Origin of the sequence: Tenacibaculum gallaicum (assembly GCF_003387615.1) — a bacterium.
GTDB lineage: Bacteria > Bacteroidota > Bacteroidia > Flavobacteriales > Flavobacteriaceae > Polaribacter > Polaribacter gallaicus.
This window is the reverse complement of sequence record NZ_QUNS01000003.1, coordinates 57502-115172: the sequence shown is the minus strand read 5'-3', so window position 1 is coordinate 115172 and position 57671 is coordinate 57502. Positions and strand designations below refer to the sequence as shown.

General features: G+C 31.2%; 51 protein-coding genes (2 of these 51 only partly in view). 30 read left to right on the top strand and 21 right to left on the bottom strand.

The features are described 5' to 3' along the window. Positions 1–887, bottom strand: the 5' portion of a protein-coding gene (locus C7448_RS07435; RefSeq protein WP_115900741.1) for a lipid A deacylase LpxR family protein. 58 nt of this gene lie to the left of the window's left edge; the window shows 887 of its 945 coding nt (coding positions 1–887); its start codon is at positions 885–887; the stop codon falls past the left edge of the window. Positions 888–956: 69 nt separating this feature from the next. On the opposite strand from C7448_RS07435, the gene ppk2 (C7448_RS07430) reads away from it, so the two are divergent. After that, complete coding sequence (gene ppk2, locus C7448_RS07430) at positions 957–1814, top strand: polyphosphate kinase 2 (protein WP_115900740.1); 858 nt, start codon at positions 957–959, stop codon at positions 1812–1814. A 2-nt stretch (positions 1815–1816) separates the two neighbouring features. Then, positions 1817–2596, top strand: coding sequence for a polyphosphate kinase 2 (gene ppk2 / locus C7448_RS07425; RefSeq protein WP_115900739.1), 780 nt, complete (start codon positions 1817–1819; stop codon positions 2594–2596). Here the strand turns inward: ppk2 (C7448_RS07425) and C7448_RS07420 are convergent, their stop codons facing one another. Further along, positions 2597–3232, bottom strand: a complete 636-nt coding sequence (locus C7448_RS07420) for a low molecular weight phosphatase family protein (RefSeq protein ID WP_115900738.1) — start codon at positions 3230–3232, stop codon at positions 2597–2599. Positions 3233–3315: 83 nt separating this feature from the next. Between C7448_RS07420 and C7448_RS07415 the strand changes: the two genes are divergently transcribed. From C7448_RS07415 to C7448_RS07390, 6 genes are all read left to right on the top strand, one after another. Further along, positions 3316–3861, top strand: coding sequence for a Smr/MutS family protein (locus C7448_RS07415; RefSeq protein WP_115900737.1), 546 nt, complete (start codon positions 3316–3318; stop codon positions 3859–3861). Positions 3862–3900: 39 nt separating this feature from the next. Beyond that, positions 3901–5037 carry a cysteine desulfurase family protein gene (locus C7448_RS07410; protein WP_115900736.1) on the top strand — a complete coding sequence of 379 codons (1137 nt, stop codon included), beginning with the start codon at positions 3901–3903 and terminating at the stop codon, positions 5035–5037. A gap of 349 nt (positions 5038–5386) precedes the next feature. Further along, positions 5387–9664, top strand: coding sequence for a choice-of-anchor L domain-containing protein (locus tag C7448_RS07405; RefSeq protein WP_115900735.1), 4278 nt, complete (start codon positions 5387–5389; stop codon positions 9662–9664). Between the two features lie 48 nt (positions 9665–9712). Next, entirely contained in the window at positions 9713–10633 is a 921-nt protein-coding gene (locus C7448_RS07400) for a PorP/SprF family type IX secretion system membrane protein (RefSeq protein WP_115900978.1), read from the top strand. Positions 10634–10643: 10 nt separating this feature from the next. Next, positions 10644–12800 (top strand): OmpA family protein, encoded by a 2157-nt coding sequence (locus C7448_RS07395; protein WP_170137014.1) that lies wholly within the window; start codon positions 10644–10646, stop codon positions 12798–12800. A gap of 136 nt (positions 12801–12936) precedes the next feature. Beyond that, a complete protein-coding gene (locus C7448_RS07390; RefSeq protein WP_115900733.1) occupies positions 12937–13806 on the top strand; it encodes an OmpA family protein in 870 nt (289 codons plus the stop codon). A 585-nt stretch (positions 13807–14391) separates the two neighbouring features. On the opposite strand, the gene C7448_RS15800 is transcribed toward C7448_RS07390, so the two are convergent. The 6 genes from C7448_RS15800 to C7448_RS07355 form a co-directional block, all read right to left on the bottom strand. Then, complete coding sequence (locus C7448_RS15800) at positions 14392–15516, bottom strand: energy transducer TonB (RefSeq protein WP_170137013.1); 1125 nt, start codon at positions 15514–15516, stop codon at positions 14392–14394. Between the two features lie 144 nt (positions 15517–15660). After that, entirely contained in the window at positions 15661–16326 is a 666-nt protein-coding gene (locus C7448_RS07375) for an energy transducer TonB (protein WP_115900730.1), read from the bottom strand. A 73-nt stretch (positions 16327–16399) separates the two neighbouring features. Continuing rightward, positions 16400–17068 (bottom strand): TonB family protein, encoded by a 669-nt coding sequence (locus tag C7448_RS07370; protein ID WP_115900729.1) that lies wholly within the window; start codon positions 17066–17068, stop codon positions 16400–16402. A gap of 200 nt (positions 17069–17268) precedes the next feature. Continuing rightward, complete coding sequence (locus tag C7448_RS07365; protein ID WP_115900728.1) at positions 17269–18198, bottom strand: peptidylprolyl isomerase; 930 nt, start codon at positions 18196–18198, stop codon at positions 17269–17271. 114 nt (positions 18199–18312) lie between these two features. Next, positions 18313–19866 (bottom strand): hypothetical protein, encoded by a 1554-nt coding sequence (locus tag C7448_RS07360; RefSeq protein WP_245939448.1) that lies wholly within the window; start codon positions 19864–19866, stop codon positions 18313–18315. Next, entirely contained in the window at positions 19856–21442 is a 1587-nt protein-coding gene (locus C7448_RS07355; protein WP_115900727.1) for a peptide chain release factor 3, read from the bottom strand. The genes C7448_RS07360 and C7448_RS07355 overlap by 11 nt, the downstream gene beginning before the upstream one ends. A 108-nt stretch (positions 21443–21550) precedes the next feature. On the opposite strand from C7448_RS07355, the gene idi reads away from it, so the two are divergent. Genes idi through C7448_RS07340 form a run of 3 tightly spaced genes read left to right on the top strand, consistent with a single transcriptional unit; the run spans position 21551 to position 23462 of the window. After that, a complete protein-coding gene (gene idi / locus C7448_RS07350; protein WP_115900726.1) occupies positions 21551–22072 on the top strand; it encodes an isopentenyl-diphosphate Delta-isomerase in 522 nt (173 codons plus the stop codon). A 1-nt stretch (position 22073) separates the two neighbouring features. Next, positions 22074–22487, top strand: a complete 414-nt coding sequence (locus C7448_RS07345; protein ID WP_115900725.1) for a 6-pyruvoyl trahydropterin synthase family protein — start codon at positions 22074–22076, stop codon at positions 22485–22487. Positions 22488–22490: 3 nt separating this feature from the next. Then, positions 22491–23462: a type I phosphomannose isomerase catalytic subunit gene (locus C7448_RS07340; protein ID WP_115900724.1), complete on the top strand. Its 972-nt coding sequence runs from the start codon at positions 22491–22493 to the stop codon at positions 23460–23462. 88 nt (positions 23463–23550) lie between these two features. Here the strand turns inward: C7448_RS07340 and C7448_RS07335 are convergent, their stop codons facing one another. Further along, entirely contained in the window at positions 23551–23904 is a 354-nt protein-coding gene (locus C7448_RS07335) for a hypothetical protein (protein ID WP_115900723.1), read from the bottom strand. 489 nt (positions 23905–24393) lie between these two features. Between C7448_RS07335 and kdsB the strand changes: the two genes are divergently transcribed. From kdsB to C7448_RS07310, 5 genes are all read left to right on the top strand, one after another. Beyond that, the gene (kdsB, locus tag C7448_RS07330) at positions 24394–25128 is read left to right on the top strand and encodes a 3-deoxy-manno-octulosonate cytidylyltransferase (protein ID WP_115900722.1); all 735 of its coding nucleotides are present in this window, start codon (positions 24394–24396) and stop codon (positions 25126–25128) included. Beyond that, positions 25121–25807, top strand: a complete 687-nt coding sequence (locus tag C7448_RS07325; RefSeq protein ID WP_115900721.1) for an HAD family hydrolase — start codon at positions 25121–25123, stop codon at positions 25805–25807. The genes kdsB and C7448_RS07325 overlap by 8 nt, the downstream gene beginning before the upstream one ends. Then, positions 25808–26434 (top strand): chloramphenicol acetyltransferase, encoded by a 627-nt coding sequence (locus C7448_RS07320; RefSeq protein ID WP_115900720.1) that lies wholly within the window; start codon positions 25808–25810, stop codon positions 26432–26434. It abuts the gene before it with no gap. A 23-nt stretch (positions 26435–26457) separates the two neighbouring features. Beyond that, positions 26458–26724 (top strand): hypothetical protein, encoded by a 267-nt coding sequence (locus C7448_RS07315; protein WP_115900719.1) that lies wholly within the window; start codon positions 26458–26460, stop codon positions 26722–26724. Positions 26725–26859: 135 nt separating this feature from the next. Then, positions 26860–27057, top strand: coding sequence for a hypothetical protein (locus C7448_RS07310; RefSeq protein ID WP_115900718.1), 198 nt, complete (start codon positions 26860–26862; stop codon positions 27055–27057). Positions 27058–27087: 30 nt separating this feature from the next. On the opposite strand, the gene C7448_RS07305 is transcribed toward C7448_RS07310, so the two are convergent. The 4 genes from C7448_RS07305 to C7448_RS07290 form a co-directional block, all read right to left on the bottom strand. Next, positions 27088–27552 (bottom strand): sensor of ECF-type sigma factor, encoded by a 465-nt coding sequence (locus C7448_RS07305; RefSeq protein ID WP_147300510.1) that lies wholly within the window; start codon positions 27550–27552, stop codon positions 27088–27090. Further along, positions 27549–28085 (bottom strand): hypothetical protein, encoded by a 537-nt coding sequence (locus tag C7448_RS07300; RefSeq protein ID WP_115900716.1) that lies wholly within the window; start codon positions 28083–28085, stop codon positions 27549–27551. Before C7448_RS07300 ends, C7448_RS07305 begins: the two co-directional genes overlap by 4 nt. Positions 28086–28118: 33 nt before the next feature. Further along, the gene (locus C7448_RS07295) at positions 28119–28664 is read right to left on the bottom strand and encodes an RNA polymerase sigma factor (protein ID WP_115900715.1); all 546 of its coding nucleotides are present in this window, start codon (positions 28662–28664) and stop codon (positions 28119–28121) included. 65 nt (positions 28665–28729) lie between these two features. Continuing rightward, complete coding sequence (locus C7448_RS07290) at positions 28730–30172, bottom strand: TonB-dependent receptor (protein ID WP_115900714.1); 1443 nt, start codon at positions 30170–30172, stop codon at positions 28730–28732. 81 nt (positions 30173–30253) lie between these two features. Here C7448_RS07290 and C7448_RS07285 point away from each other — a divergent pair, with 81 nt between their 5' ends. The 3 genes from C7448_RS07285 (at position 30254) to C7448_RS07275 (ending at position 32522) form a co-directional block, all read left to right on the top strand. Then, positions 30254–31030 carry an MBL fold metallo-hydrolase gene (locus C7448_RS07285; RefSeq protein WP_211321896.1) on the top strand — a complete coding sequence of 259 codons (777 nt, stop codon included), beginning with the start codon at positions 30254–30256 and terminating at the stop codon, positions 31028–31030. Between the two features lie 94 nt (positions 31031–31124). Continuing rightward, positions 31125–31883 carry a peroxide stress protein YaaA gene (gene yaaA, locus C7448_RS07280; RefSeq protein ID WP_115900712.1) on the top strand — a complete coding sequence of 253 codons (759 nt, stop codon included), beginning with the start codon at positions 31125–31127 and terminating at the stop codon, positions 31881–31883. Beyond that, positions 31884–32522 carry a SanA/YdcF family protein gene (locus C7448_RS07275; protein ID WP_115900711.1) on the top strand — a complete coding sequence of 213 codons (639 nt, stop codon included), beginning with the start codon at positions 31884–31886 and terminating at the stop codon, positions 32520–32522. Between the two features lie 3 nt (positions 32523–32525). On the opposite strand, the gene C7448_RS07270 is transcribed toward C7448_RS07275, so the two are convergent. Continuing rightward, positions 32526–33950: an L-serine ammonia-lyase gene (locus tag C7448_RS07270; RefSeq protein WP_115900710.1), complete on the bottom strand. Its 1425-nt coding sequence runs from the start codon at positions 33948–33950 to the stop codon at positions 32526–32528. Between the two features lie 89 nt (positions 33951–34039). Beyond that, complete coding sequence (locus C7448_RS07265) at positions 34040–34381, bottom strand: DUF2853 family protein (RefSeq protein WP_099216255.1); 342 nt, start codon at positions 34379–34381, stop codon at positions 34040–34042. A gap of 193 nt (positions 34382–34574) precedes the next feature. On the opposite strand from C7448_RS07265, the gene C7448_RS07260 reads away from it, so the two are divergent. Further along, positions 34575–35945, top strand: coding sequence for a tetratricopeptide repeat protein (locus C7448_RS07260; RefSeq protein ID WP_115900709.1), 1371 nt, complete (start codon positions 34575–34577; stop codon positions 35943–35945). A gap of 30 nt (positions 35946–35975) precedes the next feature. On the opposite strand, the gene C7448_RS07255 is transcribed toward C7448_RS07260, so the two are convergent. From C7448_RS07255 to C7448_RS07245, 3 genes are all read right to left on the bottom strand, one after another. Continuing rightward, positions 35976–37706: a sodium:solute symporter family protein gene (locus C7448_RS07255; RefSeq protein ID WP_115900708.1), complete on the bottom strand. Its 1731-nt coding sequence runs from the start codon at positions 37704–37706 to the stop codon at positions 35976–35978. Positions 37707–37801: 95 nt separating this feature from the next. Then, the gene (locus C7448_RS07250) at positions 37802–38512 is read right to left on the bottom strand and encodes a LytR/AlgR family response regulator transcription factor (RefSeq protein WP_115900707.1); all 711 of its coding nucleotides are present in this window, start codon (positions 38510–38512) and stop codon (positions 37802–37804) included. Between the two features lie 2 nt (positions 38513–38514). Next, on the bottom strand, positions 38515–39567 hold the full coding sequence (locus C7448_RS07245) for a sensor histidine kinase (RefSeq protein ID WP_115900706.1): 1053 nt from the start codon (positions 39565–39567) through the stop codon (positions 38515–38517). Between the two features lie 180 nt (positions 39568–39747). Between C7448_RS07245 and C7448_RS07240 the strand changes: the two genes are divergently transcribed. The 9 genes from C7448_RS07240 to C7448_RS07200 all read left to right on the top strand — a co-directional run bounded on the left by C7448_RS07240 (position 39748) and on the right by C7448_RS07200 (position 52547). Next, the gene (locus C7448_RS07240) at positions 39748–42885 is read left to right on the top strand and encodes a SusC/RagA family TonB-linked outer membrane protein (RefSeq protein WP_115900705.1); all 3138 of its coding nucleotides are present in this window, start codon (positions 39748–39750) and stop codon (positions 42883–42885) included. Positions 42886–42904: 19 nt separating this feature from the next. Then, positions 42905–44440, top strand: coding sequence for a SusD/RagB family nutrient-binding outer membrane lipoprotein (locus C7448_RS07235; protein WP_115900704.1), 1536 nt, complete (start codon positions 42905–42907; stop codon positions 44438–44440). Positions 44441–44626: 186 nt separating this feature from the next. After that, positions 44627–46561, top strand: a complete 1935-nt coding sequence (nagB, locus tag C7448_RS07230) for a glucosamine-6-phosphate deaminase (RefSeq protein WP_115900703.1) — start codon at positions 44627–44629, stop codon at positions 46559–46561. Continuing rightward, positions 46503–48638, top strand: coding sequence for a family 20 glycosylhydrolase (locus C7448_RS07225; RefSeq protein WP_245939447.1), 2136 nt, complete (start codon positions 46503–46505; stop codon positions 48636–48638). Before nagB ends, C7448_RS07225 begins: the two co-directional genes overlap by 59 nt. Next, complete coding sequence (locus tag C7448_RS07220; protein ID WP_115900702.1) at positions 48628–49185, top strand: LacI family DNA-binding transcriptional regulator; 558 nt, start codon at positions 48628–48630, stop codon at positions 49183–49185. Before C7448_RS07225 ends, C7448_RS07220 begins: the two co-directional genes overlap by 11 nt. Continuing rightward, positions 49186–50067, top strand: coding sequence for a BadF/BadG/BcrA/BcrD ATPase family protein (locus C7448_RS07215; protein WP_115900701.1), 882 nt, complete (start codon positions 49186–49188; stop codon positions 50065–50067). It abuts the gene before it with no gap. A 49-nt stretch (positions 50068–50116) separates the two neighbouring features. After that, entirely contained in the window at positions 50117–51100 is a 984-nt protein-coding gene (gene pfkA / locus C7448_RS07210; RefSeq protein WP_115900700.1) for a 6-phosphofructokinase, read from the top strand. Positions 51101–51124: 24 nt separating this feature from the next. Then, the gene (gap, locus tag C7448_RS07205) at positions 51125–52117 is read left to right on the top strand and encodes a type I glyceraldehyde-3-phosphate dehydrogenase (protein ID WP_115900699.1); all 993 of its coding nucleotides are present in this window, start codon (positions 51125–51127) and stop codon (positions 52115–52117) included. Between the two features lie 67 nt (positions 52118–52184). After that, positions 52185–52547 (top strand): methylglyoxal synthase, encoded by a 363-nt coding sequence (locus tag C7448_RS07200; RefSeq protein WP_115900698.1) that lies wholly within the window; start codon positions 52185–52187, stop codon positions 52545–52547. 88 nt (positions 52548–52635) lie between these two features. Here C7448_RS07200 and C7448_RS07195 read toward each other — a convergent pair whose 3' ends face one another. From C7448_RS07195 to C7448_RS07185, 3 genes are all read right to left on the bottom strand, one after another. Further along, positions 52636–53259 carry a cysteine hydrolase family protein gene (locus C7448_RS07195; protein WP_115900975.1) on the bottom strand — a complete coding sequence of 208 codons (624 nt, stop codon included), beginning with the start codon at positions 53257–53259 and terminating at the stop codon, positions 52636–52638. Positions 53260–53346: 87 nt separating this feature from the next. Next, entirely contained in the window at positions 53347–53727 is a 381-nt protein-coding gene (locus tag C7448_RS07190) for a Rid family detoxifying hydrolase (protein ID WP_115900697.1), read from the bottom strand. A 46-nt stretch (positions 53728–53773) separates the two neighbouring features. Further along, positions 53774–56476: a putative LPS assembly protein LptD gene (locus C7448_RS07185; RefSeq protein WP_211321895.1), complete on the bottom strand. Its 2703-nt coding sequence runs from the start codon at positions 56474–56476 to the stop codon at positions 53774–53776. A 94-nt stretch (positions 56477–56570) separates the two neighbouring features. Here C7448_RS07185 and C7448_RS07180 point away from each other — a divergent pair, with 94 nt between their 5' ends. Then, positions 56571–57671, top strand: the 5' portion of a protein-coding gene (locus tag C7448_RS07180) for an N-acetylmuramoyl-L-alanine amidase family protein (protein ID WP_115900696.1). It continues 72 nt past the right edge of the window; only the first 1101 of its 1173 coding nucleotides appear in the window; the start codon lies at positions 56571–56573; the stop codon falls past the right edge of the window.

Genomic DNA, 57671 nt, shown 5'->3' with positions numbered 1-57671 from the left:
GAGCTTTTGAGTTTTTTAGTGTGATAATTGATGGCGTATCCAAAATTAAAACGATTACTAGTAAAACGAATTCCAAACTCTGTTGTAAACTTAAAGGGCTCTATTTCAAATGTAACTGGGCTGTCGTCGTTTAAAAAACTCCCTTCAATAGTTGCGTCATAAACAACATAATGAAGCATTGGTTTTAGGTATAAAAAAACTTCTGCCTTATTTTCGAAGCTAGTGTTTTGGTTATTTAAGTTTCCATGAAAAGCGATGGAGTTTATAATGCTTTCTAAAGGCTTAAAACCAACACGAGTATACAAACCTGTTGATAAGTCAGTGTAAACAGTACCTAACCTAGCAGAGTTTATCCAGTTAAGGTCAAAAATATTATCTCGGGCTATTTTTTTAATATAATCAGTATTTAAATTAAGAGCAAATGCATTTTTTATTTGGTAGTCCCACCCAGTAGCCTTATTAAAACCATACATTTTGTGAATAATATCTTGTAATTCTTCACTTAATGAAGAAGAACCTATAACTCCTATTTGTATAGATGTTTTTAAAATTGATTCATTTGTGTAAAATCTGTTTATACCAAAGCTACCATACAAATAACCAGCAAAAGGACGATCGTGTTCTTCAACGGTTTCTACTACAGCTTTGTAAGGAGTGTACATATGGTGCCCTAATTGAATTTCATATGTTTTTTTTTCAATACTTTTAACTTGTTTTTTGCTTAAGAAACGGTATGTTAAAAAGCCTCCATTAGTATAGTAACGGTCTTGATAAGTAGAGGTGTATAAATCATTATCATTTATAAAACTAAACTCTTTAGCGTATTTACGTTGTGAGAATGTATGAAGAGAAAATAAGATAAATAAAAGTAGTATATTTTTTTTCATAGCTGTAAATATCGTATTATTTTAGCACAACCTTGGTTAAATTATTAACAAGAATAACTAAATAAACTTATGAAAGAAAAACCTGAATTAACAATTGAAGACTTTGAAAGTGTTTCGACAAGTGAAGAATTGTTGGCTATTATTGAAAAAAAGGGAATTTCTATTACTAAGGTTAAAGTAAAGCTAGATTATGAAGAAGAATTGAGGAAGTTACAAATAGAATTAGTGAAACTTCAGCAGTGGATCGCAAAAAATAATAAACGAGTTGCTGTAATCTTTGAAGGAAGAGATGCTGCAGGAAAAGGAGGGAGTATTCGACGTTTTATGGAGCATATGAATCCCCGTTCTACCCGTTTAGTAGCTTTAAATAAACCAACTGAAGTAGAAAAAGGGCAATGGTATTTTCAACGATATATTAAAGAGTTGCCTAACCCAGGCGAAATTGTATTTTTTGACCGTAGTTGGTATAATAGAGCAGTGGTTGAGCCTGTGATGGGTTTCTGTACAGATGACCAGTATAAAAATTTCTTAGTACAGGTGCCAGAGTTTGAACATATGTTGTATGAAGACGGCGTTGTAGTGATAAAGTTTTGGTTGTCAATTTCAAAGGATGAACAATTACGACGTTTTAACTCTCGAAATAACAATCCTTTAAAACGTTGGAAGTTTAGTCCTGTTGATAAAAGAGGACAAGAATTATGGGATACATATAGTTACTATAAAAATGAAATGTTTAGTAAAACACATACAGCTTATAGCCCGTGGATAGTAGTGAAAACAAACAATAAAAAAGAAGCTAGAGTAGAGTGTATGCGCCATGTATTATCTCAGTTTGATTATGATGGAAGAGAAGAAGCAACAACAGTTTTAACGCCAGATCCAAATATTGTAATGCGTTATTATCGTTCAGTAAAACATTTAGATTAAGAATGGGAAAGTTAACTCAAAGAGACGTAAATAAATTAAATACAACAAGAGGTTTAAAAGCTTTATTATCGAAATCTTTTAATTTAGAAAGAGCAATCCGATATGTTGATTATGAGCGAAAATTAAAAAAATTACAAGTTGAAATAATTCGTTTACAAGCCTGGGCGATTCAAGAAAATGAACGAATTATAGTGATTTTTGAAGGAAGAGATGCTGCAGGAAAAGGTGGAGCAATACGTAGAATAACAGAACGTATCAATCCTCGTCACATGCGAATTGTAGCGCTTCCTAAACCTAATGAAGATCAAAAAACACAATGGTACTTTCAGCGATATGTTGAACAGTTTCCTAAAGCAGGAGAAATTGTGTTTTTTGATAGAAGTTGGTATAATCGCGCAGTAGTTGAGCCTGTAAATGGTTTTTGTACTCAAGAGGAATATGAGATTTTTATGAATCAGGTAAACGATTTTGAACGTATGATTTTAGAATCTGGCATTCGGTTGGTGAAAATTTATATGTCTATCAATAAAAAAGAACAAGCAAAACGATTCAACGATATAAAAAATAATCCATTAAAACAATGGAAAATGACGCCTGTAGATGAAAAGGCACAAGAACTTTGGGATGATTATACAGAATATAAAAAAGCAATGTTCTCTAAAACAAATACAGAAATATCTCCTTGGAAAGTTATTCGAGCTAACAGAAAAACAGTGGCAAGGGTAAATGTAATTAATTATATTTTAGAAAGAATCCCTTACGATAAAAGTATAAAAGTATAACTAAGGTAACCTTTGTTCTACTTCTTCAAAAATAAAAAACAATTCACCAGCAATTTGTTTACTTGTTTGAAGATAAGTTTCTTCGGTTAAGTCAGTATTGTCTGATGTTTTTGGGTCGTTATAAGGTAAATGAAAACGCTCGATAGCATCAGGAATAAACGGACAATTTTGATCAGCACTATCACAAGTAGTAATTGCAATAAAAGGAAAGCTATTTTGAGGATGATCATATAACTTTGAAAAACCTAAGATAGATTTCTTAGTCCCGTTAAAAGATACTAAATATCTAGGATTCTGATGAGAAAAATCAACAACACTAAAAATAAAGCCAGTTTTTTGTAAGCTTTTAACTGTGTTTCTGTGAAAAGAAGTAGTTTCTGTTCCACCAGAATAGGTAAACATATTCTTTAAATTAAAATATTCAATAGCAAAGAAGCTCCATACCTGGGCAAGCTGACTTCTACGAGAATTATGAGTACAAATAAAGTTTAAATTTATTTTTTCTCTATCAAGATACTCTTCAAAAACAGTATCAACTATTTCAAGTAATAAACCCTTGCGGTCTTCAGTAAGAATTAATTCTTTTCTCGCTTCCTCAAAGAAATTTTTTGTGTTGATATTCTTAGTGTTTATCATTTATTTGCAGTTATTTTGCAGAGTGAAATTATTTGCAAAAATACAAGCTAATGCCATTTTAGCTAATTAAATAAAGGTTAAGAATGTGTTTAGAAATAGGAAATAAAGTAGCTGTTATAGATGCTAACATTAGAGGAGTAGTAGTGAAATTAAATGGAGATAATGTTTTTGTATTAGATGATGAAGGTATGGAGTATTGCTTTACAAAAAAAGAGCTAGTGAAGGTTGAAGTCGATCAAAGTGAGCTAAGTAAATACTCTGATATTAATAACCCAATGCTGAAAGCTAAAATTCAACCAAAAGAAAAAAAGAAGAAAACATCTTTTGTAAAAGATAAAAAAGAAGTGATAATGGAGGTAGATTTACATGCTGAAAAGTTGGTAAAATCTACAAGAGGAATGGATAATTTTGATATTTTATCATTACAAATTAATACAGCAAAGCATAAGCTAGAATACTGCATATCAAAAAAAATATCTAAGCTAGTTTTGATACATGGAATAGGAGATGGAGTTTTAAAAACAGAATTAAAATACTTGTTAAATAATTATCCAGTTAAATATTACGATGCTTCTTATCAAAAATATGGACAAGGAGCCACAGAGGTGTATGTTTTTCAAAATGAATAATTAGTTTAACTATCAACTAGAAAATATTACTTTTGAGTTATGAATTCTATTTACTTAGACAATGCCGCAACAACACCTATGCTGCCAGAAGTTATTGAGGTTGTTCAACAGTCAATGCAAACAAATTATGGAAACCCATCATCTACGCATCAATATGGAAGGAAGGCTAAAGCTGCGGTTGAAACAGCTAGAAAAAATATAGCGAAACATTTTAATGTGTCTTCAAGTGAAATCATTTTTACAGCAGGAGGAACTGAAGCGGATAATTTAATTTTATTTAATGCAGTCTTAAACTTAGGAGTAGAGAGAATTATTACTTCCAAGATAGAGCATCATGCTGTTTTAAATACAGTACAGTTTTTAGAAAAAAAGTATAATATAACTGTCGATTACATTGGAGTAAATGAAAACGGAACTGTTTTAGTAGACGATCTGGGAGATTTATTAAATAGATCAAAGAAAAAGACTTTGGTGAGTTTAATGTATGTGAATAATGAGGTTGGTAATTTATTACCAATTAATAAAGTAGCAACGTTATGTAAAGAACACAATACTTATTTTCATTCAGATACAGTACAAGCCATAGGGCATTATGCTATTGATTTACAAAAAACACCAATAGATTTTATTGCAGCAAGTGCCCATAAATTTCATGGTCCTAAAGGAGTAGGTTTTGCTTATTTTAAAAAAGGAATTGGAATACTTCCAATGTTACATGGAGGGGAGCAAGAAAAAGGAGCAAGGTCAAGTACTGAAAATGTACATTCAATAATTGGTATGGAAAAGGCGCTAACTATTGCTTGTGAAAACCTAAGAAAAGATGAAGAGTATATTGTAGGATTAAAAAAGTATTTTATAAGAAAAATAAAAGAAATAATCCCAAGCATTATGGTTAATGGAGAATCGATGGAAGAAACAAGTTATACCATACTAAATTTACGATTTCCTGTTGAAGATAAAATGTTGCTGTTTAATTTAGATTTATCTGGAATAGCTGTATCTGGAGGTAGTGCTTGTCAGAGTGGTAGTAGTAAAGGATCTCACGTGTTACAAGAGTTTTTAGGTGAAGAAGAAGAAAAGAAAACATCCGTACGATTTTCTTTTAGTAAATTAAATACAATTGATGAAATTGATTATGCCTTGAATCAGTTAAAGATAATATTGAAAATAAAATAATTTTTTTTCTTTTTATTTAATATTTTTTTATTTGTGTTAAACAAAAGTTAAAAAATATTGACTCTGTTGTTGATAGGTTTTATTGATGATAAGATTGTTTGTTATTTTTTATTATTATAACGTGACTTAAATTGTTAATTTTACGTCTAATGTTTTAGTGAGAGTAAAAAAAGTTTACTTTTGCACATTCAAAATTTTAGAGGCCCCCCACAAGAAATAAGTTGTAAAAGAGCAACTTAACGTTTTTTTGTGTGGGGTTTTTTATATTCCACCGTATTGTTTATTAAAAAATAAAAAGCCTTGAAGAATTTTAAGGCACAACATTGTATATAAAATAAAATGTATTAATATGGGGGAGAGTTACATTTCAAATAACTTTACAATAAGAAAAAGAATTAAATTCTTTTTAACCTTAATTTTTTTAAGTGTAATTGTACACGTAAAAGCTCAGGTAGCAGTTACGCCTAATCCTACAGCTGCTCAAATAGCAACAGAATTACAATCAGCAGGTGTAATCATAACAAATCCTGTAATCACTAGAGGGGCAACAAACCAAATAGCTCTTTTTACAAATGGTGATGGAGGTGCTAACTTAGAGGTTGATAGAGGAATCGCTTTTACAACATCTAATGTTAATCAGGTTTTTGTTACAAATAATCAAACAGGACTATCTGTAAATGCTTCTGGAACAAATTATTCAGATACCGATTTAACAACAATTGATCCAGAGGCAACTAGGGATGTAGTTGTTTTTGAGTTTGATTTTAGAGCATTGCCAAACTATACAGGAGTTCTTTTAGAATATCAGTTTGGATCTGAGGAATACCCAGACTTTGTAGGATCTCCTTTCAATGATATTTTTGGTTTTTTTGTGACTGACCCTTTAGGGGTAGATCCAACAATACCAAATACTGCTCCTGGTGCAAATCTAGCACAGGTACCTAGTACTGCAAATCCAGTGGCAATTAATAATATAAATGCTGGTTTTAGAGGGAGTTCAGGAGGAGTTGGGGACTACCCCGGTATCACTCCTGATTTGTCGCAAGGTGCATTATATATTAATAATGGGCATGTTTTAGATAATGATACAAACCCAAATAATGCTGGCCCTGTAAATAATAATCCAGGAACCACTCCTATAGGCGTAGAGTTTAACGGTATTACTAGAAAATTAACCGCAAATATAAACTTAACACCAGGAATAACTTACCATATGAAAATAGCGATTGCAGATGTTTTTGATTCAAGTTATGACTCTGGTGTGTTTATTACAAAAGTAGGAGGTGTACCTATTATAGTTGCTGAAGATGATTCGGGAGAAGTTGTTAGTACTAATGGAGGGGTAGCCGTAGTAAATGTTTTAACAAATGATACAGTAGCAGGTATAACTAATCCATCTGCATCAGGAGTAGAGCTATCTGAAGTTAGTTCTGAAAATTCAGGAATAACATTAAATACAAATACAGGAGAAGTTACTGTAGCTCCTAGTGTACCAGCGGGGGTATATGAATTAGTGTATAATTTATGTCAGCCTTCAACAAATTGTGATACAGCAATAGTAACGGTAACAGTTTTAGCAGATAGTGATGGAGACAATGTTGCGGACAGAGATGATTTAGACGACGATAATGATGGTATTTTAGATACAGAAGAAAATAATTGTATAGGATCTATAAGTTATGAATTCTACAACTCTTACCCTGCATCTAATTCAGTAGATGATATACCAACTACAGGGGCTTTAGCTATAGGAACTCGGTCTAATTTCAATGTAGACCAATTATGGGCGCTACATACCCCAGGAGATGATGAAACATTTAGTGTTAGATATAAAGGGTTATTAAGAATAGATACTGATGGAGTTTATACATTTTATACAACATCAGATGATGGGTCTAAATTATTTATAAATGGAATAGAAGTTGTTGATAATGATGGATTACATGGTAGTCAAACCAGAAATGGTCAAATATCTCTTAAATCAGGAGTACATGAACTCGAAGTGTTATTTTATGAAAGAACAGGAGCTGAAAGTTTGTCGGTGGAATATGCAGGACCATCTATATCAAGAAGAAATTTACCATTCTCAAGATTAAGCTGTCTGTTAGATTCCGACAATGATGGAATACCAAATCATTTAGACTTAGATAGCGATAATGATGGATGTTATGATGCTATAGAGGGAGATGAGAATGTTCTTAGTTCTCACTTAAACTCTGACGGTAGTATCAACATTGCTGCTAATGGTGGAGTTGACACAAATGGTGTTCCTGTTTTAGTAAATTCAGGAAGTGCAGACATAGGAGGAGATAAAGGGCAAGGAATAGGAACTAGTACTGCAGCCAACCCCGCTCCAGATGCAGGAACATTAAGTGGAGGAAATGTAGTTTATGTTAATAATAGTATAACATTAACTTCGGATGGAAATTCGGGAGGGGTTTGGAGTTCATCAGATCCTTCTAGAGCAACAGTTAACGCTAGTACAGGAGAAGTGTCAGGGGTGCTAGCAGGGACAGTAACAATTACTTATACAGTTACTTCTATAGGAGGATGTGAAGATAGTTCAGATATATCTATAACGATACGTATCCCACCTACAGTAACCGGCATTACAGATGCAAGTGCGACGGAGGGCGATGCTGTAGACTTTAACTTTACGTTAAGCAATGCAAGTGCTGTTGATGTAGACTACACGTTTACCCTAACCAATGGCACTGCAGGAAGTTCAGATTATACGACGACCGATGTTGTGGTAACCGTACCAGCAGGCGCAACAACCGGAACGGTAAGTGTACCAACGACTGAGGATACTATTGACGAGTCAGATGAGACCTTTACCGTAACCAGTGGAGGACAAAGTGCAACCGGAACGATTCAAGATAATGATGGAGCCCCTACAGCACCAACAGTAGTAAGTCAAACGACCGACGACACGACACCAGTAATCACCGGAACAGCAGATAGTGAAGATACGATTACAGTAACGGTAAACGGAGTGACGTATACAGAAGGAGACGGAAACTTAGTAGACAATGGAGATGGAACATGGAGTTTAAGCACCCCAGCAGGCAATGAGATTCCAGAGGGAACGTATGATGTATCCGTAACAGCTACAGATGCAGTCGGAAACACAAGTAATGATACCACGACCGATGAATTAATCATTGATACCACTGCCCCAGTTTTAACGATAGCTATAGATGATATTACAGCAGATAATATCATTAACGCAGTTGAAGCAAACAGTAACATTCCTGTTACAGGAACTGTAAGTGGAGACTTTAATACAGGTGATATCGTGACTTTAGTGATCAATGGAAACACTTATACAGGAGCGGTAGACGCAAGCGGAAACTATAGCATCAGTATACCAGGTTCAGAATTAGCAGCCGATACGGACACTACAGTAGAAGCAAGTGTAAGTTCAATAGATAGTGAAGGAAATAGAGGATCTGCTCTAAATACGCATAAATACTATTTACAAGACACAGATAATGATGGTATACCAGATGTTGTAGATGTAGATGATGATAATGATGGGATTCCAGATGTTGAAGAGGGAGATGGTTTAGTGGATACTGATGGAGATGGAATTCCAGATTCATTAGATCTAGATTCTGACAATGATGGTATAAATGACGTTATAGAGGGCGGAAATGGAGATTTAGATACTAATGGAGATGGAGTGATAGATTCTAGCGATACAGGGTATACAGATACTAACGGAGATGGTCAATCTGATAACTCAGTAGATGAAGAAGAAGAACCAGATACGGATGGCGACGGTATTCCAGATTATCAAGATTTAGATAGTGACAATGATGGGATTAATGATGTTATTGAGGGAGGAAATGAAAGTTCCGATACTAATGGTGATGGAGTAATAGATTCTAACGATACAGGAGGTTCAGACTCTGATGGCGATGGAATTTCTGATAGTGTTGATGGAGATGCAAATAATTTTGGTGAAGGAGATAATGGAGATGATAACCCAGTAGACACAGATGGAGATAGTGTTCCTGACTATCAAGATTTAGATAGTGATGATGATGGAATTAATGACGTTGTAGAAGGAGGAAATTCTGATGAAGATGGAGATGGTCAAGTAGACAATCCTTCTGAAGATACAGATGGAGACGGTATAGCTGATAGTGTAGATGGATTTGACGGTCATGGAGATGCCAATTCTCCAGATAATGATACAAATCCAACAGACCCTAATAGTGGAGGAAATGGTGTAGTTAATGATAGTGGAGTAGACTCTGATGGAGATGGTATTGCTGATAGTGTAGATGGCTTTGATGGGTTTGGAGACGCAATCAATGATGATACTTGTGTAAAAGTAAACAACTTAATGAGTCCTAATGGAGATTCAGCAAACAGTTATTTACATATTGATTGCATTGAGAATTTTCCAAATAATACTCTTGAAATTTTTAATAGATGGGGTAACACAGTATATAGAATTAAAGGATATAACAATAGTAGTGTTGTGTTTAGAGGGATTTCTGAAGGAAGAGCAAACATAAATGTTGGTGATAAATTGCCAGTTGGAACATACTTCTATATTTTAGACCTTGGAAACGGAAGTAAAGTTAAAAAGGGATGGATTTATATTAATAGATAATATAGATATATTAGAAAAAAGAGACTGATGAATAAAAGTTTTAATCAAATGAAATTATATTTAAGTTTAATCTTACTATGTACAATGAGTATTTGTGTAACTACAAATATTCAAGCACAACAAGATCCTCAGTACACACAGTATATGTACAATACAATGAATGTAAACCCAGCTTACGCTGGATCTAGAGGGCATACAGTGATTACTGCATTGGGTAGAATGCAGTGGGTAGGTTTTGAAGGAGCTCCTAATACTCAAAACTTATCATACGATACACCTTTAGGATATTCAGGTTTAGGGTTAGGAGTTAACTTAATGAATGATCAGGTGGGACCTTCTAGTGAAATATATTTAGATGCGAATGTATCTTACAATATACAAACAGGAGAAGAAGGGAACTTAGCCTTTGGATTGCGATTAGGAGGTAGATTACTAAATATAGATTGGTCAAAAGGAACTTATAGAGATGATGAAGTAGTCTTTCAGGATAACATTAATAAATTCTTACCAACCGTCGGTGCAGGTATTTATTATCATCAACCACAATGGTATGTAGGGTTATCGGTACCTAATATTTTAAGAATGGAGCATTACGATGCAGAGACTCCAGGAGAAGTAGCAGTGGAAAGAATGCACTTTTTCTTAATAGCAGGATATGTTTTCGACATAAATGAAGATTTAAAGTTTAAACCAGCAGCTTTGTTAAAAGGAGTTTCAGGAGCTCCTCTATCATTAGATATTTCAGCTAATTTATTATTTAATGAAAAATTTAGAGTTGGAGCCTCTTGGAGATGGGATGATTCTGTAAGTGCACTTTTAGGTTTTCAAGCAACAGACTCTTTACTTATAGGATACTCATATGATTTAACAACGTCAAACTATAATGTAACAAACTCGGGAACACACGAAATTATGTTACAGTATGAAATATTTAAAGATATTAGATATAGGTCCCCAAGATTCTTTTAAAAAGAAAAAAATGAATTTTAAAAAAATACTAGTATTAGCAACATTTTTAATGCTGGCTGTAAATGGTTTTGGTCAAAGTAGAAAAGTAGCGGACCGTTATTTTGGAGAGTTTTCTTATGTTCAATCAGCTAAATTGTATAAAGATTTAGTATTAATTAAAGGGGATAGCTCTCAACATGTATTAAGTAGGTTAGCTGAGTCTTATTATAATAATTCAGATACTGAAGAAGCAGAAGTTTGGTACCAAAAACTTGTTTCAAATTTTAAGGAAAAAGTTGAAGAAAAGCATTTATTTAAATATGCTCAAACTTTGAGAAGTAATGGAAAGTATAAAAAATCAGATTCTATATTTTTAAAATTAGCTCAAGCTCAAAAAAGTAGTTTAAATAAGGAATTAAAAAAAGAAAGTTATTTATTAGATTACACAAATCAAGAAAAAAGAATAGGAGTAAGGAACTTAGCCATAAATACACCCTATTCAGATTTTGGAGGTTTTTTATTGAATGGAAAAGCGTATTTTTCATCCTCTGTTCCTAATAATTCAAAAAAACAAAAAATATATAAGTGGAATAACCAACCGTTCTTAAATATTTATAAGGCAGAGGAGGATGTAAAAACATTAGAAAGAAGTAAAAAAGATACTATATTAGTTTTAGGAAACGTTCAAAAGATTGGAGAACCAATAGCATCTGAACTTCATGAGTCTTCACCTGTATTTACAAAAGACGGAAAAACCATTTATTTTACAAGAAATAATTCTGAAGGAAAAAGAGTTAAAAGAAGTAAAAAAAATACATCTAACTTAAAAATTTATAAGGCTAGTTATCTAAACGGTTATTGGGTAAATGTTAAAGAGTTACCATTTAATAATGATGAATATTCTTCTGGTCATCCAGCTTTAAGTTCAGATGAAAAAACATTATATTTTGTTTCTAATATGCCAGGAGGATATGGACAATCTGATATTTATAAGGTAGAAATAAAAGAAGAAGATGAGTATGGAGAACCTATAAATTTAGGAAACACTATAAATACGCCAGAGAAAGAAGTTTTCCCTTATGTAGGGAGCGATAATGTACTATATTTTTCATCTAACGGACATTTAGGTTTAGGGCTTCTTGATATCTTTCAAGCAAAGATTAAAGAAGATGGTACATTGTTATCACCAGAAAACCTAGGATATCCATTTAATAGTAAAAAAGATGATTTTTCATTTTTTATAAGTAAAAATGGAAAAAGAGGTTTTTTCTCATCAAATAGAGAAAAAGGAAAGGGAGATGATGATATTTATAGCTTCTTTATCTACACAGATCCGCCAGTTTGTACACAAATTGTTAAAGGAGTAATAAAGAATAACAAAACAAATGCTCCAGTAGATGCAGCAGTGATAAAGTTAATTAATAAGGAAAAAGAAATTATAGCAGAAACTATTTCTGATGTATCAGGTAATTATACTTTTAAAGACGTACCATGTAATGTTACTTATACGGTTACTGCAACTAAACTGGACCATAGATCGGCTAGAAGTATAGTGTCTACTACAAGTAAAAGAAAGAAAGAAGTTACAGTAAACCTAAAATTAACACCATTAATAATAGGAAATCAAATAGTAATAAAGCCTATTTATTTTGATTATGACAAGTTTATTATTAGGGAGGATGCAGAATATGAGCTAGAGAATATTGTAACAGTAATGACAAACCACCCTGAATTAGTAATTAAAATAGAAGCACACACAGATAGTCGAGGTCGTAGAGATTATAATAGATTTTTGTCAGATAAAAGAGCAAAATCAACTAGAGATTATATTCTATCAAGAGGAATTGCTAGTGATAGAATTGAAAGTGCTATAGGTTATGGAGAAGATAAACCTTTAAATGATTGTGTAGACGGAAAAAAGTGTACTGAAAAAGAGTATCAATTAAATAGACGCTCTTATTTCTATATAGTAAAAGGAAGCGAGTCTGTAGAGATTAGACAAGAACAAGAAAAAAAAAGAGTAAGAAAAAAACTAACCACTAAAAGAAGTAATTTTTTAGAGTTTTTAAGCAAAAATTTAAAGAGATCAGGAAGAAACTCAAGACCAGAAAATAATAAGTGTTTTAAGGAAAAAGAAGATAATTGTAATAAAATAACAAAAGAAGTTAAAGTGAATTATAAAAATTAAGCCCCCCACAAATAACCGTAATGTTATTAAGGTAAAACTCCTTTTTTTAAAGGAGTTTTTTTTATTTACTCAGTATAATATTATGCAAAAAATTAAGTTATAAGGTTACATTAACTTATTATCATTATTATTAATTATGAAAAAACTATTTATTCCCTTAGCGTTATTGGCTTTAACGATGACGTCTTGTGTATCAAAAAAGAAGTATGTTGAGTTAGAGCAGAAGTACAATGATACAAGAGGAAACTTACAAAAAACAACTCTAGAGAAGGAGCAACTTGAGGCTAAGTTTGCTAAAATTGAAAAGAGAGTTGATGACTACAATGAAAAAATTAACTCATTAAAAAGTGTAAATGAATCACTCCATGAAGAAAATAACGTTAAGTTAGACATGGTTGGAAAATCAGCGGTAATCTCAAACTCTGTAAAAGAAAAAATGAGAGAAACACTTAAAAATGTTGATCCATCTGAGTTAGCTAACGCTAAAACGTTAAAAGATTCTATGAATGTAGCTATTGCTCACAACTTAAAGAAGTCAATAAACACTTCAGAATTGGAAAACGATGAAGATGTAAATATTGATATTGACCAAACAGTTGTAATGATTTCTGTTTCAGATAAAATGTTATTTAATACAGCAAGTTATAGAGTTAAAAGAAATGCATACAAGTTAATAAAGAAATTAGCTGATGTGATTAATTCTGAACCAAGTATGGATGTTATGATCGAAGGACATACAGATTCAAGACCAATTCATAATGCTGTTGTACAAGACAACTGGGATTTAAGTGTAAAAAGAGCAACATCTATTGTTAGACTTTTAGAAGGGAAATATGATGTAGATCCTAGTAGATTAATTGCTTCAGGAAGAGGTAGTTCTGTACCACTTGTAGAAAATAGTTCAGCAGCTAATAGAGCTAGAAATAGAAGAACTAGAATCGTAATTTTACCTAATTTAGATAAGTTTTTTGGTTTACTAGCTGAAAAAGAAAATATCAAACCTTAGTTATTATTAAAATAAAGAATAAAAAACCAGCTAAATGCTGGTTTTTTTGCTTAATAGCTATTAAATAGTAAGTTTGTAATAGTTTGATTTATCTTATCTTAGAACAACATGGAGATTGTTCTGCCTTATGCAAAATAGTATAATCTTTTTCCTTTTTTTGATTTCTAATATATTTTGAGTCAAAGTAAAAGTAAAAGAGCCCTAAAATTAGGTAAAGAGAATAAGGGAAAAGGAATAGTTTATGATTGTGATAAGAATAAAATGAAGATAAAATGGATAAATAAATTCCTGAAGAAATAAAAGAAATGGTTCATAAGGCGAATGAAATACTTAGTGAATTAGACAAAAAGAATTAAGAGAGAAAAGAAGAAAAAGCTTTAAATAAATAGAAAGTATTATAACTACTCTTTTTTTGATAATTTTATTTCTTGTCTAAAATAATGTATTGTAGTACTACTTAGACTACTGTATTTACTATAGTGTACGGAAGAATTATCTAAGAGGATAATGTCTTATAAAAAGAAAAGCTTCTAATTTTAATTAGAAGCTTTTCTTTTTATATATAAACACTTTTTTAAGAGTTATTTATTCATGAAGTTTAAAGTTAACGGGAATATAATACTCAACATTAGCTGTTTTACCATTATGCTCACCAGGAACAAACTTAGGTAATTTAGAAACCATTCTTTTAGCTTCTTGCTCTAGCAATTGACCGTCTTGTGGGCCTTTCATTTTAATGTTGGTTACTTCTCCTTTTTTATCAATAATAAATCGTACCCAAACTCTTCCTTCAATGTTTTGTTCAGCAGCTGCAGCTGGATAGTTAAAGTTTCTTTGAATATGGCTAACCATTCTTTCGTTAAAACACTTTAATTTTTGCATATCAGGAACCTTTGTACAAGCTTTAAATTGAGGGATACTTTGTACCTCCATAAATTTAACAAAATCAGTAATAGCTTTTTCTTTTACTACATTAGAACTTTTCTTAGCAACAACTTTACTTATTGTAGATTTAGAAGAACTATTATTAGTTGCTCCAGGTGCTCTAAACGTAATAGGAACCCCATATTTTACTTTTACAGTTCTTCCATTGTGTTTACCAGGTATAAATTTAGGAAGATCGTTAATAATTCTACTAGCCTCCTTTTCTAAAGATTCTCCACCTTTAGGTCCACGCATTAAAATATCTTCAACATTTCCTTGCTCGTTTATTGTAAACTGAACTAAAACTCTTCCTTGAATACCAGCATCAATAGCTTCTTGTGGATAGTTGAAGTTCTTAATAATATGTTTAGTCATGTTAGTTTCAAAACACTTTGCCTGCTTAATTAATGGAACATTGTTACATTTACTAAACAAAGGAATTTCTTCAACTAAATTAAAAGGAACTTTTTCAATAGTAGCTGAATTATCTTCTAACTCAAGTTTACCAATTAATAAAGATTTCTTTTTAATATCAGCTACCTTTTGAGAAGAATTAATACCTCCAATAGCAGAAACAGCTTCTTTATTCTTACGAACAACGCGTCTTCTGGTTGAGACTTCAATAGATAGTTGTTTTTTTGCACCATTATCGGTGTCTTCGATTGCACATTTTGTGATACTGTTTGGATCAGCGATTTGTTCATCTGGAGTAGTACATACTTCTTGTCCTACAGCCGCTAAAGAAAGTAGCATAATAGCTACTACTAAGGGGAATTTTTTAATCATTGTGCTCTAATTTTAAGTGTTTGGTAGAGTTAATTAACTATTAACTGATGCCGTAAATATAGGTAAAAAATAGAAAATAACAAATTTATTCTACGATTCAGATTGCTAGAGTGATTTTAATCTAAAAAAGATGAATACATTTAACTATAACGGAACCCTAAAAATTATAGGCAAAGCATATTTTACATTAACTAAACTACCTTTATGGCTTCCGGGAATAAATTTAGGAAGAGCAGCAATTAATCTGTGAGCTTCCTTCTTCAGTAAATCACTATTTTCAGCCCCTTTTTTCTTTATATAAACAACATTCCCTTTTTTATTAATAGTAAATTGTACTAAAACCTTCCCTTCAATTTTTTTTCGCAAAGCTTCCTTTGGATAATCAAAATTTCTAACAATATGTTTTATCATTTCCTTTTCAAAACATTTTGATTGTTGTAAAATTGGAGTTTTTTTACATTCTTTAAATAGAGGAATTTGTTCTACTAGGTGAAAAGGGACTTTGTCTAGAGAAGTTAAAATATCCTCTTTTATATTTAATTTTTCAACAAGTGAGTTTTTACTTTTTATTTGCTTAACTTTATTAGTTTTAGCTGAAATAGCATTAGCCTTTCTAAGTTTATGATGCCTTTTTCTTGTTGAAATTTCTTTAACTTTTTCAATCTCTAGAGCTTCTTTTACATCGTCTATAGAACATTTAGTAATGCTAATAGTATTAATGTCCTGAATATTTTCATTGGGAGTTTCACATTTTTCTTGAGAGTAAGAAAATGATATTGAAAATAAAAAAAGGATTAAAATATGTTTCATTTGTGTACGTTAAAGAAGAATTTTTAGGTACACGAAAATAAAATTATTTGAAGTTATGGATAAACGTTTTATATTAATTTAAGATTAAGTTTATAGGAAAAGAGTAAGTTACATCAACAGGTATCCCTTTCTCTTTACCTGATTCTAACAGAGGTAACTTGTTGATAATCCGATTAATTTCATTGGTAATAACTTTGCTAGGTTTTGAACTAACTACTTGAATATTTTTAGGTTTACCATACACATCTATAGTAAATTGAATTAAGACCCTACCACGTATACCTTCCTCTGAAAAGACCTCAGGATAATAATTTTTAGAAAAATGCTTTTGTATATTGTTTTTAAAACATTTTTTAGCCTTTTCGTTAGAATTATTTTTACACTTAGGAAATAAAGGAACTTGTTCAACTACAGAAAATAATACCTCTTTAGTTTGAGACTTCAAAGAAGTTTTTATAGATAAGTCGTTATTAGCAGTAACAATAGAAACCTTAGAAGGAGTACTTAGGCTTGATTGATTTTTTTGTGGTGTTTTTCTTATTTTTTTTATTCTATTTCTAGCGGTTAATGCTTTTGTAGTTCTTTCTCTTGAATTTTGTTTCTTGTCAACAATCTCACATTTATTTACACTTATAATATTTAAATCAATAGCATTGTCTTCAGGAGTAGTACAAACTTCTTGAGCTTTTAAAGTAACAGTTACAAAGAGAAGAAGCATAAAAAATAGTAATGTTGTTTTCATAGGATTTAAAAGCTTGTTTGGTGTTGTAAAGGTCACGCTTTATTGCTCTTTTGTCCTTAAGGAATCATGATAAATCTATTAAGTAATATGTTCTTTAATGTTATGAATATTAATTAAACATTAAGTAGGCTTTTGAATAAAAATAAAGCCTTCATAATTATTACGAAGGCTTTATCAACACTGAAATATTTTATGTGTTATTATTTCACATTCATTAATTCAACATCAAAGATTAAGGTTGCATCTGGAGGAATTACACCGCCAGCACCTTGTGCTCCATATGCTAAGTCAGAAGGAATTACCAAACGAGCTTTGTCTCCAACTTTTAATAACTGAATACCTTCATCCCAACCAGGAATTACTTGACCTACACCGATAGCAAAATCGATAGGTTGTTTACGTTTGTATGAAGAGTCAAACACCGTTCCGTCTAATAATTGACCTTTGTAATGTACAGAAACCGTAGCTCCTTTCGTAGCTTGTTTTCCATCTCCGTTTTGTAAAACCTTATAGCGTAATCCGCTTGGAGTTTCATTGTAACCATTAGCTACTTGATCTAATAATTCTTTTTGACGAGCTTTCGCTTCAGCTTCACGTTTTTCACGAGCTCCTTCAAAAGATCTAAAAGCTTCTACTGCATTAAAAGATTCAGCGGTATCACCAACACGAATAATTTCTACATCCATAGTGTCGTCTTGTGCAATAGCATCAACAACATCTTGACCTTCAATAACACTACCAAAAACAGTGTGTTTTCCGTCTAACCAAGGAGTAGCAACATGTGTAATAAAAAACTGAGAACCATTAGTTCCAGGTCCTGCATTTGCCATTGATAACTTTCCTGGAGCATCGTGCTTTAATTCAGGGTGAATTTCATCATCAAATTTATAACCAGGATTTCCTGTTCCTGTTCCTTGTGGGCAACCACCTTGAACCATAAAATCAGCAATTACACGGTGGAATTTTAATCCATTGTAATAAGGAGTTCCTTGTGGTTTTGCTGAGTTTTCTAAATTTCCTTCTGCTAAAGCAACAAAGTTACCTACAGTTCCAGGAGTTTTTTCGTATTCTAAGTTTACTAAAATATCACCTTTTGGAGTGGTGAACTTTGCATAAATTCCGTTATCCATTTTTCTCTTGTTTATTTATATTGCGCGATTCCAATATCCAAAATATATTATATTAGGTAAAAGAATCTTTTTATTAAAATAGCTAAATCATTGTTTTTCTTAGCAATGACAAAGTTAGTTTTTTACTGATAAAGTTGAAAGGTTAAAGCTTAAACCTATGTTAATATTATTTGCATTTACATTACCAAAAGGAGAGTAATATCTACCTCCTGAAGCAATTATAGAAACTTGATTCGCTACATCATAACTTAAACCAAGTGTAGGACGAATAATAATTCCTTCGTCGGTATCAACACCTGCACCGCCGCCAGCACCAGCCATAACTTCTATAAAACCACGTATTTTTTTATTTAAGAAACGAGGACTATATATACCTCCGCCAACTAATCCGTGAGCATAACCCCCAGAACGACCATCATAGGCAAAACTAGCTTCTCCTGCTATATACAGCCATTTGTTTAAATCGTAGTTAGCTTTAAGACCAATTAATTGTAAGTCTATTTCAGTAGCGTTGTAAACATCATCCGTTTTAGCAACATCAAAATAGCTTTGATTTTGAATTTCTAAACGTAAACCTTGTGTACTATAAGTACTATTTTCTTCGGAAGACGTTCCGCCATTTAATCCGAAGTATTTTAAACCAAACCCGAAAGTATACGCTTCTAAATCGCCTGCAATAGCACGATAATATCCGCCATGACCACTGATAGCGATATTTTTAAAAATTTTTAAATCGATTCCAGCAGAAGGATAAATCATCAACCCACCTTCAGGAGCCACACGACCACCAGCAGCACCAATACCTAATTTCCCGAAAATATTAATGTATTTTGATTGGTATGGGTGATACCCAGCACCAACAAATAAATCCATAAAACCAGCACGTAACCCTCTATAAATAGCATCGGTATGTGCAAATAAGAAGGTGTTTTCGTTTAAATATTTCTGATACTCAAAACCAATAACATATAGCATTTCATTTAAGTCATCACCATTATCTTTTTTTGAATTACCGATAGGTTTAAAGAAATCAAAACGAATTTGTTGTTCATTTTTAACTACAGGTTTACTCCAGAAACTATCAGGAGACAAGTTATCTGCTACAAAATCTTGATGAGCTTTGTCATAATCAGTAAAACGTAAAATACTAGGTATTTCTACAAAGAAAGAAACCGAGTTACTTTTAATTTCTCCTGATAAAAAGTTAACATGACTGTATTGTATTCCGAAGGAGTAATCATTCTTTTTATATTGTAATCCGATATTTGGATTGATAAACCCACCATCATTTACTAAGTAACGATATCCACCACCGCCACCAAAATGGAAGTTAGCATCTATATATAAGTTTTTGTATAGTTGTTTATTTATTCCTAATTCAGCACCTAACGTAAATAATCCTCCTTGGTCACCTGTTACAGCAAAATGAAATCCTGCGCCACCATACAACCAATCGTTAATTGGAATTTGATAGTGTATACCTGCTAATCCCATGGTTGATTTTAGGTTTGGAAATTTATCCGAAGGCATTTCAACAGGGATAAAATTCAAACGAACTTTATTGTGTAACTCTTTTCCTTGTAAACTTGATAAATTCTCTTGACTGTAGATTAGAATGGAGAAAAGAGAGAAAAGAAAAGAGAATATGTAGTGCTTCTTAAAATTCACTAGTGAAATGTAATTTTACTGTTGGATATTTACTTTGAGTCATTTGTATGGTAAATGGAGAGTCGGCTAAAAACACTAGCTGACCTTGTTTGTCTTTAGCTAAATAACGTTGTTTTACACGTTTAAACTCTTTGAATTCTTCATTTTTAGGGTCTTCTGGTTCAACCCAACAAGCTTTATGTACAGCAATATTTTCATACGAACACTTAGCTCCGTATTCATGCTCTAAACGATATTGAATTACTTCGTATTGAAGTGCTCCCACGGTTCCTACAATTCTACGCCCGTTCATTTCCATCGTAAATAATTGCGCAACACCCTCATCCATTAATTGATCTAAACCTTTATATAATTGTTTAGCCTTCATTGGGTCGGCATTGTTTACATAACGGAAATGCTCTGGAGAGAAACTAGGAATTCCTTTGAAGCTTAGTTGTTCGCCTTCTGTTAAAGTATCTCCAATTTTAAAATTACCCGTATCATGTAATCCTACAATATCACCAGGGAAAGATTCATCTACGATTTCTTTCTTTTCAGCAAAAAAGGCATTCGGGCTGGAAAATTTTACTTTTTTACTGTTACGAACGTGTAGGTAAGGAGTGTTTCTTTTAAAAGTACCTGATACAATCTTCACGAAAGCCAAACGGTCACGGTGCTTAGGGTCCATGTTTGCATGAATTTTAAATACAAACCCTGTAAGTTTTTCTTCTTTAGAGTCTACTAAACGCTCTTCTGCTTGTTTTGGTTGCGGATTTGGAGCAATATCAATAAAGCAATCTAGTAATTCTTTTACTCCAAAATTATTTAAGGCAGAACCAAATAAAACAGGTTGAAGTGAACCGCTTAGGTATTCATTTTGATCAAAACTTGGATATACTTCATTCACTAACTCCAATTCTTCACGAAGAGTGTTTGCAGCATCTTCACCAACTATTTTGTCTAATTCAGGGTTATCGATGTCATCAAATTCCACCCCTTCAGAAATAGTTTGTTTATTATCTCCAGAGAAGATATTTAATTTCTTTCCCCAAATATTATAGATTCCTTTAAAATCGTATCCCATTCCAATAGGGAAACTTAAAGGAGTTACTTTTAAACCTAGTTTTTGCTCAACTTCATCTAATAAATCAAAAGCGTCTTTACCTTCACGGTCTAACTTGTTAATGAAAACAATCATTGGAATTTTTCGCATGCGACAAACCTCTACTAACTTTTCGGTTTGTTCCTCAACTCCTTTTGCAACATCAATAACCACAATAACACTATCTACAGCAGTTAACGTTCTAAAAGTATCTTCAGCAAAATCCTTATGACCAGGGGTGTCAAGAATATTTATCTTCTTGTCTTTATAAATAAAAGCTAATACAGAAGTAGCAACAGAGATACCACGTTGGCGCTCAATTTCCATAAAATCGGAAGTCGCTCCTTTTTTAATCTTATTATTTTTAACCGCACCGGCTTCTTGAATTGCCCCACCAAAAAGTAATAACTTTTCAGTTAAGGTAGTTTTACCAGCATCAGGGTGTGATATAATTCCGAATGTACGTCTCTTCTGTATTTCCTCTAAAAAACTCATCTATAAATTTTAAGGTTGCAAAGATACATTTTAAAGCGAACTGTTCAAAAGGTTTTAATTGTTGAACTGGTCTCAATTTTGTAAGTTTGCTTTTCGTAAATTTTCTAGATGAAAGAACAAGTAATTTTAGTTGATCAGCAAGACAATCCGATAGGGTTAATGGAAAAAATAGAAGCACACGAAAAAGCTTTGTTGCATAGAGCATTTTCAGTATTTGTTTTTAATGATAAAAATGAACTAATGTTACAACAACGTGCTGCTGAGAAGTACCATTCTCCTTTATTATGGACGAATACTTGTTGTTCACACCAAAGAGATGGTGAGTCTAATATCGAAGCTGGAAAACGTAGGTTACAGGAAGAAATGGGGTTTTCATGTGAGCTAAAAGAGGTGTTTTCTTTCATTTATAAAGCACCGTTTGACAATGGTTTAACGGAACATGAATATGATCATGTAATGATTGGTCGATTTAACGACGAACCTATTGTAAACCCTGAAGAAGTAGCATCGTATAAATGGATGCCTTTAGTAGAGGTAAAAAATGATATAAAAAATCATCCTGAAGAATATACAGCTTGGTTTAAAATAATTTTTAAAGAATCTTACGATAAAATATCTAAGTATATTTAATATGCCTAAAGTAACAGTTCATAGAAAAGCACATTTTAATGCCGCCCACAGGTTATTTAACCCTAAATGGTCTGATGAAAAAAATTATGAGGTTTTTGGTAAGTGTAGCAATCCTAATTACCATGGTCATAATTATGAGTTAATTATTTCATTAACTGGTGAAGTAGACCAAGAAACAGGGTATGTATATGATTTAGGCAAGTTGAAAGATTTAATTAAATTGAAAGTAGAAGATGTTTTAGATCATAAAAACTTAAATATTGAAGTAGAGGAGTTTAAGGATGTTAACCCTACAGTAGAAAATATATCAGTGGTAATTTATAATAAGTTACGTGTAAGTATTCCAGAAAAATTAGACTTAGAAGTTACATTATACGAAACTCCAAGAAACTACGTAACTTATAGAGGTGCATAATCTATGATAAACCAATTACTACGATTTACTCCAATTTTAAAACAAAAAATTTGGGGAGGAAAAAAACTAAACCAATTACTTCATAAAAACTCAGACGGATCCAATATTGGAGAGAGCTGGGAGATTTCTGATGTTGATGGAGATGAATCAATTGTTAGTAATGGTGCTTTTAAAGGAAGAACATTACGAAGTCTTTTAGAAGAGTATAAGTACGATTTAGTAGGTGATTATGTGTATAAAACTTTCGGTAAGCAGTTTCCGTTATTAATAAAATTTATTGATGCCAAAGAGGTATTAAGCATTCAGGTACACCCTGATGATGATTTAGCAGGACTTCAAGAATCCTTTGGAAAAACTGAAATGTGGTACGTAATGCAAGCTGACGAAGAAGCTAGTATTATTATTGGATTTAAAGAAAACTCAAGCAAAGAAGAGTATATACAACATCTTAATAATAAAACACTTTTAAGTATTTTAAATATTGATAAAGTGGCTAAAGGAGATGTATATTTTGTACCACCAGGTAGAGTGCATGCTATCGGAGCAGGTTTATTAATTGCCGAAATTCAACAGACATCAGATTTAACTTATCGAATTTACGATTGGGATAGAAAAGATATTGACGGTAATTATCGAGAATTGCATACTGAAAAAGCGTTGAAAGCAATTGACTTCTCAGCAGAAAGCTCTTATAAAACAACTTATGTGAAACAAGAAAATGTAGCGAATCAAGTAGTCACATGTCCTTATTTTACGACGAATATACTCCCTGTAAAAGGAAAGAAAGGAATTGATTTATCTGAAAAAGATAGTTTTATAATTTACATGTGTGTAGAAGGAGAAGTAACATTCTTCTATAAAGATCAAGAAGAAGTTGTAAGAAAAGGAGAAACGATTTTGATACCAGCATGTATTGAGAAAGTAGAAGTTTTATCAGAAAGCCTTTCAGAGCTATTAGAAACATACATAAAATAAGCTTAAGAGAACAAACTCCTAAGCTTATAACAAACCAAACTAACTTAACGATTGCTCAATTGATTGTAAAATCAATTTTTAGAAATAATTAAGACGCTTTTTTAATAGTATAGCCAAAAGTAGCTGTACAAATAATATTTTGTTTCTTTTCTTCTTTTTTAGATACTGTTATATTGAAAATAACCTCAGTATCACTCAATTTTTTAATGTTGTTTTTGATAACAAGTTTATCATTAAGGTAGGCATTGTCTAACAGATCAAATTCGATACTGTTAAAACTAAAATTAGAAGAATCTGGGTAAAAGCCTAAAGAAGTGTTTGCACTAGATTCAATTTTATCGTATAAAACTGAAGCTTTTAGCACTTTGTTTTTGCTAACCTGTTTTTTGTTAACTATGAATTGATTAGGCTGACTGTTTGATGTGATGTTTAGTGTTTTCATGATAATTTTAAGGATTAAGTATTAGTAATTCAGGATCTCTGTAAAATGGATTTTGTACTGAGTACATTACAGTTGAGGTTACGTGTTTTCTAATTGAATTTCGATACTTAAAAGTGTTCATAATGTTTAAAATTTAAAATATTAGTAAATAAAAAAAGGTGCTTTTTTAAAAAAGCACCTTGGTTAAGTTTATATTAAAATTGATTATTTAAAATCGATGTTTAATTCTGTTTCTTTGGGTGCTTTTAGGTACGTATACATACTGTTTATGCATGCGGGCTGTACACATAATCGAATTGATTGTGTTGAAAATAAATGTGTATGTGCCTAAAAGCGTTTTCATAAGAACCCAAAAGTAGTAAAAGTTTTTAATAATTGAACAAAATCAAAAATTAATTAATGTTAAAATTTTGTCAATGTGAGTTTTATCGGTTTTTATGATAGCAGTTTAAATATGTATCTTTGATACGTAAACACTTAGTATTATTTATGAAGATAATAGCAATGATTCCTGCACGTTATAGTGCATCGCGTTTTCCAGGGAAATTAATGAAAGATTTAGGTGGAAAACCTGTAATTGTAAGAACTTATGAGGCTGCAGTAAAAGCCAACTTGTTTGATGAAGTATACGTGGTAACCGATTCCGAAGTAATTTATAATTCTATAGAAAAAGTAGGAGGTAAGGTGTTAATGAGCCAAAAAGAACATGAATGTGGCTCAGATAGAATTGCAGAAGCCGTTGAAAATCTAGATGTAGATATTGTGGTAAACGTACAAGGAGACGAACCTTTTATTGATACCGTTTCGTTATCTAAATTAATTAGCGTTTTTAAATCTGATACTCAAAAAGAAATTGATTTAGCGTCGTTAAAAGTAAAAATGATGAATGAAGAAGATATTCAAAACCCTAATAATGTAAAGGTAATTACCGATACAAATGATTTTGCAATCTATTTTTCAAGAAGTATAATTCCGTATCATCGAGATAAAGAGGTAGTTGTAAACTACTATAAACATAAAGGAGTTTATGCCTTTAGAAAAGAAGCATTGATCGATTTTTATCATACAGCTATGACACCAATAGAGGCTGCTGAAAAAATTGAATGTATTCGATACTTAGAAGTAGGGAAAAAAATAAAAATGATAGAAACTTCAGTAGAAAGTATTGGTATTGATACTCCTGAAGACTTAGAAAAAGCTATAAAACAACTTGAAAATGAATAATGTTAAAATAATATCTTTTGATGCAGACGATACACTTTGGGTAAACGAAACTTACTTTCGTGATGCTGAAGATGATTTTGCTCGATTGCTGTCTGATTACGAAACAGAAAATAAAATTCATCAAGAATTATTTAAAAAGGAAATAGAAAACCTTAAAATTTACGGTTACGGTGTAAAAGGTTTTATGTTGTCTATGGTTGAATGTGCTCTAGAAATTTCTAACTATAAAATCAGTCCTAAAAAAATGGAAACCATTCTTGAGATAGGAAAAGAGATGTTAGAAAAACCAATAGAATTATTAGATGGAGTAGAAGAGGTCTTACAAGAACTACAAGGAAAATATAAGTTAATTGTAGCTACAAAAGGAGATTTGTTAGATCAAGAGCGTAAGTTGGCTAAATCAGGTATTTTAAAATATTTTCATCATACAGAGGTGATGAGTGAGAAGAAAAAATCCGATTATAAAAAACTAGTAAAACGGTTAGAAATTGATCCTTCAGAATTTTTAATGATAGGTAACTCATTAAAATCAGATGTACTGCCATTAATTGAAATTGGGGCTACCGCAATTCATGTTCCATTTCATACAACATGGGCGCATGAAGAAGTAAATGAAGAACAAAAATCAGATATTTATAAAACAGTATCTAGTATTACAGATGTATTAAAGTTTTTATAGATGAGATATCTAGATATTGAAAACTGGAATAGAAAAGAACTTTTTAAACATTTTAGGGCTTTAGCAGATCCAACTTTTGGTTTAGTAGCAGATGTAGATGTGTCTAAAACTTATCAATCGGCAAAAGATAAAAATCAATCTTTTTTTGTTCGGTATTTTCATGCTTGTATGAGAGCTATAAATGCCGTTGAAAACTTTAAATACAGAATAGAAGGAGATAAAGTTACAATTTATGATGTAATTAATGCATCAACAACTGTTGCTAGACCAGATACAACATTTGGTTTTTCTTATTTTGATTATTCTGAAGATTTTGAAACGTTTAACCAAAGTTATCTAGAAGAAAAAGAACGAATACAAAATACTACTAATTTATTACCTATTAGATATTCGTTAGGGTGTATACATTCTTCAGCAATTCCTTGGGTAAGTTTTACAGGTCATAAAGAACCATTTTCAGGAAACAAAAATGATAGTGTTCCTCAATTGGCTTTTGGTAAAATAAAGCATGAAAATGATAAAATGTTAATGCCAGTAGCAGTAAATGTAAACCACGCTTTGGTAGATGGATATCATGTTGGGCAGTTTTTTGAAAAATTTCAACAAGAATTAGATAAAATCGATTAATTTTGCATTAAATATTTATAATTATGGCAAGCATAAAAAATTTAAAAAAAGATATTAACTATACATTAGGAGACATTATTAGTATTTGTCAAATAGCTATAGAGTTAAACCCTGAAGCTGATAAAGCTAAAGCAACTGCTATTGTAGATGAAGTTATTGTAACTTTTGATGATTTAATTGCAAAAGTAAATGCAAAAAATGTAGAGAACAAAAAGGCTCATTACAAAGCTTTAAATACTGAGTTAGAGACTAAAGCTAATGCTTTAATAGAAAAAGTAAATAGTTTATAGATACTATAGATTATATGTTTATAAAGCGAGACTGATTAGAGTCTCGCTTTTTTTTTGGATAAATTTTAACATTCACTTTGGAATAAAATTTTGTAAATTACGTTCAGTATTTAATAACAGATAACCCCAATAAATATGGCAAGAGCTATGTATGAGTACACGAAAACTGTACTTCAAAAGGTTAGTTTTAACGCTGATTTATTTTGTAAAGAGCTAGAGAAAGCTTTAAGTAGATTACTACCTTATGAAATAGACGAACTAACTATTTGGCTAAAACAATTTACAGCTAATAAACCAGATTTATATGTTTGCTTAGCCTTAGTCGATAAGTAAAAAAAGGAAGCTTTAAAAGCTTCCTTTTTTTTATTTTTGGTGTTCTCTTTTTTTACCTTTTAGCTTTTTTATAAGCTTTCGGTGAAACTCGTGTTCAGCAACTTCTAAGGTTAGAATTTTTTTATCTGATAAAAAAGTTGAGAGCTTATCATAAAAATTAGTTTTAGCTTCGTATTGTTCTTTTGAAACTGATTTAATTTTATTGACAATTTCTTTTGATTCTTTGTCAGTTAAACTATCAATTCCTCCGCAGCTAAGTATTTTTTTCTTTATGCTGTATCGTTCCGCTTTGTGAAGCTCAATCATTTTTTTATCATATATATTGTATAATGGCCAAAACTTATCAGCTTCTTCTTCAGTTAGGTCTAGTTTTTCAGAAAGAAAAGCTACTTTAAAGGCTTTAATTTTTTCATAGTTCCCTTTTTTAGTCTGTGATTGAGCAGAAAAAAGAGATGCAAAAGCTACAAATAATATAAGTAAATGTTTCTTCATCATTGTTGTATTTCGTTTATAAGTGTTGGTGTGTCAACAGAGCTTAAGTAATCTTCTAGTGTTTCATCACTAATAGAAGCAAATATATCTTCTTCCAGTTCTGAAGTGTTTAAGGTCGTTGCAAGCTCACTATTGTCAATATCACCATATCCATTTTCATACCAAGACTCTATATCGGTAATAGTTATATCTTCAAAAGTAATTTTTTGAGTATTAAAATAATTAATACCAATAAAAAGTAAAACAGAAGCTGCTGCAGCTACAGGAACATACTGTAAGATTCTTTTACGTAATGAAATTACTTTTGATTCTTTAGGTTGCTCTATTGCTAATTCTGATTGAATTCGAGTTTCAATTGTATCAAAATAACCGTGAGGAGTATTGAATGGTTTATTTTTTGGTAAACTATCTATAAATACAGAAGTGTTAATAGTCTCTTCAACTTTTTCAAAATAATTTTGAGGAGTTGAAAAACCATTATCCTTACCAACTTGTTGGCTTATATAATCTATAGTATGTTTTATTTTTTTATCCATTACTTTAGTAAGACTATTATTTTTGTAAAAGGTTTAATTATAGTTCTTTATAAAATGTTCTATTTTTTTAGCGGCTATATGATATGAGGCTTTTAAAGCACCAACGGAGGTATCGAGAATTTCAGAGATTTCTTCATACTTCATTTCATCGAAATACTTCATATTAAATACTAATTGTTGTTTTTGAGGCAATGTAGCAATTGCTTTTTGCAAAATAAGCTGAATTTCATCACCAGAAAACCAATAATCACTATCTAAACTAGAAGTAAGTTGTAGTTGATAATCAGAAATATGAATGTTCTTTTCTTTAGCTTTTTTGTTGATGAAAGTTATAGCTTCATTGGTAGCTATTCTATACATCCAAGAATACAGTTTACTATCTCTTTTAAAGTGATTAATACTTTTAAAAATTTTTACAAAAGTGTTTTGTAAAACATCATCGGCATCTTCATGAGAAATTACTATTTTTCGTATATGCCAATACAATCGCTCTTTATATTGCGATACTAGGCTTTTAAAAGCAACCTCTTTGGTAGTAGATTGCTGTAATTGATTTATAAGTGTAATCTCGTCAATCAACCAAAATTGTTTAGCTGTTAGACTTTAAAGGTAATAAAAGGTTTAAAAAGGATAATAAAAAAATATTACCTAATTCTTTTTGTACATCCAAACAAACGTTTTTCCTTAATAGTTTCAGAAACTCCTTTAGGAAGCATTTCTTCCCATCCATCTTCTCCGTTTTTTATCTTTTTTAAGACTTTTCTTGAGAAAATATGTAAAATATCAGGGTTAAAGTCTTTAATATCAATTAATCGACCATTGTTTTTAAAGAACTTATAAAGTTCTTTCATTCTAGGATGCACTTTAAGGTTTTCACTAGTAATGTATTCACCAGTTTCCTCATTTTTATAAGGATACATGTATACTTTTAAATCTCTATAAAATAGTTTACCAAAAGCTTCTAAGATACCACCGCTTAAATCACGATAATACTTTTCATTAAAAATTTGAATTAAGTTGTAAACTCCCATAGCAAGCCCCATGCGTTCTTTGGTGTACTCGCTAAAGTATTCTACTAGTTTAAAGTATTCTTGATAGTTGGTAATCATAACATTTAGACCAAGAGAACATAGTAGTTCAGCCCTGTCTAAGAAGTCACGTTCGTTAATTTCTCCTTCGGCACGAAGGTTACTTAAGGTAATTTCAAAAATAATTTTGGTTTTCTTAGGATCTACTTTATTCTCATCAAAGAATAGTTGTTTAGAACGCTCAAACATATCCATGTTAACCTTAGTTACGGGTCTGTAACTTCCACGAAGAGCCAAAATATTCTTTTTGTAAAGTACTTGTGCAGGCAATAAGTTATTCCCGTCAGGACCAAACATTACAGCATTTGTCATCCCGTTTTTAACAAGTTGTAAACTCATTAAGCGGTTGTCAACATACATAAAACGAGGTCCAGAGAAGTTGATCATGTCAATCTCTAAACGGTCTTTATCAATATTATCGTAAAAAGATTTTAATAAATCTTTAGGATTGTCATTTAAGTAATAAGCTCCATAAATTAAGTTTACACCTAAAACTCCCAATGTTTCTTGCTGCTGACGAGCATCAGTTTCTTTAAAACGAAGATGCAAAACAATTTCGTTGTAATCTTCTAATGGATCTAATTGAAAACGAATACCAACCCAACCATGACCTTTAAATTTCTTGGTAAAGTTAATAGTAGCTACAGTATTAGCATAACTAAAAAATAATTTATCAGGATGTTTTTGACGGTCAAGTCGTTCCTCAATTAATTCCATTTCATGCTTTAGCATTTTCTTTAATCGAGGTTCAGTAACATAACGATTGTCTTTTTCAATTCCATAAATGGCATCAGAGAAATCTTTATCATAAGCACTCATAGCTTTTGCTATAGTACCAGATGCTCCACCAGCTCTAAAAAAATTACGAACAGTTTCTTGACCAGCTCCAATCTCTGCAAAAGTTCCATATATATGAGCGTTTAAATTAATTTTTAACGACTTCATTTTGGTAGTTGGTACAGTACTTATTTTTTGATCTCCTTTTAACGTAATTGCCATTTTGTTGTTTTTAGTTACGTATTACAAATGTACTGAAATTAGGAACTATCAGACAATTTTTGTTGTATTTTTGTGGTGAAAATGAAGAAAAAAAATCAAGTAAAAATAACTTTTTTAGGAACAGGAACTTCTACTGGAGTTCCGATGCTTACAAGTAAGCACCCTGTAGCTTTATCTAAGAACCCAAAAGACAAACGATTACGGTCTTCAGTGTTGGTTTCGTGGAATAATATTAATTATGTTATTGATTGCGGACCTGATTTTCGTCAGCAAATGATGCGTGAAGAGGTCGAATCAATCAACGGAATTTTATTTACACATGAACATGCAGATCATATAGCTGGTTTGGATGAAATCCGTCCGTATTGTTTTCAAATAGGACCAGTCCCTATCTACTTAACAGAAAGAGTACTAAATGTTTTAAAAAAGCGATACGATTATATTTTTGCAACTGAAAATAGATACCCGAGTGCACCAAGTGTAGCGCCAACTATTGTTTCACACAAAGAAAGTTTTGAGTTGGATGGAGTAGAGGTAACACCAATTGAAGTAATGCATGGCGATTTACCAATTCTCGGATATCGTTTTAATAATGTAGTGTATATAACCGATATTAAAACTATTTCTGAAGAGGAGAAAGAAAAGCTAAAGAGTCTAGATGTTTTAGTCATTACAGGTTTACGAAAAGAACCGCATAACACACATTTTAATTTAGAAGAAGCCCTAAAGTTTATAGAAGAAATTAATCCCAAAAAAGCGTATTTAACGCATATTAGCGAACTTTTAGGTTTGCATGAAGAGGTAGAAAAAGAATTACCTGAAAATGTGTTTTTAGCATATGATGGATTACAAGTTTAGTATTAAAAATATCAATATTACAATCAATATTAATTACTTAAAGTAATTGATGGTTTTAGAATAGCTTCTTATTTTTACTTTAAATATTTATAACATGAAAATTATTATATCACCAGCAAAATCGTTAGACTTTGAAAGCAAAGTTACTACCGATGCATATACACAACCTAGGTTTTTAGAACAATCTGAAAAGTTGAATAAGAAGCTAAAAACACTTTCAAGGAAAAAGCTGAGTGAGTTAATGAAGATTTCTGATGATTTAGCAAGTTTAAATTATGAAAGAAATCAAGACTGGCAGCCTCCTTTTTCTTTAGAGAATGCAAAACAAGCAGTATTCGCTTTTACAGGGGAAGTGTATAGAGGGATTGATGCTAACTCTATTTCGGAAGATAAAATTCCAGTTTTAGAAGATAAGTTGAGAATTTTATCAGGATTATACGGGTTGTTAAAACCATTGGATTTAATTCAGCCATACCGATTAGAAATGGGAACTAGGTTAAAAGTAGGTAGAAGAGAAAACTTATATAAGTTTTGGGATACTACATTAGCGGAATCATTAAATGAAGAGTTAGCTGAAGGTGAGTTGTTAATTAACTTAGCAAGTGCAGAATATTTTAAAGCGCTTCCTAAAAAAACATTAAAAGTACCTATGGTAACTCCAGTTTTTAAAGATTTTAAAAACGGACAGTATAAAACCATTATGACGTTTGCTAAAAAAGCTCGTGGATTAATGGTGCGCTATATTATAGATAATAATGTGGAGACTTTGGAGGAATTAAAAGGTTTTGATGTTGATGGATATGGCTTTTCCGAAGAAATGTCTACAGAAACAGAATTAGTATTTACGAGGTAAATGAAACGAAAAAAAATTGTTATCGTTTTTTTAGTAAGTAGCTTGGTAATTATAAGTTCTATTTATTTTTCTAATAAAATTATAGAAAATAATGCAGAAGGAAAGCTGTATAATTCTACAGAAAATATTTCGAAAAATAAAGTAGGTTTGTTACTAGGAACTGCTAAATATCTTTCTGATGGAAGAATAAACTTGTATTATCAATTTAGAGTAGAGGCAGCAGTAACTTTATTTAAAGCCCAAAAAATTGATTTTATTGTGGTGAGTGGAGATAATGGCACCAAAAATTATAATGAACCTTCAGAGTTTAAAGATGATCTAATAGAAGCGGGAATCCCTGAAAATAAGATATTTTTAGACTATGCAGGGTTTAGAACATTGGATTCTGTGGTAAGAGTGAAAGAGATTTTTGGGCAAACTTCAGTAACTATTATATCACAACAATTCCATAATGAAAGGGCTTTATACTTAGCTAATCATTATGATATTGACGCAATAGGTTATAACGCAAGAGGTATTTCTGGGAAATACGCGGTCAAAGTCCAGCTAAGAGAATACTTAGCTAGAGTAAAAGTTTTTGTTGATATTCTTTTTAATATAAAGCCTAAGTTTTTAGGAAAGCCTATTGAAATAAAATAAAAATTAACAATCAGCTAATCGTACTGTAACAGCTAAGCCGCCTTCTGAGGTTTCTTTGTAGTTTCGGTTCATATCTTTAGCAGTTTCCCACATAGTGTCAATTACTTTGTCTAATGGAACTTTAGATTCTTTAGGGTTGGTCTCTAAAGCTAATTCCGCAGCATTAATAGCTTTAATAGCTCCCATAGCATTACGTTCAATACAAGGTACCTGTACTAATCCGCCAATAGGGTCACAAGTAAGTCCTAAGTGATGTTCCATGGCAATTTCAGCAGCAACTAAACATTGTGATGGAGTTCCGCCTAATAATTCAGTTAATGCCGCCGCCGCCATAGCCGATGATACTCCAATTTCAGCTTGACAACCACCCATAGCAGCAGAAATTGTAGCATTTTTCTTAAAAACACTCCCTATTTCTCCTGCGACTAGTAAGAACTTTTTAACATGCTCAAAAGTAGCATCGTGGTTTTCTATTACTAAATAATACATTATTACAGCAGGAATTACTCCAGCACTTCCATTAGTAGGAGCAGTAACAACTCTACCTAAAGCAGCATTTACTTCATTAACTGACAAGGCTAAACAACTCACCCATTTTAAAATTTCTCGAAACTTAACTTCGGTGCCTCTAATAGCAGTAATCCATTCCTGTTGATTGTTATATTCAGCATCTTTAATAAGTTTTTGATGTGTTTCAAATGCACGTCGCTTTACATTTAATCCACCAGGTAAAATTCCTTGAGTATGACAACCAATATACATACATTCTAACATGGTATTCCATATACGGTGTAACTCTTTATCAATTTCTTCAGCAGAATTAATTACAAGCTCATTTTGGTAAACAATATCAGAAATATTCAAGCCTTCCTTTTCACAATAAGCTTCTAGTTCGGTAGCTCTGTTTATTGGAAACGGAAAGTTTTGTTTGTTAATTTCAATATCTTCAGTAAGATTATCGTCTTCTTGTACGATAAAACCTCCACCGATAGAATAATAGGTTTCAGTTGAAATTTCTACCCCATTAGCGTATCCTCTAAAAGTCATTCCATTCGCATGAAAAGGTAAAAATTCTTTATTAAACTTTACAGAACCATTAATGAAAGAAATGTTCTTTTCATTATTAAAAAATAAGAGCCCTTTAGCTTGAATATCATTAATAATTACATCAATAGTTTCGATAGGGATGTATTCTGGATCGGCACCGCTTAAACCAAGTAAAACGGCTAAATCTGTCGCATGTCCTTTACCAGTTAAGGAAAGAGAACCATACAAGTCTACTTTTATTTCTTCAATTAAAAGAAATTCATTTGTTTCTTTTAATTTTTGTATCCATTGTTGGGCAGCTCTCCATGGGCCAAGGGTATGAGAGCTAGAAGGTCCCACCCCAATTTTAAGCATATCAAAAACGCTAATAAATTGCGACATAAATATAAGTTGTTTGTTGGTGGCTAAAATAAAAAAAGTCCTGTATTTAAAACTTAAATACAGGACTTATATTTATCAAAAAAGAGTTATTACATTCCGTAAACAGATTCTTTGTCAAATTTCTTTACTAACATGTAGTAAACTACAGCACGGTACTTGTTTCTTTCAGACTTTCCAATTCTCTCCATAACTTCTCCAATAGCCTTATCTAATTCAGGTCCATCAGCTAAACCTAACTTTTTCATTAAGAAATTTTTCTTAACGGTTTCCAGTTCTTTAGGATCACTACCAGATACAGTTTCAGCATCATTTTTATAAATAGAAGGTCCTAGTCCTTTTGTAACAGCAGTTAATAAATCTGTGTTAGAACGGATATCTCTATCGTCCATAAATTTTTTATAAAGTGCTACTTTTTCGTCAAATTTACTCATGATTTTTTGTTTAAAATTAGATATTAATTTTTAGTTCTTTCAAATATAGAAAAATAATTAATTCTTTCAAACAACTTAGTGTTAATAAGAAAGAGAGACAATATTGTTAATTAAATTGTTGAAAAGAAATAAACAGATAGGTAAATAGGTGCTGTTCTTGTAGTAATTTTATATAAATTCAAATCTGTAGCCTATGTCAATATCAAAATTTGAATCCATGTTGAAAACCAATGAGGTATATTTTTTTGATGCTGTAGAATTTGAAACAATTATAGAGCATTATTTAAATATAGGTAAACAGTCGTTGGCAAAAAAAGCTGTACAGCTAGGTTTGGAGCAGCATCCATCTTCAATTCAATTAAAATTAATGAAAGTAGAAATTTTAATTTTTGAAGACCAATTGCATGAAGCAATTAAGATGTTATCTAATATTGAAGCTGTAGAACCTCATAACGACGAGGTTTTTATCCAAAAAGCAATTATTCTATCCAAAAAGAAGAAGCATACTGAAGCAATTGCAATTTTAAAAGAATCTTTACAGTATATAGAAGATCCATCTGATGTTTGGTCAATGATAGGTATGGAGTATTTATATCTTGATGATTTTGAAAATGCTCGCTTAAATTTTGCTAAATGTATAGAGGTAGATTATGAAGATTATTCATCGTTATACAATATTGTGTATTGCTTTGATATGGAAGGTAGTCATAAAGACGCTATTAAATTTTTAAATGCTTATTTAGATAAGAATCCTTACTGCGAAGTAGCATGGCATCAATTAGGAAAGCAATATTTTGAGTTAGGTATGTACAAAGAAGCATTAACAGCTTTTGACTATGCAGTATTAATTGATGACAGTTTTATTGGAGGTTATTTGGAAAAAGCAAAAGCTTTAGAAGAACTAAATCGTTATGAAGAAGCTATAGAAAATTATTTAGTAACACTAGAATTAGACGATCCAACAGCCTATGCTTACATAAGAATAGGAGAGTGTTATGAAAAGCTAAATAACACACAAACAGCTATACATTTTTATAAAAAAGCAGTGCACGAAGATCCTCTTTTAGATAGAGGTTGGATTTTACTAACGAATGCTTGCTATAATCAAGAGAACTATCAAAAGGCATTGTATTATATAAACAAAGCTATTCATATAGATGAAGCAAACGTTTTGTATTGGAGACGTTATGGAGATATCAATTTGAAGCTTAATTTTTACGAAGAATCAGTTAAAGCTTTTAGAACTTGTTTGTCGTTAGGTGATAAAGAAATTGAAATATATGTAGCGTTGGCTGATATTTTATTGTTTTTAGGAGAGTTTAACGAAGCTCTTAAGGTATTAATTCAAGCAAAAAAGACATATAAAGAGTTTGCAGAAATAGAGTATAGGCTTTGTGGGTTGTTTATGATTCTTGGTAAAGAAGAGTATAGTATAATACACCTAAAAAATGCTTTAGAAATTGATTTTGAATATCATACAATCATAAAAGAGTTGTATCCTTCTGTTTTTGAAAAAGACAGCATACAAAAAATCATTTCTAATTACGATAAAGCGGTACAATAAATACTTTAGAGTATTATATTAACTAGTGTATTAGGAAACAAACTTCCAAATCTTTTTTAGAATTAAAATACAAATTAGAGTAATTACCGAAAGTGTAATTGCAAGAGTCATTTCACCATAAATCCAGTTTCCTGTGGCGAATAAGAAACTGTACACACCAATTATTCCAGTTACAAATCCAACAATTTTAAACCCAACATTTTTAAATTTATCTTCTCCTTTAAAAATAAGATTGTCAAAGTTTTCTAATGTTTTAGCATCTGTAGGTTGTGTTAAAAGAGTTACAATAACCCATCCAATAGTTGTGACAAAAACACCAATGATTAACTGCCAATATCCAGCAATTTCTATGATTGGGGTTTCTATTTTTTTGTTGATAAAAAAGAATACAGCAATAATAAAAGAAATAGCCATAGCAGCAATTTCACTGTATGGGTTTATTCTACTCCAAAACCAACGTAAAATAAACAATAGCCCTGTACCAGCACCAATTTGTAGCAATAAATCGAAAACACTTTTAGCCGATTGTAAATAGAAAGAAAATAACGCAGCACAAAGCATTAGCAATACAGTTGATATTCTACCAACTACAACTTTTTGTTTTTCAGAAGCTTTTTTATTGATAAACCTACTATAAAAATCATTTACTATATATGAGCTTCCCCAATTCAGTTGGGTAGAAATCGTACTCATAAAAGCAGCTATTAACGATGTTAATACAATTCCTAATAAGCCAGCAGGTAAATAGGTCATCATTGCTGCATAACCAACATCATGACCTTGCATTTCTGCTGTTAAACTAGGAAAAGCTTGATTCATACTATCTAAACTCGGAAAGATAATTAATGAAGCAAGTCCTACAATAATCCATGGCCAAGGACGTAAAGCGTAATGAGCGAAATTAAAAAATAAAGTAGCCCACGTTGCATTTTTTTCGTCTTTAGCAGCCAACATTCGTTGTGCAATATAACCACCACCACCGGGTTCGGCACCTGGATACCAAGTACTCCACCATTGTACAGCAAAAGGGATTATAAACAAGGTAATAAGAGCCTCTTTATCCGAAAAATCAGGAAGCATTGCTAGTTTATCACTCACGTTGGGGTGTGTTAATAAATTTGAAAGTCCGTTGATTTCAGGCAAATTTATAATATATATAGTTGCCCAAACTGAACCAACCATAGCAATTAAAAACTGAATAAAATCAGTAAGTAATACACCTTTTAACCCTCCTAAAGAAGAATAAATAACTACAATTATAGATGAGTATAACAGCATTTCTCCTTGAGAAATTCCTAATAAAATATTGGCAATTTTGGCACCTGCTAAACATACACCAGCCATGGTAATTACATTGAAAATAACTCCTAAATAAATAGCTCTAAAACCTCTTAAAAAGCTAGCCATTTTACCAGAGTACCGCAATTCATAAAATTCTAAATCTGTTGTAATTCCTGATTTTCTCCACAATTTAGCATAAAAAAATACGGTTAACATCCCTGTAAGCAGCAGTGCCCACCAAACCCAGTTTCCTGAAACACCATTTTTTCTAACTAATTCAGTTACTAATCCAGGAGTATCTGCGGCAAAAGTAGTTGCTACCATAGAAACACCTAATAACCACCAAGGCATGTTTCTTCCTGATAAAAAGAATTCAGAACTATTCTTACCTGCTGATTTTGAAGCCCAAATTCCGATGAATAAGGATATAATAAAGAAGGCAACTATAATTATAAAATCTAAACTACTTAAATTAACCATGAATTTATTTTTGGCTTAAACTTAATTAAATTTTGTTAGTCACATAAAAAAAATCTACTAAATACATCGTTAGGTTGTTAAACAGCATAAAACTATTAATTATTGTTATTTGCATTTAAAATAACCTGTTTTGTGTTTGAGAGGTATTTACGCCCTATAGGAATTCGTTTCTTATTTATTGTTAAAGAGTTTCCTTCTACATAATTTATTTTATCTATTGAAATTGTGTATGAGCGGTGTATTCTTAGAAAGAGGTCGTTAGGTAACTCTTCTGAAATACTGGTTAGGGATTTATGCACAATATGATTATCGGTGGTAGTACTAACTTTTATGTAGTCTTTTAAGCTTTCTATGTATAGAATGTCTTTATATTTAATCTTAACGAGCTTTTTATCGACTTTTAGAAAGATATAAGCATCGTTTTTTTGCGAACTATTATAGTTAATATTAGAAATACGTTGAGTAAGTTTATTAACTGTTTTTAAAAAACGATTAAAAGGAATTGGTTTAACTAAGTAATCGAGAGCATCAAGTTCGTATGCATCTATCGCAAACTCTCTATATGCGGTAGTTATTACTACATGAGATTTTAATGTTATATTTTTTATAAACTCTATACCATTCATTTTAGGCATATTAATGTCTAAAAAAATGACATCTATATTTTCATTTTCAATAACTTCAATAGCATCTATGGGGTTGTTAAAAGTACTAACAACGTTAAAATTTTTAAATTTCTCTAAATGTTTTTGAATAACTTTAATAGCAAAAGGCTCATCATCAATTATAATAGTATTAATTTTCACTTTTATAATGGTATATTTAGGGTTACACAGTAATTATTTTCATTTTTTAAAAAAGATAAGTCGTAGCTGTTTTTGTAAAGTAAGTTTAATCTTCTTTTAGTATTTATATTTCCAATACCACTTTTTTCACTATTCTTAAACAAGCTATCTTTTTCATAAGAGTTTTTTATTGAAAACAGTAATCGGTTTTCAGGTTGTTTTTCGATACTAATGTATATATAAAAGTTGGGACTATTTTTATTTCCATGTTTAAAACTGTTTTCAATAAATGATAAAAAAATCAGTGGAGGTATTTTTACATTATCTATTTCTCCACCAATTTCAATATTTATTATTGCATTTTCATGACACCTTAACCTTTCTAAGTCGATATAGTTTTGAATGTGTTGTATTTCGTTAAGTAGTTTTACTTTCGGTTTTGTTGCATCATAAATAACATACTGCATTATATTAGATAATTTCAAAACTACCTCTGGTGCTTGTTCAGATTGCTCTAATGTAAGTGCGTATAAATTATTTAATGTATTAAAGAAAAAGTGGGGTTGTATTTGTGTTTTTAAAAAATTGAGCTCACTTTTTAATTGTTCTTTTTGTAAAGTAGCAATCCTTTTCTTTTGATAAACCCAGTCTATTGTAAATTTAATAGCAGTAGCCAAAGCAAGTACATAAAGCTCACCTAAGGTAACAGCGATAATATGATTAAATGTGAAAGCTTGCTGGTGGCCGTCAGATTCTGGCCAGATGTTTTTTGTAACTAATAAATAATTTAAACCTGTTCGAATTATATATAAAAAGCCTAGTGAAGCGATTAATAAAAAAATATAAAACTTATATTTTTTTTTGGCTAAAAAATTAGGAACAAGGAAGTATATGCTTGTGTAAACAAGAATAATATGTAGAGGGAATTCAATTAAATTTGATTTAAGAGAATACCAATAATCTCCAAAATAGCTTCCCCATCTAATTACATTAAAGCAAAAATAACTAACCCAAAAAATAACATGATATTTTCTTGGTATGGTTTTATTATTTTTTAAAGAAGCAAATGATTTCATTTTATAAAAATCATGAAAGTAGCTATTTTAAGTTATATCAAATAATTTTTGTTAAAAAAAATGCAAAAGTTTAAAAAAAAGTGTCGTTTGTTGTTTTTTTTGTGTTGTTGGTATATTATTTTTTCCAGAAAAAGAATTAAACATACATTTAACTTAAATTTTTTTTAATTAACCATTCATATGAAAAAAAATAAAATACTACTGTTCTTGTGGGGTTTTATGTTGTTTAGTATAACTATTATCGCACAAGAAAAAGTAATAACAGGTAAGGTAACATCTGCGACTGACGGTTTGCCTTTACCAGGAGTAAATGTAATTGTTAAAGGAACAACAAAGGGAACCGAAGCTGATTTTAATGGTAAGTATACTATAAAAGCATCAAAAGGAAATGTTTTAGTTTTTTCTTTTGTTGGAATGAAAAAGTTAGAAGTTGTAGTAGAAACTAATACAATAAATGTAGCCTTAGAAGAATCGAATCTGTTAGAAGAAGTTGTTGTAACAGCATTAGGTATTAAAAAAGAATCGAAAAAGCTAGGTTATTCTTTACAAACTATAAAAAGTAAGGACCTAAACAAAGTTAAAACAACCAATATAACAAATGCTTTATCAGGAAAGGTTACTGGGGTTCAAATAAATCAAAACGGTTCAGGAGTAGCTGGTTCCGCATCCATAAATATTAGAGGGGTTTCTTCCTTAGTATCAAATAATCCACTTATTGTAATAGATGGAGTTATCGTAGATAATACAGGTTTAGGACAAGGAAGCTTTACTGGTGGACTTGATTATGGTAACGCTTTAGCAGATATTAACCCAGAAGATGTTCAAAGTATAAATGTACTAAAAGGAGGAAATGCAACGGCTCTTTATGGATATAGAGGAGCAAGTGGAGTTATTGTAGTAACAACAAAAGGAGGTAAAGAAGGAAAAGTAAAGATTGATTTTAGTTCTAGCACAACGCTTGATAATGTTTTAGTAGCTCCTAGATTACAAAATAGTTATGGGCAAGGAACATATAATGCAGCTACAAATTCGTTAGAATATGATATTACTAGATCGGGAAGCTGGGGACCAAAATTAGATGGTTCTCAAAGGATGAGGTTTGATGGAATAGGAACCGATGTTTATAAAGCAAATCCAAATAGTTTTAAAGATTTTTATAGAACGGGTTCAACTTTTATAAATTCAATAAGTGCATCAGGAGGGAATAAAGCATCTAACTATAGGTTATCTTATACTAACTTAACTAACGCTCCAGTATTGAAAGGTAGTGACTTTGAAAGAAATAGTGTTTTATTAAATACTTTTACCAATATAACTAATAAATTAAAAGTACAAGCTAAAATTTCATATATAAACAATACAGCTACGAATAGACCAGATATTACAGATGGACAAGCTAATACAGTGAGAGGACTAATTTTAAAACCTCGTAATATATCTAATCAAATACTTTCTGAAAACTATATAAAGTCAGACGGAAGACCAAATAATTACGGAGGTGGAGCTTTTACAATGAACCCTTATTATGCAGTAAACACTAAAATAAATGAAGATGATAAAAATAGGTTTACAGGGTTGCTAAATGCAACATATCAGATAACAGAAAACTTATCAGCCACTGCAAGATATTCGAGAGATCAAAGTAATTATACAGCATCAATTTATCAACCTATAGGAGCTTTTGATATTGCGCCAACAGGTGGACTAGAAGAAATAACAAATCAAACGGTTTTAAACAACCTAGATTTAATGCTGTTTTATAACGGTAATATAACAGATAAACTGTCACTAGACGCAACTTTTGGTTTCAATACTGTTGAAACTAATTCAAAAACAAATAGAACAGAAGCAAATGATTTATTAGATGAAGATTTATTTTCAATAAATAATTTTACTTATAAGAGTGTTTCTACATTTTTAAATAGAACAAAGTCTCAATCATTATTTGGAAGCGTTCAATTAGGTTATAACAATTATGCATTTATAGAACTTACAGCTAGAAATGATTGGAGTTCTACTTTACCAGAGGAAAATGCTTCATTCTTTTACCCATCAATAGGAACTAGCTTTTTGTTAGGTGAAATATTTAATATTAAAACAGAAAAAATAAATAGATTAAAGTTAAGGGCAAGTGCAGCAAAAACAGGTAATGCTACATTACCTCATTTATTAAGCTCTGTTTTTACAGTTACTTCAAAGCCTTATAACGGATTATCACTATTATATTTAGGTAACTCCCAATTACCAGCAGGTGATGCTGAAGAAGGAGCTTCACCAGGATACATCATACCTAACTCAAATTTAAAAGCAGAATTATCTACTGAATATGAAATAGGTTTAGATGCTAGCTTTTTTGAAAATAGATTAGGAATAGATTTTACTTATTACAATAAAGAAACTAAAAATCAAATATTACAAATATCATTACCAGCAACTTCAGGAGCGCAAAGTAAGTTGATAAACGCAGGGTTAATTAGAAATAGCGGTTTAGAAATAGCTTTGACAGGTACACCTATAAAGAGTGAAAAATTTTCGTGGAATACAGCCATTAATTTTACAAAAAACGAAAACAGAATAGAAAAACTCGTTGATGGTCTTCCTTCAACGATACTAGCCCGTCAGTTTAACGACGTTATACAACTTGTAGCAACAGAAGGTAGTTTATATGGTAACTTAGTAGGATCTACATTTAAAAGAGATAGTGATGGGAATAAAATTTATGATACTGATGGACTGCCAATAGTAGGAGAAGAAGGAGTAATAGGAAACGTAACTCCAGATTTTTTAATGGGGATCACTAATACATTTACCTATGAAAATTTTGAATTAGATTTCTTAATAGATATACGTTCAGGCGGAGATGTTTTCTCTTTTACAGATCGATTAGCAGGAGTACAAGGAACAGATGAAATAACATTAAAAGGAAGAGCTTTTTATGAAGGAGGTCAAGGAATTCTTGTGCCTGAAGGATTAACTATTGAAGGAGGAGCTTTACCGTCAGATATAGTTGCTAGAGGAGTAGACCCACAAACTTATTATAATAGATTAGGAAATATTTCAGAAAACTGGATTTCTGATGCAAGTTTTGTGAAATTAAGACAGTTGTCACTTACTTATAATTTGTCTCCCAAGTTTTTAAAGAAATTTTCAATTTCAAAGGCATCAATAAGTTATGTAGGAAGAAATTTAGCAATACTTCATAAGAACACAAGAAACTTTGATCCAGAAGTAGGGTTTAATACGGCGATTCAAGGAATTGAGTTTTTTGATATGCCTTCTACTTCAAGCCATGGGTTAAAATTAGCAGTATCCTTTTAAAAAAACATACTATAATATTATGAATAATAGAAATAAAAAAAATAGTATTAAAATTGCCAATATTGCTTTAATACTAATTGTAATAGCTTCAACCTTTTCTTGTACAAGTGATTTTGAAGAAATAAACAGAAACCCGAATTTACCAACCAATGCAAGAGCAGAAAATCTTTTAGGAGGAGTTCAGTATTTTACATTTGCAGAACCTAGGTTTGTATCATGGAGAGGGAACTTACTGTATACTTCTCAATTTTCACACCAATTTACAACAAATGTTCAAGGTACTTGGTGGGCTGGTGTTGATAGTTATAAAAATGATCAAGGTTGGACAAATGGTGTTTTTGATCAACCATATAAAAAAAGTAGCATTAATCTAAGAGCTCTATTAATAGAGTATCAAGACCTTAACGATATACAAGGTATGGTCATCACAAGAATAATGATGTCTATGTTTACTCAAAAAATGACAGATATTTTTGGAAACGTACCTCACAAAGAAATAATAGTTCCTCAAATAGAAGTATTAAGTCCAAAATATGAAACACAAAAAGAAATCTATAAGTTTATAATAGAAGACTTGAAAGAACAGATGAATATTATTGGAGCTTCTACAGAAACTATTAATGGCGCAAAAGGAGATTTTATTTATCAAGGAGATCCACAAAAATGGAAAGTTTTAGCGAACACATTACGTTTGAGAATGGCCTTGCGAAGCAGAGAAGCATTTATTGCAGACGGAGAATCGAACTTTATTAATGCGGTAATTAATGACTGTTTAGCAAACCCATTAATAGACGATACTAATGAAGCTACTCTTGAAAGGTCGAAAGAACCTTTAATTAATGCAAATTTAGATGGAGGTTTTGAAGATGTTTATTGGGGGTTTGCCGGTTTAGGTTCTAAATGGGTGCCAACTGAACGCTATGTAAGCTTATTAAGAGATAATAATGATCCAAGATTAGGAGAAATTCTTACAGAAGCAGAAAATGGTGGATATAAAGGTAGCTTTGTGAATATACGTACAGCTCCAGAATGGGAGGACATGGCAAAACCTAGCGAAAAAATTATAGGCAAAGGATTGAGTGATTTAAAAGATCAAGTAAACGTAATGGTTTTAACAGCAGCAGAGTCTAACTTTTTGCAAGCAGAAGCAGCTTTGTTAGGTTATGCAGGAAATGCAAATGCATCTTATCAAGCAGGAATTTCATCTAGCATACGTTTTTGGGGAGCTGAATTAGGAACCTTTATTGCAAGTGAACCTATAGCAACATTATCAGGAAGTAACGAAGAGCAGTTAACACAAGTATATAACCAACGTTGGTTAGCTTCGTTAACAAATGGTTACGAAAGTTGGAGTTTGGTAAGAAGAACAAATTTAATACCACAAATTACAGATAACACTAATTATTGGGTTTCTCAACCAAATAACGGTAATGTGCCAAATAGGTTACCGTATTCTTCAACAGAAAAGACATTAAATAAAGAAAATATTACAGCTGCAATACAGCAACAAGGGCCAGATGAAATGAATACTAAGTTATGGTGGGATATGAATTAAGAAAACTTTGTTTTAACTCCCACTTTTGTAAATTATCTTAAATAATTTAAGGGTTTACAGTTAATTGTCAAGCGAGAATAATTAAACATATTCTCGCTTGTTTTTTGTCTAGTATTTACTGCTTTTAGTCGAAAAAAAAGATGAAAATGATAAGTAATAAATACATTTACCTAAAAGACGAAAACCATGATTGGAGATATAAAAACCTATAACAGAGAAACGATTGTTCACAAACCAGCAGGACAATTCGAAGAAACTAGATTTGAAAAAATTCACAATATAATTTTTAATGATTCAATCCAAGCTTCAAAAATAGTAGCACATGAAATAGCTGATTTAATTAAACAAAAGGCTAAAGAAAATAAAAAATGTGTTTTAGGATTAGCAACAGGTTCCTCACCAATTAAAGTTTATGAAGAGTTGGTAAGATTGCATAAAGAGGAAGGTTTAAGTTTTAGTAATGTAATCACGTTCAATCTTGATGAATACTTACCAATGAAACCAAACGATGTACAGAGTTACTATTACTTTATGCACGAACACTTGTTTAATCATGTAGATATTTTATCAGAAAACATCCATATTCCGAATGGAACTTTATCGTCAGAAGAGATTTATCAATACTGCATAGATTATGAATTAAAAATAAAAGAAGCAGGAGGGTTAGATTTTCAGTTATTAGGAATTGGGAGAACAGGTCACATAGGTTTTAATGAACCAGGATCTCACTATAACTCAAGCACAAGAAGCATAACTTTAGATCATGTTACAAGGCAAGATGCTGCTTCAAGTTTTTTAGGAATAGATAATGTTCCTAAAAAAGCAATTACTATGGGAATAAGCACTATAAAAAAAGCAAAAAGAATTGTTTTATTAGCATGGGGGGTAAACAAAGCAAAAGTTATACAGCATACTATAGAAGGAAAAATATCTCCACAAATACCAGCTACTTACCTGCAAGACCATAAGAATACTACATTTATTTTAGATGTAGAATCGGCTTCAGAACTTACAAGAATAAAAACACCGTGGTTGGTAATGTCTTGTTTTTGGAGTAAAGAGCTAAAAAAGAAAGCTGTTTTCTGGTTAAGTGAAAAAGTAAAAAAACCAATATTAAAGCTTACGGATAAGGATTATAATGAAAACGGAATGTCAGGATTATTAGCAGAAGAAGGAAGTGCTTATAGTTTAAATATAAAAATATTTAATGCATTACAACACACTATTACAGGCTGGCCAGGAGGAAAACCTAATGCAGATGATATAAATAGACCAGAAAGGGAAACACCTCATAAAAAAAGAATCATCATTTTTAGTCCTCATCCAGATGACGACGTAATATCTATGGGAGGTACTTTTGATAGGTTAATAGAGCAAGGGCACGAGGTTCATGTGGCTTACCAAACCTCTGGTAGTATTGCTGTAACCGATGAAGATGCTTTAAAGTTTGCTGAGGTAGCTAAGGTACTTATTACAGATAAGAATCATTTAGATAAAGTGATTTCTAAGATTAATGAAAATAATAAAAGAGCTGTGGCTTCAAAAGAAGTACAACTTTTAAAAGGAACAATAAGAAAAGCAGAATCATATGCTGCTACTCGTTATTTAGGATTACCAGATGAATTTGTACACTTTTTAAACCTTCCTTTTTATGAGACAGGGAAAGTAAAGAAAAATAACTTATCTGATGTTGATGTAAAAATTATGTGTGATTTGATAGAAGAGGTAAAGCCCCACCAAATATATGCAGCGGGTGATTTGGCTGACCCTCATGGAACCCATAAAGTGTGTTTAGATGCACTTTTTGAAGCATTAAAACAATTAAAGCCTAAAAAAATGATGGAAGATTGCTGGGTATGGTTGTATAGAGGAGCATGGTTTGAATGGGAGCCTTTTGAGATTGAAATGGCAGTACCACTTAGTCCAGATCAAGTTGTAAAAAAACGACATGCTATTTTTTATCACCAATCACAAAAAGACAAAGTAATGTTTAGAGGAGATGATACAAGAGAATTCTGGGTAAGAGCAGAAGACAGAAATAGATTAACTGCTGAAAAATATCATGATTTGGGAATGGCAAATTACGCAGCAATCGAAGCATTTAAAAGACATTATTTCTAAAAACTATTTCATGATTATATCTTCTAAAAACATATTTATTGTCTTGTGGCTAACCTGTATTAGCTTAAAAGCACAAGACAACTTAAGGAACGAACTTAACTTAATGCCATGGCCGCAAGAGTTAACAAAAACTAATACCAAGCTTGTAGTTGATGCTAATTTTACTATAAGTGTGCAAAAAAAAGAAGGTCGAGTATATAATTATGCAACAAATATTATAAGACGGATAACAAATAAAACAGGTGTTTTTATAAAAGAAGGTTTTCCAAGGTTAAATGCTAAAAACGCAACAATTAAAGTTGAGTTTGATAAAACAGAAAAACTAGGCATTCATGTAGATGAGTCTTATGTTTTAGAAGTAAAAGAACAAGAAGTTTTAATAAAGGCTAAAACGGATGTCGGAGCAATTAGAGCTCTTGAAACAGTAGTACAGTTAATAACTTTTGATGAAGAAAAATTTTTCATCCCTAGTGTATTTATTAAAGACTCTCCTAGATTTGTGTGGAGAGGTTTAATGATAGACGTTGCAAGACACTTTCAACCAGTATATGTTATCAAACGAAACTTAAGAGCTATGGCAGCTTTAAAGATGAATGTTTTTCATTGGCATTTATCAGATGACCAAGGTTATAGAATAGAATCAAAAGTATTTCCAAAACTACATAAAGAAGCTTCTGATAACCTTTATTATACGCATAGTCAAATAAAGGATGTAATTCATTATGCTAATTCTTTAGGTATTCGTGTGATACCAGAAATAGATGTACCTGGACACGCAACAGCAATATTAACAGCATATCCTGAGTTAGGAAGCAAAAAAAATGAGAAATATGAATTAGAGCGTTACTCAGGTGTTTTTGACCCAACATTAGACCCCACTAATACAGAGGTATATGTGTTTTTAGATAAATTATTTTCAGAAGTAACAACGTTGTTTCCTGATGAATATTTTCATATTGGAGGAGATGAAAATGAAGGTAAACATTGGAATGAAAATAAAGAAATTTCAAAATTTAAAAAAGAGCATAATCTTAAAAGCAATCATGAGTTACAAACATATTTTAATATAAAGCTTCAAAAAATATTATCAAAATACAACAAAAAGTTAATGGGCTGGGATGAAATAATGACGAAAGACATGCCTAAAACTGCTATTATTCATTCGTGGAGAGGGGCAAATGAGGGATTTGAAAAAGGAACTTTAGTAAAAGCAGTAAAAAAAGGTTACAATGTTGTTTTATCTAACGATTATTATATCGATAGATTACAGTCAGTTAATTACCACTACATGATTGACCCTGTTGGTAATAAAAAGTTAACCAAAAAAGAAGAGCAAAGAGTTTTAGGGGGAGAAGTAACAATGTGGAGTGAATTGGTAACACCATTAACTATAGATTCACGTATTTGGCCTAGAACAGCAGCAATAGCAGAACGTTTTTGGTCCTCTAAAAAAGTAAGTAATATCGCTAATATGCGTAAAAGGTTAGCAGTGGTTAATGATAATTTGGAGCTTATAGGGATAACTAATAAAAGTAGTGTAGAAGTTATTTTAAGAAATATAACAAAGACAAATACAATTGAACCGTTAAAGGTATTAACTGGAGTATACGAACCTTTAAAAGTATATACCAGAAATAAAGAAGGTACAGAATATAAAACATTCTCACCTTTTATACTTTTTGCAGATGCTTGTACAGCAGATGCAGCAGATGCATATACCTTTAATATTTTAGTAAGTGATTTTATTAAAACACCCAACGAAGTTAAAAAAGCAGAAATAATTAAATATTTTATTAAGTGGGAAAAAGGTTATACAGATTTTTTAAAACTACCAAACAACCCTATTTTAAATAAGTATAAGAAGCATTATAAATCGCTACATCAAACAGCATTATTTTGTTTAGAGATGTTAGAAAGCTCAGCGTTATCTAAAAAAGATAGAAAAAAGCTGGAAAAACAAATAGAATTTTTAAAAACACCATTAGAAGATACAGAGTTAATGGTTGTAGAAAGCATAGAAAAATTATATAATTTTTCATTATCAACTCTTCATAAAAGTATTAATAATGAAGACTAGTGTTACATTAAAAGAAATAGCAATAAAAACTGGTTTTTCAATATCTACAGTTTCAAAAGCACTCAATAACAGTTATGAAATAAGTAATGTAACAAAGAAAAGTATAAATGATGTAGCAAAGTCTTTATGTTACAAACCCAATTTTTTTGCAAAGAACTTAAAAAAAAGAAAAAACTATATTATAGGTGTAATTGTGCCAAATTTTAAAGACGATTTCATATATAATTTTATAAATGCAATCATAGAAGAATCTAGTAGTAAAGAGCACAGAGTAATGTTGTACCAAACATGTAATAGTTTGCAAAAAGAAAGTACATACATAAAATTACTTTCAGACGATTTAATAGATGGACTCATAGTTTACACTCATAATATTTCAATTAGTGACTATACAAAACAACTAAAAGGTACACTTTTTACAATAGTTCGTAAGAAAGATAATAGAAATGAATCGGGCTTGTTAAAAGCAAACCAAATAGAAGGGTTAACATTGGGTAAAAAAGTAATTAATGATTTAATTTTCCGAATAAAATCAAAAACCTCATAAATGATTTTAATTGCAGATAGTGGTTCTACAAAATGTGATTGGATTGTTCTTAACGTCAACCAAAGCAACATTCAATCTAGAATTAGAACAAAAGGAATAAATCCGTCGATCTTAAAAAAGAAAGCAATTCATAAAACTATTAGAAGTTCAAAAGAATTGATAGCTTGTAAAGAAGAAATTAATTCTATATATTTTTTTGGAGCAGGATGTAACAATGAAAAAAGTAAAGAAAAAATACAAAGTGTTTTGTTACATTATTATAGCAATGCAAAAAGAATAGAAATACAAGAAGATATAATGTTAGCAGTATTGTCTGCGTCTGTAGAGCCATCAGTAGTTTGTATTTTAGGTACAGGTTCAAACTGTTGCTTTTTTGATGGAAATAAAATACAAAAACGCATAACATCAATGGGGTATTTATTAATGGATGAAGGTAGTGGTAATCACTTAGGAAAGCAATTATTAAAAGCGTACTATTTTAATGAATTACCTAACGATTTAAAGTTTTCTTTTGAAAAAGAATTTAACTTAAACTCAGATAAAGTATTGTCTAAATTATACAATTCAAAAACACCTAATAAGTACTTAGCAAAATACGCTCGATTTTTATTTACAAATATAGAAAACAGTTATGTACAAGAGTTGGTAGCATCTTGTGTTTCAGAATTTATAAATAAACAATTAATAACTTACAAAGAAGAATTAGAAAAAAAACCTCTGTATTTTATAGGTTCGGTGGCATATCATGCAAAAAAAATAATAAATGAAGAATTGGCAAAAAATAATTTAAAACCAGTAACTTTATTTATAAGAAGACCACTTACAATGTTCATACAAAAAATACAAAATAACCCTAAGCTATTGGAAAAATCATTTTCTTAATTTTTATGGAAGAATAACTTTAATTGAGTAAATTTGATATTCGTTATTTATGAAGAAAATTAAAAAAATAGCAGTAATGACTTCTGGGGGAGATTCTCCTGGAATGAACGCAGCGATACGGTCTGTGGTTAGGACTTGTGCCTATTATCGTACAGAATGTATGGGGATTTATAGGGGGTATCAAGGATTGATAGAAGGAGACCTAATTCCGTTAACCGCACGAAGTGTAAATAATATTATTAACAAAGGAGGAACGATATTAAAATCAGCTCGCTCAAAAGACTTTAGAACTAAAGAAGGAAGACAAAAAGCCTATGAAAGTTTACAAAAGAACAAGGTAGATGCTTTGGTGGTAATTGGAGGAGACGGTTCTTTTACAGGAGGAGTAATTTTTAATAAGGAATTCAATTTTCCTATTATAGGTATTCCTGGTACGATAGATAATGATATTTCTGGAACAAGTCATACACTTGGTTATGATACTGCTTTAAATACAGCCGTAGAAGCAATCGATAAAATAAGAGATACCGCATCTTCTCATAATAGATTATTCTTTGTTGAGGTTATGGGGCGTGACGCAGGGTTTATAGCATTAAATGCTGGTGTAGGAGCTGGAGCAGAAGAAATTTTGATTCCTGAAGAAGATTTAGGGTTGGAAAGGATGTTAGAGTCATTAAAGAAAAGTAGAAGGTCAGGAAAATCATCAAGTATTGTAGTTGTTTCCGAAGGAGATAAAACTGGAAAAAATGTATTTGAATTAGCAGATTATGTTGAGAAAAACCTACCTGAATACGAAGTAAGAGTATCTGTATTAGGTCATATGCAACGCGGAGGATCACCAACTTGTTTTGATAGAGTTTTAGCAAGTAGGTTAGGAGTAAGCGCTGTTGAGTTATTACTTGACGGAAAAACCAATTTGATGGTAGGTTTAAAAGATAATAAAGTAGTTGCTACCAATTTAGAAAAAGCAATCAAAGGTCAACATAAAATCGATACTGAGTTACTAAGGGTATCAGATATAATGACCACTTAAACACGAATATAAAATTTATTAATAATGATAAAAATAGGAATTAACGGATTTGGAAGAATTGGTCGATTAGCGTTCCGTTCTGCAATAAAAAGAGACAACATCCAAGTTGTGGCTATTAACGATTTGTTAGAGGTAGATTATTTAGCCTATTTATTGAAGTATGATTCTGTTCATGGACGTTTTGAAGGAGATATTGAAGTTAAAGAAGGAAACTTAGTTGTAAACGGACAAACAATAAGAATTACTGCGGAAAGAAATCCTGAAAATTTAAAATGGAATGAAGTAGGGGCAGAATATGTAATTGAATCTACAGGTTTTTTCACAGATAAAGATAAAGCAGCAATGCATATTACTGGAGGAGCAAAGAAAGTAATTATTTCAGCACCTTCTAAAGATGCTAATATGTATGTAATGGGAGTAAATCATAAAGATTTGAAAGATGATGAAGTAATTTTTTCTAATGCCTCTTGTACAACAAACTGTTTAGCACCGTTAACGAAAGTTATCCATGATAATTTTGGGTTGAAAGAAGGATTAATGACTACAGTACATGCAGCAACATCAACACAAAATACTGTAGATGGACCAAATAGTAAATGGCGTAGAGGACGTTCAGTAATTAACAATATTATTCCTACATCAACAGGAGCAGCAAAAGCAGTAACAAAGGTTATTCCAGAGTTAGAGGGTAAATTAACAGGAATGGCAGTTAGAGTTCCTGTGGCTGATGTTTCTTTAGTTGATTTAACTTTTAGAACTGATAAAGCAACTTCATTAAAAGAAGTTTTAGCAGCTTTAAAAGAAGCTTCAGAAGGTGAATTAAAAGGAATTATAGGATATACAGAAGATGAAGTAGTATCACAAGATTTTGTTTCTGAAACTAGAACTTCTGTAATAGATGCGGATGCTTGTTTAGAGTTAAACGAAAACTTTTTTAAAGTAATTTCTTGGTACGATAACGAGTTTGGGTATGCTACAAAAATTGTAGATTTATTAGAATATTCAGCATCTTTATAAAAACATAAAATATTTTGTAATATTGTATTCCCGCTTTTAGCGGGAATATTTTTTTAAACACTATTTTATGGAAATAGCAATTATAGCACATGATGGAATGAAAGCTGAAATGGTTCAGTTTTTAAATGAACACAAAGAAGTTTTACGTAAAAAAAGTGTTCAGTTAATTTCAACGGGAACAACAGGGGAGAAAGCAGAAAAAGCAGGTTTTGAAGTAACAAAATTTTTATCAGGACCTATTGGTGGTGATGCACAAATTGCTGGTAGAGTAGCAGAAGGGAAATGTCAAATGGTATTGTTTTTTAGAGATCCTTTAGCAAAGCACCCACACGAACCAGATATTTCAATGTTAATGCGTTTGTGTGATGTGCATGATGTACCGTTAGCTACAAACCCATCTACCGCAGAATTATTAATTAAAGCAATTTAAAAGATTATAAATAAAAAGAGAAACATAATTGTTTCTCTTTTTATGGTAACTTATTAAAACGTTTCGCCCCTTGTCTTGTGTATAACGCTTATTTATGGTTTTTAAGAAAATTTTCAGTTGTCAATACGTCTGAATAATAATAATCTAAGGCGGCTAGAAAAGATTTTTGAACTTCGCTAGCTTTTACATTTTCTCCATTTACTTCTAAATCTTTGGTTGCACAAGCATCTCCAATAACAATACATTCAAAACCAAAGTCTTTGGCTGCTCTTGTTGTTGCATCCACGCACATATGTGTCATCATTCCACAAATCACTAACTTTTCTACTCTTATTTCATTTAAAATTTTCAGCAATTCTGTTTCTCTAAAACTGTTTGGAAAGTGTTTGGTTATTATATTTTCCCCGTCTATTGGCTTCACGTTTTTGTGAATCTCCACACCTTGAGTTTTTGGAATAAAAAAAGAAGAACCAGAGCGAGTTGATTTATGTTGAATATGGATAACAGGAAGTTTTTTACTTCTAAATTCATTCAAAACTTTCTTAGCATTTAAACTTGCTTTTTCAGGTTGTGAGAGTTCCATTTTTCCATTTGGAAAGTAATCATTTTGAATGTCAATTAATATTAAGGCTGTTTTCGTATTTTCCTTTTTCTGGGCTTGAAGATTAACAGTGAAAATTGTCAATACTACTAGAGTTAAAATTCTTTTCATTTGTTTTGCATTGCTCATAATGGTTAAAGTACCCGTTGTTTTAAAGAAGTGATATCGTCAGATAAAAAACATTTTTTTAAAAAACTATTATTTAACAGCAATCATACTAATTTCAACATTTACAAACTTAGGTAAGTTAGCAACTTCCACAGTTTCACGAGCAGGAGCAGTAGCATCGTTAAAATATTCACCATAAACAGCATTAATTTTTGAAAAGTTATGCATGTCTGAAATAAAAATAGAAGTTTTAATAACATTTTCAAATGTCATGCCAGCAGCGGCTAATACCTCTTTCATGTTTAGCATTACTTGTTGTGTTTCTACTTCAATAGAATCTAAAACTAAATCACCGGTTTCAGGATTAATCGCAATTTGTCCAGAAGTGTATAAAGTATTCCCACTAAGTACCGCTTGATTATATGGGCCAATTGGGGCAGGGGCTTTATCAGTTGTAATTATTTTTTTCATTTTTGTTAAGTTTCTGGATTAAAAATTTTGCCAAATATTTAATGTTTTAAAATAATACTCTATCTGGTGGTTTGTTTTTATCCCATTTTAAATCGCTCAATACTGAAGACTTCACCCCAATAAAGAAATTATAAGAAGAGTTAACACCAAAAGGAGTCCAGTTAAAATTAAATCGCCAGCTATCTAAATCTCTTGAAAAGTTTAATCTAGTATAAGTAAAAGCATTGTCTTTAACATCATAACCAGAAGAAAAACCAACTTTCCATTTAGGGGAGAGTTCTACATCACCACTAAACATTAACGTATTATTACCTATTTGGCTTGTTAATCCGTTATTCGTATAACTCATACTGTAAGCTAAATTAAGAGTCCAAGGTATTTTGGCTTTGTAGAGTTCTGTTTCTTTTGTTTCGCCTTCTTTATTTTTGTTATTGGTGTTGTTAGGAAACCCATTAGTAGAGCCTATACCTTCTCCAAAAACATCTGGTGTATCCTGTGCGCCATTTCCATTTTTGTTGTCAGCGTCATCTTCACCATCTTTATTCTTTTCAAAATCTTTACTAGAAATGGAATAATTAGCTGTTACCCCCAAATTAGTCATTCTAAGGAGACTACCGTTAAACTTATTTATTCTTTGTCCTTTGCTGTTTACTTGATACGGATCAAAAGTAGCATTCATGTTTAAAGCTAGCTTGTCTTTAAAAAGACGCGTACCAGCATTTGCTCTCACAGGAGACCAGCGTAAACTATCAGCAGCTATGTTATAACTTGTACTAAAGTTTAAATTGTTAAGAATGGTGATTTTTTTATCCTCTTCATCACTGTCAGGGTCTTTCGGTGCTACTTTAGCCTCTAAAACATTGTTTACGGAAATACCGATAGAATTTGAAACTCCACTTCCTGGTGTTCCATAAATACCTCCTTCAAAAGGAGAGTAGGTTAATAGATCATTTGGATCAGAACTTTGGCGAATTGTTAAATCATGATCATTAGCAAAATTAGGACGATATCCGTAAGAAATAGAGGGTCTAATTGTATGACGAATTGCTTTTAAACGACCTTTTTTAAAGTTAAATGTACCGTAGATGTTTGTAGATAAAGAAACTCCAAAATTATATTCATTATATCTAGTAAATCCACTAATAGTATCGTTAACTGCAGCTCCTAAATTACCATCACTGTTTATAGCAGTAGGGTCGTATCGCTTTTTAATTTGATCAAAGTACCAAACATCCTTATAATTCACACTAGGTGATAATGTAAAATATTTAAAAGCTTTTAAACTGGTATTGGTGCTTAAATTATGTTGTATACCTTTTTTTGCCGTTTCAAACATTTTAGCAGTAAAAAACTCGTCATCTGTGGTATTAATTTGATATTGACCTTGCATACTATAATTAATACCCATTTTTTGAATAGGGTTCTTTTTAATTCCACCTTTTCCAGCAAAAGGATAAATACGATCCATATTAAGTTGTAATGATGGAAGCGTCATAGTAATGGATTCTGTATTGGTATTTTGCGAATGAGTAGCAGTTACGCTAACATTAAAAGGAGTACCTACAAAATTTTTATAGTATGAAATAGATGAACTCAACGTGTTGTTTAAGAACTGAGAACTATTAAATTCGTTTAAAGATTGACGATAATACTTGCTACTACCTAAGTTAACAGAAGCAGAAAAACGAGAGTTTGGACTCGCCTTAGAATCTTGACTATGGCTCCATCTAAGGTTGAAATTGGTGGACTTTTGATAATCGCTTAAACCACGTATACCTCTAATAATATTTTCAAAACGAACACTAAAGTTTCCGCTAAATTTATAACGAACATAATAGTTAGAGGAAGCATTTAATCCCCAACTACCATTGGTATATAAATCTCCTAATACGGTTAAATCAAAGTAGTCACTTAAAGCAAAATAGTATCCTCCATTTTGCATAAAAAAACCTTGATTATTACTTTCTCCCCAAGAAGGAATAATAAACCCTGAAGTTCTTTTATCTGTTAAAGGAAAATATGCAAACGGTAAATATACAGGAGTAGGAACGTCTGCCAATACTAAATTACTACCACCAACAATAATCTTTTTACCAGGAACTAGTTTTGCTTTATTTGTTTGAATATAATAATCTGGAATTTTCTTTTTTGAAGTAGTAAAACGCAATCGACGCATATAAATAGTAGAGTCATTTACCCGTTTTGTTTTTTCTCCATAAGTAATAATTCCTGCTTGATTTGTTTTAACACCATAAACTAAAGCTTTCTTAGTTTTAAAGTTAAAAAGAATAGAGTCTTGTTCAGATTCTTGTCCTCCTTGCTTAAATTGAGGTCTTTGATGATACCCTGTGCTATCTTTTATACCTTTAGCATATACCATATTGTTTTTATAATCCAGAATAATAATTCCAGCTTTTAAGTCAATGTCAGTATATGTTACTTGGGCTTTATTATATAGGGTAATTGTTTTGTCTTTGGCGTTTTGTATGGTGTAATCTTCAGCATCATGAGTAATAATACCGTCAATTACTTCTTTTGGTTTAATAGAATCGTTAACAACAGTATCTCTTTTTTTGTTAATAAGAGCATTGCTTTTTAAACCTATTAAAGTGTCTTTAGGACTAGTAAATATAGAGTCTTTGCTAGTTTTTTGAGGAGTAATACCTTTCTTGCCAAATTCTTGTGCAGTACTTAATTGAAAACAAAAAAGACAGAAAGCTAAAAGTATGTAAGTTGGATTTGCTCGCAATATTATTAATACTATTTTTGTGTTATATTTAAAAACTTTGGCGTGTTATTTGAATGCCTATATTTTAAAAACCAAAAATAGTTAAATTTTATTGATGCAATTCTTAAATTTCCGTAAATATAATATCTCAAAAGTAAGCTTAATCATTCTATCCTTTTTTACTGTTTTGTATGGGGGAATATTATCGGTTTCAGCTCAAAAAAAATATACTGTTGTTCTAGATGCTGGTCATGGAGGAAAAGACCCTGGGAACTTAGGGAATGGCTTTAGAGAAAAAAACATAGCCTTAAAAGTAGCATTAGATGTAGGTAAGGAGTTGTTAACTTCAAAAGATATACAAGTAGTTTATACTCGCAAAAAAGATGTTTTTGTGGAGTTGCACAACCGAGCTAAAATAGCAAATGATAAAAAAGCAGATTTATTTGTATCTATTCACTGTGATGCTTTTAGGAGATCAGATCCGCATGGGGCAAGTACTTTTGTTTTAGGTTTAAGTGGAAATAAAGAAAACCTAGAAATAGCTAAAAAAGAGAACTCGGTAATTTTATTAGAGGATAATTATAAACAGAATTATGATTATGATCCGAACTCACCAGAATCAGTAATTGGTTTGTCTGTACTTCAAGAAGAAAACTTAGAAAATAGTTTAGGAGTTGCAGGTATAGTTCAAAATAATTTTGTGGCAATAAAAAGAAATAATAGAAAGGTAAAACAAGCAAATTTTTTAGTACTAAGAGAAACAGTTATGCCGAGTGTTTTAATCGAGTTAGGTTTTTTGACTAATAAAAATGAAGGTAAATTTCTAAACTCTAGAAAAGGGCAGATTAGAATGGCAAAGTCAATAGCTCAAGCAATAAGAAAGTACTTTGAACGATTAAAGTTAAATACAATTAGCGAAACCTTAACAGTTAATGCACCATTAGTGGAAGAGGAAGTTCCTACCCCAGTTATAAAAAAAGAGAAACTTAAGCAAATTGTCAAAAAAGAAAAAACATCACCAACATTAGTATCAACAGGTGTTGTGTTTAGAGTACAAATAGCTGCATCAAGAAAAAAATTATCAACAAACAGTTTTAAAGGATTAGAAAATGTTGAGTCTTTATTTATAGATAATTACTATAAATATTACTATGGAAACTCATCAAGTTTGGTAGGAATAAAAAAGGTTTTACCAAAAGTAAGAAGCAAAGGATAT

Coding starts and splice junctions, on each gene's coding strand:
- ppk2 (WP_115900740.1), top strand. CDS start 957: ATGAAAGAAAAACCTGAATTAACAATTGAAGACTTTGAAAGTGTTTCG.
- ppk2 (WP_115900739.1), top strand. CDS start 1,817: ATGGGAAAGTTAACTCAAAGAGACGTAAATAAATTAAATACAACAAGA.
- C7448_RS07420 (WP_115900738.1), bottom strand. CDS start 3,232: ATGATAAACACTAAGAATATCAACACAAAAAATTTCTTTGAGGAAGCG.
- C7448_RS07415 (WP_115900737.1), top strand. CDS start 3,316: ATGTGTTTAGAAATAGGAAATAAAGTAGCTGTTATAGATGCTAACATT.
- C7448_RS07410 (WP_115900736.1), top strand. CDS start 3,901: ATGAATTCTATTTACTTAGACAATGCCGCAACAACACCTATGCTGCCA.
- C7448_RS07405 (WP_115900735.1), top strand. CDS start 5,387: ATGGGGGAGAGTTACATTTCAAATAACTTTACAATAAGAAAAAGAATT.
- C7448_RS07400 (WP_115900978.1), top strand. CDS start 9,713: ATGAAATTATATTTAAGTTTAATCTTACTATGTACAATGAGTATTTGT.
- C7448_RS07395 (WP_170137014.1), top strand. CDS start 10,644: ATGAATTTTAAAAAAATACTAGTATTAGCAACATTTTTAATGCTGGCT.
- C7448_RS07390 (WP_115900733.1), top strand. CDS start 12,937: ATGAAAAAACTATTTATTCCCTTAGCGTTATTGGCTTTAACGATGACG.
- C7448_RS15800 (WP_170137013.1), bottom strand. CDS start 15,516: ATGATTAAAAAATTCCCCTTAGTAGTAGCTATTATGCTACTTTCTTTA.
- C7448_RS07375 (WP_115900730.1), bottom strand. CDS start 16,326: ATGAAACATATTTTAATCCTTTTTTTATTTTCAATATCATTTTCTTAC.
- C7448_RS07370 (WP_115900729.1), bottom strand. CDS start 17,068: ATGAAAACAACATTACTATTTTTTATGCTTCTTCTCTTTGTAACTGTT.
- C7448_RS07365 (WP_115900728.1), bottom strand. CDS start 18,198: ATGGATAACGGAATTTATGCAAAGTTCACCACTCCAAAAGGTGATATT.
- C7448_RS07355 (WP_115900727.1), bottom strand. CDS start 21,442: ATGAGTTTTTTAGAGGAAATACAGAAGAGACGTACATTCGGAATTATA.
- idi (WP_115900726.1), top strand. CDS start 21,551: ATGAAAGAACAAGTAATTTTAGTTGATCAGCAAGACAATCCGATAGGG.
- C7448_RS07345 (WP_115900725.1), top strand. CDS start 22,074: ATGCCTAAAGTAACAGTTCATAGAAAAGCACATTTTAATGCCGCCCAC.
- C7448_RS07340 (WP_115900724.1), top strand. CDS start 22,491: ATGATAAACCAATTACTACGATTTACTCCAATTTTAAAACAAAAAATT.
- C7448_RS07335 (WP_115900723.1), bottom strand. CDS start 23,904: ATGAAAACACTAAACATCACATCAAACAGTCAGCCTAATCAATTCATA.
- kdsB (WP_115900722.1), top strand. CDS start 24,394: ATGAAGATAATAGCAATGATTCCTGCACGTTATAGTGCATCGCGTTTT.
- C7448_RS07325 (WP_115900721.1), top strand. CDS start 25,121: ATGAATAATGTTAAAATAATATCTTTTGATGCAGACGATACACTTTGG.
- C7448_RS07320 (WP_115900720.1), top strand. CDS start 25,808: ATGAGATATCTAGATATTGAAAACTGGAATAGAAAAGAACTTTTTAAA.
- C7448_RS07315 (WP_115900719.1), top strand. CDS start 26,458: ATGGCAAGCATAAAAAATTTAAAAAAAGATATTAACTATACATTAGGA.
- C7448_RS07310 (WP_115900718.1), top strand. CDS start 26,860: ATGGCAAGAGCTATGTATGAGTACACGAAAACTGTACTTCAAAAGGTT.
- C7448_RS07305 (WP_147300510.1), bottom strand. CDS start 27,552: ATGATGAAGAAACATTTACTTATATTATTTGTAGCTTTTGCATCTCTT.
- C7448_RS07300 (WP_115900716.1), bottom strand. CDS start 28,085: ATGGATAAAAAAATAAAACATACTATAGATTATATAAGCCAACAAGTT.
- C7448_RS07290 (WP_115900714.1), bottom strand. CDS start 30,172: ATGGCAATTACGTTAAAAGGAGATCAAAAAATAAGTACTGTACCAACT.
- C7448_RS07285 (WP_211321896.1), top strand. CDS start 30,254: ATGAAGAAAAAAAATCAAGTAAAAATAACTTTTTTAGGAACAGGAACT.
- yaaA (WP_115900712.1), top strand. CDS start 31,125: ATGAAAATTATTATATCACCAGCAAAATCGTTAGACTTTGAAAGCAAA.
- C7448_RS07275 (WP_115900711.1), top strand. CDS start 31,884: ATGAAACGAAAAAAAATTGTTATCGTTTTTTTAGTAAGTAGCTTGGTA.
- C7448_RS07270 (WP_115900710.1), bottom strand. CDS start 33,950: ATGTCGCAATTTATTAGCGTTTTTGATATGCTTAAAATTGGGGTGGGA.
- C7448_RS07265 (WP_099216255.1), bottom strand. CDS start 34,381: ATGAGTAAATTTGACGAAAAAGTAGCACTTTATAAAAAATTTATGGAC.
- C7448_RS07260 (WP_115900709.1), top strand. CDS start 34,575: ATGTCAATATCAAAATTTGAATCCATGTTGAAAACCAATGAGGTATAT.
- C7448_RS07255 (WP_115900708.1), bottom strand. CDS start 37,706: ATGGTTAATTTAAGTAGTTTAGATTTTATAATTATAGTTGCCTTCTTT.
- C7448_RS07245 (WP_115900706.1), bottom strand. CDS start 39,567: ATGAAATCATTTGCTTCTTTAAAAAATAATAAAACCATACCAAGAAAA.
- C7448_RS07240 (WP_115900705.1), top strand. CDS start 39,748: ATGAAAAAAAATAAAATACTACTGTTCTTGTGGGGTTTTATGTTGTTT.
- C7448_RS07235 (WP_115900704.1), top strand. CDS start 42,905: ATGAATAATAGAAATAAAAAAAATAGTATTAAAATTGCCAATATTGCT.
- nagB (WP_115900703.1), top strand. CDS start 44,627: ATGATTGGAGATATAAAAACCTATAACAGAGAAACGATTGTTCACAAA.
- C7448_RS07225 (WP_245939447.1), top strand. CDS start 46,503: ATGATTTGGGAATGGCAAATTACGCAGCAATCGAAGCATTTAAAAGAC.
- C7448_RS07220 (WP_115900702.1), top strand. CDS start 48,628: ATGAAGACTAGTGTTACATTAAAAGAAATAGCAATAAAAACTGGTTTT.
- C7448_RS07215 (WP_115900701.1), top strand. CDS start 49,186: ATGATTTTAATTGCAGATAGTGGTTCTACAAAATGTGATTGGATTGTT.
- pfkA (WP_115900700.1), top strand. CDS start 50,117: ATGAAGAAAATTAAAAAAATAGCAGTAATGACTTCTGGGGGAGATTCT.
- gap (WP_115900699.1), top strand. CDS start 51,125: ATGATAAAAATAGGAATTAACGGATTTGGAAGAATTGGTCGATTAGCG.
- C7448_RS07200 (WP_115900698.1), top strand. CDS start 52,185: ATGGAAATAGCAATTATAGCACATGATGGAATGAAAGCTGAAATGGTT.
- C7448_RS07195 (WP_115900975.1), bottom strand. CDS start 53,259: ATGAAAAGAATTTTAACTCTAGTAGTATTGACAATTTTCACTGTTAAT.
- C7448_RS07190 (WP_115900697.1), bottom strand. CDS start 53,727: ATGAAAAAAATAATTACAACTGATAAAGCCCCTGCCCCAATTGGCCCA.